Source organism: Roseburia sp. AF22-2LB (genome assembly GCF_003461125.1).
In the GTDB taxonomy this organism is placed as follows: domain Bacteria; phylum Bacillota; class Clostridia; order Lachnospirales; family Lachnospiraceae; genus Roseburia_C; species Roseburia_C amylophila.
Genome location: NZ_QTWM01000011.1, coordinates 244 through 53,627 on the forward strand (window position 1 = coordinate 244; position 53,384 = coordinate 53,627).

General features: G+C 42.2%; 53 protein-coding genes. 12 read left to right on the plus strand and 41 right to left on the minus strand.

Annotated features, from left to right (window positions below; all coding sequences use genetic code 11):
* The 4 genes from DWX96_RS12915 to DWX96_RS12930 form a co-directional block, all read right to left on the minus strand.
* On the minus strand, positions 1–494 hold a 494-nt coding region (locus DWX96_RS12915), incomplete at its 3' end, for an ABC transporter ATP-binding protein (RefSeq protein WP_242988801.1).
* Between the two features lie 77 nt (positions 495–571).
* Positions 572–1,759, minus strand: coding sequence for a hypothetical protein (locus tag DWX96_RS12920; RefSeq protein ID WP_033121506.1), 1,188 nt, complete (start codon positions 1,757–1,759; stop codon positions 572–574).
* Between the two features lie 35 nt (positions 1,760–1,794).
* Positions 1,795–2,502: a hypothetical protein gene (locus DWX96_RS12925; RefSeq protein ID WP_055228676.1), complete on the minus strand. Its 708-nt coding sequence runs from the start codon at positions 2,500–2,502 to the stop codon at positions 1,795–1,797.
* Positions 2,503–2,512: 10 nt separating this feature from the next.
* Positions 2,513–3,619, minus strand: coding sequence for a DUF6076 domain-containing protein (locus DWX96_RS12930; protein WP_118057728.1), 1,107 nt, complete (start codon positions 3,617–3,619; stop codon positions 2,513–2,515).
* 222 nt (positions 3,620–3,841) lie between these two features.
* Between DWX96_RS12930 and DWX96_RS12935 the strand changes: the two genes are divergently transcribed.
* From DWX96_RS12935 to DWX96_RS12970, 7 genes are all read left to right on the plus strand, one after another.
* The gene (locus tag DWX96_RS12935) at positions 3,842–4,462 is read left to right on the plus strand and encodes a CHC2 zinc finger domain-containing protein (protein WP_118057727.1); all 621 of its coding nucleotides are present in this window, start codon (positions 3,842–3,844) and stop codon (positions 4,460–4,462) included.
* Between the two features lies 1 nt (position 4,463).
* Positions 4,464–5,810 (plus strand): DNA primase family protein, encoded by a 1,347-nt coding sequence (locus DWX96_RS12940; protein WP_117347204.1) that lies wholly within the window; start codon positions 4,464–4,466, stop codon positions 5,808–5,810.
* Between the two features lie 400 nt (positions 5,811–6,210).
* Positions 6,211–6,426, plus strand: coding sequence for a hypothetical protein (locus DWX96_RS12950; protein WP_055228675.1), 216 nt, complete (start codon positions 6,211–6,213; stop codon positions 6,424–6,426).
* A gap of 346 nt (positions 6,427–6,772) precedes the next feature.
* Complete coding sequence (locus DWX96_RS12955) at positions 6,773–8,062, plus strand: plasmid recombination protein (protein WP_033121833.1); 1,290 nt, start codon at positions 6,773–6,775, stop codon at positions 8,060–8,062.
* An 18-nt stretch (positions 8,063–8,080) separates the two neighbouring features.
* Entirely contained in the window at positions 8,081–8,383 is a 303-nt protein-coding gene (locus tag DWX96_RS12960) for a hypothetical protein (protein ID WP_033121834.1), read from the plus strand.
* Positions 8,384–8,463: 80 nt separating this feature from the next.
* A complete protein-coding gene (locus DWX96_RS12965) occupies positions 8,464–9,852 on the plus strand; it encodes a recombinase family protein (protein ID WP_242988802.1) in 1,389 nt (462 codons plus the stop codon).
* A 38-nt stretch (positions 9,853–9,890) separates the two neighbouring features.
* Complete coding sequence (locus DWX96_RS12970) at positions 9,891–10,217, plus strand: hypothetical protein (protein WP_055303614.1); 327 nt, start codon at positions 9,891–9,893, stop codon at positions 10,215–10,217.
* A 157-nt stretch (positions 10,218–10,374) separates the two neighbouring features.
* On the opposite strand, the gene DWX96_RS12975 is transcribed toward DWX96_RS12970, so the two are convergent.
* From DWX96_RS12975 to pcrA, 4 genes are all read right to left on the minus strand, one after another.
* Positions 10,375–10,608 (minus strand): DUF6061 family protein, encoded by a 234-nt coding sequence (locus tag DWX96_RS12975; RefSeq protein ID WP_055303613.1) that lies wholly within the window; start codon positions 10,606–10,608, stop codon positions 10,375–10,377.
* A 24-nt stretch (positions 10,609–10,632) separates the two neighbouring features.
* Positions 10,633–12,327: a 23S rRNA (uracil(1939)-C(5))-methyltransferase RlmD gene (gene rlmD, locus DWX96_RS12980; RefSeq protein ID WP_118057726.1), complete on the minus strand. Its 1,695-nt coding sequence runs from the start codon at positions 12,325–12,327 to the stop codon at positions 10,633–10,635.
* A 135-nt stretch (positions 12,328–12,462) separates the two neighbouring features.
* On the minus strand, positions 12,463–12,741 hold the full coding sequence (locus DWX96_RS12985; RefSeq protein WP_022242638.1) for a hypothetical protein: 279 nt from the start codon (positions 12,739–12,741) through the stop codon (positions 12,463–12,465).
* Positions 12,742–12,868: 127 nt separating this feature from the next.
* Complete coding sequence (gene pcrA / locus DWX96_RS12990; RefSeq protein WP_118057725.1) at positions 12,869–15,097, minus strand: DNA helicase PcrA; 2,229 nt, start codon at positions 15,095–15,097, stop codon at positions 12,869–12,871.
* 269 nt (positions 15,098–15,366) lie between these two features.
* On the opposite strand from pcrA, the gene DWX96_RS12995 reads away from it, so the two are divergent.
* The gene (locus DWX96_RS12995; RefSeq protein ID WP_117699168.1) at positions 15,367–16,056 is read left to right on the plus strand and encodes a DUF1836 domain-containing protein; all 690 of its coding nucleotides are present in this window, start codon (positions 15,367–15,369) and stop codon (positions 16,054–16,056) included.
* A gap of 186 nt (positions 16,057–16,242) precedes the next feature.
* Here DWX96_RS12995 and DWX96_RS13000 read toward each other — a convergent pair whose 3' ends face one another.
* The 5 genes from DWX96_RS13000 to DWX96_RS13020 all read right to left on the minus strand — a co-directional run bounded on the left by DWX96_RS13000 (position 16,243) and on the right by DWX96_RS13020 (position 20,157).
* Entirely contained in the window at positions 16,243–16,560 is a 318-nt protein-coding gene (locus tag DWX96_RS13000) for a YerC/YecD family TrpR-related protein (protein ID WP_022243413.1), read from the minus strand.
* A gap of 154 nt (positions 16,561–16,714) precedes the next feature.
* A complete protein-coding gene (locus tag DWX96_RS13005) occupies positions 16,715–18,790 on the minus strand; it encodes a heavy metal translocating P-type ATPase (protein WP_118057724.1) in 2,076 nt (691 codons plus the stop codon).
* A gap of 97 nt (positions 18,791–18,887) precedes the next feature.
* Positions 18,888–19,190: a DUF6110 family protein gene (locus DWX96_RS13010; RefSeq protein WP_022243411.1), complete on the minus strand. Its 303-nt coding sequence runs from the start codon at positions 19,188–19,190 to the stop codon at positions 18,888–18,890.
* Between the two features lie 102 nt (positions 19,191–19,292).
* Positions 19,293–19,901, minus strand: coding sequence for an HD-GYP domain-containing protein (locus DWX96_RS13015; RefSeq protein ID WP_330416206.1), 609 nt, complete (start codon positions 19,899–19,901; stop codon positions 19,293–19,295).
* Between the two features lie 16 nt (positions 19,902–19,917).
* A complete protein-coding gene (locus DWX96_RS13020; RefSeq protein WP_117699171.1) occupies positions 19,918–20,157 on the minus strand; it encodes a hypothetical protein in 240 nt (79 codons plus the stop codon).
* A 222-nt stretch (positions 20,158–20,379) separates the two neighbouring features.
* On the opposite strand from DWX96_RS13020, the gene bsh reads away from it, so the two are divergent.
* A complete protein-coding gene (bsh, locus tag DWX96_RS13025) occupies positions 20,380–21,366 on the plus strand; it encodes a choloylglycine hydrolase (RefSeq protein WP_118057723.1) in 987 nt (328 codons plus the stop codon).
* A gap of 486 nt (positions 21,367–21,852) precedes the next feature.
* Here the strand turns inward: bsh and DWX96_RS13035 are convergent, their stop codons facing one another.
* Positions 21,853–22,584, minus strand: a complete 732-nt coding sequence (locus tag DWX96_RS13035) for a phosphatase (protein ID WP_118057721.1) — start codon at positions 22,582–22,584, stop codon at positions 21,853–21,855.
* Positions 22,585–22,714: 130 nt separating this feature from the next.
* Between DWX96_RS13035 and DWX96_RS13040 the strand changes: the two genes are divergently transcribed.
* On the plus strand, positions 22,715–23,719 hold the full coding sequence (locus tag DWX96_RS13040; RefSeq protein WP_118057720.1) for an ABC transporter substrate-binding protein: 1,005 nt from the start codon (positions 22,715–22,717) through the stop codon (positions 23,717–23,719).
* A 242-nt stretch (positions 23,720–23,961) separates the two neighbouring features.
* Here the strand turns inward: DWX96_RS13040 and DWX96_RS13045 are convergent, their stop codons facing one another.
* The 7 genes from DWX96_RS13045 to DWX96_RS13075 all read right to left on the minus strand — a co-directional run bounded on the left by DWX96_RS13045 (position 23,962) and on the right by DWX96_RS13075 (position 33,087).
* A complete protein-coding gene (locus DWX96_RS13045) occupies positions 23,962–24,429 on the minus strand; it encodes a COG2426 family protein (protein WP_022243405.1) in 468 nt (155 codons plus the stop codon).
* A gap of 20 nt (positions 24,430–24,449) precedes the next feature.
* Entirely contained in the window at positions 24,450–25,511 is a 1,062-nt protein-coding gene (hisC, locus tag DWX96_RS13050; protein WP_118057719.1) for a histidinol-phosphate transaminase, read from the minus strand.
* Between the two features lie 54 nt (positions 25,512–25,565).
* Positions 25,566–26,765, minus strand: a complete 1,200-nt coding sequence (locus DWX96_RS13055; protein ID WP_118057718.1) for a pyridoxal phosphate-dependent aminotransferase — start codon at positions 26,763–26,765, stop codon at positions 25,566–25,568.
* Between the two features lie 59 nt (positions 26,766–26,824).
* Positions 26,825–27,724 carry a DMT family transporter gene (locus DWX96_RS13060; RefSeq protein WP_022243402.1) on the minus strand — a complete coding sequence of 300 codons (900 nt, stop codon included), beginning with the start codon at positions 27,722–27,724 and terminating at the stop codon, positions 26,825–26,827.
* Positions 27,725–27,932: 208 nt separating this feature from the next.
* Positions 27,933–29,465: a UDP-glucose--hexose-1-phosphate uridylyltransferase gene (gene galT / locus DWX96_RS13065; RefSeq protein ID WP_118057717.1), complete on the minus strand. Its 1,533-nt coding sequence runs from the start codon at positions 29,463–29,465 to the stop codon at positions 27,933–27,935.
* A gap of 17 nt (positions 29,466–29,482) precedes the next feature.
* Positions 29,483–30,649, minus strand: a complete 1,167-nt coding sequence (locus DWX96_RS13070; RefSeq protein ID WP_199534364.1) for a galactokinase — start codon at positions 30,647–30,649, stop codon at positions 29,483–29,485.
* A gap of 590 nt (positions 30,650–31,239) precedes the next feature.
* Complete coding sequence (locus DWX96_RS13075) at positions 31,240–33,087, minus strand: peptidoglycan binding domain-containing protein (protein ID WP_242988803.1); 1,848 nt, start codon at positions 33,085–33,087, stop codon at positions 31,240–31,242.
* 267 nt (positions 33,088–33,354) lie between these two features.
* Between DWX96_RS13075 and DWX96_RS13080 the strand changes: the two genes are divergently transcribed.
* Entirely contained in the window at positions 33,355–34,053 is a 699-nt protein-coding gene (locus DWX96_RS13080; protein WP_118057716.1) for a phosphatase PAP2 family protein, read from the plus strand.
* Positions 34,054–34,120: 67 nt separating this feature from the next.
* Here DWX96_RS13080 and DWX96_RS13085 read toward each other — a convergent pair whose 3' ends face one another.
* Genes DWX96_RS13085 through DWX96_RS13095 form a run of 3 tightly spaced genes read right to left on the minus strand, consistent with a single transcriptional unit; the run spans position 34,121 to position 37,678 of the window.
* Positions 34,121–36,043 carry an NAD(+) synthase gene (locus DWX96_RS13085; protein ID WP_118057715.1) on the minus strand — a complete coding sequence of 641 codons (1,923 nt, stop codon included), beginning with the start codon at positions 36,041–36,043 and terminating at the stop codon, positions 34,121–34,123.
* Positions 36,040–36,909: an Hsp33 family molecular chaperone HslO gene (hslO, locus tag DWX96_RS13090; protein WP_118057714.1), complete on the minus strand. Its 870-nt coding sequence runs from the start codon at positions 36,907–36,909 to the stop codon at positions 36,040–36,042. Before hslO ends, DWX96_RS13085 begins: the two co-directional genes overlap by 4 nt.
* Before the next feature lie 19 nt (positions 36,910–36,928).
* Positions 36,929–37,678: a class I SAM-dependent DNA methyltransferase gene (locus tag DWX96_RS13095; RefSeq protein WP_117698017.1), complete on the minus strand. Its 750-nt coding sequence runs from the start codon at positions 37,676–37,678 to the stop codon at positions 36,929–36,931.
* Positions 37,679–37,813: 135 nt separating this feature from the next.
* Here DWX96_RS13095 and DWX96_RS13100 point away from each other — a divergent pair, with 135 nt between their 5' ends.
* Positions 37,814–38,857 carry a DUF6709 family protein gene (locus DWX96_RS13100; RefSeq protein ID WP_022243394.1) on the plus strand — a complete coding sequence of 348 codons (1,044 nt, stop codon included), beginning with the start codon at positions 37,814–37,816 and terminating at the stop codon, positions 38,855–38,857.
* A gap of 51 nt (positions 38,858–38,908) precedes the next feature.
* Here the strand turns inward: DWX96_RS13100 and ilvN are convergent, their stop codons facing one another.
* The 17 genes from ilvN to DWX96_RS13180 all read right to left on the minus strand — a co-directional run bounded on the left by ilvN (position 38,909) and on the right by DWX96_RS13180 (position 53,174).
* Entirely contained in the window at positions 38,909–39,406 is a 498-nt protein-coding gene (gene ilvN / locus DWX96_RS13105; RefSeq protein WP_117698016.1) for an acetolactate synthase small subunit, read from the minus strand.
* Positions 39,407–39,419: 13 nt separating this feature from the next.
* Positions 39,420–41,141 carry a biosynthetic-type acetolactate synthase large subunit gene (gene ilvB / locus DWX96_RS13110; protein ID WP_118057713.1) on the minus strand — a complete coding sequence of 574 codons (1,722 nt, stop codon included), beginning with the start codon at positions 41,139–41,141 and terminating at the stop codon, positions 39,420–39,422.
* 13 nt (positions 41,142–41,154) lie between these two features.
* Positions 41,155–42,114 carry an AEC family transporter gene (locus tag DWX96_RS13115; protein WP_118057712.1) on the minus strand — a complete coding sequence of 320 codons (960 nt, stop codon included), beginning with the start codon at positions 42,112–42,114 and terminating at the stop codon, positions 41,155–41,157.
* Between the two features lie 21 nt (positions 42,115–42,135).
* Positions 42,136–42,627: a dihydrofolate reductase gene (locus DWX96_RS13120; protein ID WP_117841761.1), complete on the minus strand. Its 492-nt coding sequence runs from the start codon at positions 42,625–42,627 to the stop codon at positions 42,136–42,138.
* Positions 42,628–42,645: 18 nt separating this feature from the next.
* Entirely contained in the window at positions 42,646–43,494 is an 849-nt protein-coding gene (gene thyA / locus DWX96_RS13125; RefSeq protein ID WP_117698015.1) for a thymidylate synthase, read from the minus strand.
* Between the two features lie 529 nt (positions 43,495–44,023).
* Entirely contained in the window at positions 44,024–45,298 is a 1,275-nt protein-coding gene (purD, locus tag DWX96_RS13130; RefSeq protein ID WP_118057711.1) for a phosphoribosylamine--glycine ligase, read from the minus strand.
* Between the two features lie 78 nt (positions 45,299–45,376).
* A complete protein-coding gene (gene purN / locus DWX96_RS13135; RefSeq protein ID WP_118057710.1) occupies positions 45,377–46,015 on the minus strand; it encodes a phosphoribosylglycinamide formyltransferase in 639 nt (212 codons plus the stop codon).
* On the minus strand, positions 46,009–47,034 hold the full coding sequence (gene purM / locus DWX96_RS13140) for a phosphoribosylformylglycinamidine cyclo-ligase (RefSeq protein WP_022243386.1): 1,026 nt from the start codon (positions 47,032–47,034) through the stop codon (positions 46,009–46,011). Before purM ends, purN begins: the two co-directional genes overlap by 7 nt.
* A gap of 266 nt (positions 47,035–47,300) precedes the next feature.
* Positions 47,301–47,786 (minus strand): NUDIX hydrolase, encoded by a 486-nt coding sequence (locus tag DWX96_RS13145; protein ID WP_118057709.1) that lies wholly within the window; start codon positions 47,784–47,786, stop codon positions 47,301–47,303.
* A 53-nt stretch (positions 47,787–47,839) separates the two neighbouring features.
* On the minus strand, positions 47,840–49,201 hold the full coding sequence (locus tag DWX96_RS13150) for an MATE family efflux transporter (protein WP_118057708.1): 1,362 nt from the start codon (positions 49,199–49,201) through the stop codon (positions 47,840–47,842).
* 26 nt (positions 49,202–49,227) lie between these two features.
* The gene (locus DWX96_RS14665; RefSeq protein WP_242988804.1) at positions 49,228–49,416 is read right to left on the minus strand and encodes a hypothetical protein; all 189 of its coding nucleotides are present in this window, start codon (positions 49,414–49,416) and stop codon (positions 49,228–49,230) included.
* The gene (locus DWX96_RS13155; protein ID WP_242988805.1) at positions 49,394–50,239 is read right to left on the minus strand and encodes a helicase-related protein; all 846 of its coding nucleotides are present in this window, start codon (positions 50,237–50,239) and stop codon (positions 49,394–49,396) included. Before DWX96_RS13155 ends, DWX96_RS14665 begins: the two co-directional genes overlap by 23 nt.
* Complete coding sequence (locus tag DWX96_RS14305; protein WP_118083010.1) at positions 50,178–50,414, minus strand: hypothetical protein; 237 nt, start codon at positions 50,412–50,414, stop codon at positions 50,178–50,180. Before DWX96_RS14305 ends, DWX96_RS13155 begins: the two co-directional genes overlap by 62 nt.
* A 64-nt stretch (positions 50,415–50,478) precedes the next feature.
* Complete coding sequence (locus DWX96_RS13165; protein WP_118057707.1) at positions 50,479–50,856, minus strand: hypothetical protein; 378 nt, start codon at positions 50,854–50,856, stop codon at positions 50,479–50,481.
* A gap of 61 nt (positions 50,857–50,917) precedes the next feature.
* A complete protein-coding gene (locus tag DWX96_RS13170; protein ID WP_118057706.1) occupies positions 50,918–51,649 on the minus strand; it encodes a hypothetical protein in 732 nt (243 codons plus the stop codon).
* A 37-nt stretch (positions 51,650–51,686) separates the two neighbouring features.
* A complete protein-coding gene (locus DWX96_RS13175) occupies positions 51,687–52,082 on the minus strand; it encodes a PDDEXK nuclease domain-containing protein (RefSeq protein ID WP_330416202.1) in 396 nt (131 codons plus the stop codon).
* 195 nt (positions 52,083–52,277) lie between these two features.
* On the minus strand, positions 52,278–53,174 hold the full coding sequence (locus DWX96_RS13180; RefSeq protein ID WP_330416201.1) for a site-specific integrase: 897 nt from the start codon (positions 53,172–53,174) through the stop codon (positions 52,278–52,280).
* Between the last annotated feature and the right edge of the window lie 210 nt (positions 53,175–53,384).

Here is a 53,384-nt window from a genome sequence, read left to right on the forward strand (position 1 = left end):
ATTTGGGGATGTAAGATCAGAGCCCTTGCTGCCGCAACACGCTGACGCTGGCCGCCGGACATCTTGGACGGAAACTTATCCAGAACATCAGTGATTTCCAGATAGTCAGCCAACTGCTTCAGCCGCTGGCTGCTTTCTGCTTCGGATACCCCATGCAAGGAAGTCGGGAGCAGGATGTTTTCCCTGCCAGTCAGGTTGTCCAGCAATTCAAAGTTCTGGAATAGATAACCAACTTTTTTGCCACGGTACTCTGCAAGAGCCTTTCCCTTGAGGGATTGCAGAGTATCGCCTTCCACCTGAATGCTTCCACCTGTGGGTTGAATCACAGTCGCAATACAATTGAGCAGTGTGGATTTACCGGAACCGCTGCTTCCCATAATGCCGAGAAACTCTCCCGGCATCACCTGGAAGGTGATCCCATTCAGTGCCTTTGTTTGACTTGGCACATTGCCATAGATTTTTGTTAAATTTTCAATATTCAAAATGGGTTTCATGTGAATACCTCCTATCATTTGTAATAAAATGATAGCATGGGAACACAGCAAATACCACTTACAGTGGTTGTAAGGATTCAAGATATAAGTGGCGGCTCAAGGGGGACGAGCATATATTTTGTAAGAGCATCAGGCGACAATGATAAAATATACCGGATCGCCTCCTTGGCAAACCAGTTCGTTTTAATTGTATCCCAATCAGCAAGTCGGATAATCTCTGCTGTGCCGTTCTCAAAATCAACTGAAATTTCGCCCCATTCGCCGTCGCAGTCTGCTTGATATTCGTAGATTGCGGCGGCGATTTTCTTTTTGCGCTTGGTTTTGGTTTTCTGTTTCAGCCGGACAGCATGGAGCGCACCTTCGGCAACCAGCAGTTCTGTCAGTTTGTCCACCGCTTTCCGGTAGGCTCGCTCTGCACCGCTGGCTGTGCTGCCCTCAAACATAATCGCCAATTCTTCAAAAGTGGGGCGGTTCTTCCATGAGCCAACTCGCCCGCAGGTCATACAGATTGCTAACCGTTTTTCGAGCAAGGTCTGTTCCCGGTAATTCAGCTTCTCAAATGCCCGCTGTACCTTTTCTGCTTGTATGCCGTTCCAGAGGATGTCGGTATAGTTCCAGCTATCGTCAAGGGCTATATCCTCGCCTGTTTCCTCGCCGTCCTCGTCCGTTATATAGAACGGCTGCTGGTTGCGGATTCCACGGACAACTTTCAGATATTCTTCCGCAAGAGCAAGGTCGCAGTTATACTTCTTGGAAAACTGGTTGACCGCATCTTTGGTGTTATGGTACAGCCACGCCATTGATCGCACCATTTTGTAATTGGTCAGAGAGGATACCGACCATTTTTCTTCGCCCATGCGGAAACGGAGCATAGAATCCCAGATGAACGGATAGATGTATGTAGCATACTCCGCACCCTTGGCAGGATCATAGTCCATCAGCTTTTGGAGCATTTGCTCCCGGCAGGAGATCTTTATATCGATAAATCGGTCTGTGTCGTACAGATTGCCGCCGTCCACACTGAGAAAGCCTTTGATGCGCTTGTTGAGCTGCGTTTCGTAGTGGTGCAGAAAGAACGAAAAATATAGCAAATTCTTTTCCCGCAAAGCAGACAGGATATATTCATTCAGACTGTCCACCGCTGGCGGTTCCGGTTCCAGTTGGAAGATGCGCTCTGCCACATAGGGGATGATGCCGTCACCGTGTGGATTAACTTGGTGCTTCGGTATGTATCCGGTCATGTTCCACGAAAAATCATTTAGCATAGCGCACCTCCCTTCTAAGTAATCAGCGGGAATAATTAACCATAATTCCAAGTTTGTCTTGCAGCATTTATATTATCCAGAAGAACAGATGCAGGATTTGCCTCGTAATAGTACGTGCTCATATCCAAAATGCCTTCTTCCATTTCACCCCACTCTGCTGTGCGAGAAACAAAGATTCTATTATATACACACCAATCGCATGTGGTGGTGAAAGCAGCAATATCTGCAAAGTCTTTTGGAAATACAATTCTTCTTCCATTTGATGTTGGCTTAAGATAGTTCTCCATTATTTCTTTGAAATTCTTCAGATCATAATCCGTAGCGTTTTCCAAAGCTTTACAGACAATCAATTCTTCGTGCGTGAATTCTGTAAGTGTTTCTAAATGGTTTGCAAGAATTAGACCATAAATAACGCAAACCTTTGGGCATTCTGCATTTACGGTTTGTTTGAACAGATTGGCTACGATAATAGCCTTTTCCGGGCTGGAGTTTACATAGTTGTAAAGCTCGTTCAATCTTCTTTCGAGATTAAAGCCAGATGCAAGACCGTTCAGTAGATGGCCGAGTTTGAAGGTATTGTATTCAGATAGAAGATCATTTCCTATTCCGCCTACAATTCCCGCAACTGGGTTTACTACGCCCAACACACCAATAGAGCCAGAACGGATTATTTTGGTCATAGGATTGTCCATAACCCGGCTAAGCGCATTCCCAATATCAGTTAAATCATATTTCTGTGCCATTACATATTCCTCATTTCGTCCGTAATTTTGCTTCTTTCTTCAAAGCAGCCTGTCCCATCTCTTTTTCGTAATCACCTTTGGCATAGGCGACATTGCCCAGCGCCCGAAGCATTTTATCCTTTGCCAGCTTTTTCATAACCTCTGCAAGATCAGCGTCCAGAGTACCACGCTTCACATAGCGGTTTATGGTGTTCAGCCGTTTCTCATAAATCTGTTTCACCGGATGATCGTCCGCAAGCTCCCGTTGTTCTCTGCCTTTCAGGTTGCCGATCTGTCGGCAAGTGCGGTGCAGCTTGTCCCCCGGTGCATAGCCGCCGCAGTATTTGGTGTGCCTTGCGTTGGTGGTGAGGAACCACTTGCCGCAGATTTTGCATTTTTTCGGGGCATGACCAACACATAAGCCCTCAAAAAGATCAGACCGGAACATCCCTACAAAGGATACATAGTGCATCCGCTTGACCAGCTTCGCAACTTTTTCGCCGGGACGGATGACCGATACATACTGAACGGAATTATTCAAAGTAGACATCCAGGCATTGCCCTCCGTGATAGAGAACTCCGGCGGAAAATAGTCGCCGAACATTTTTGCAAAACCCTCTGCGGTGCGTTCTGCTTCATTGCCGTCTGATTTTTCTGCAAAATCAAGCATGGCCGTTTGGTATTCCCCAAGGGAGTATGCCAGATGCCCGAAAACTGCGGTATAGCGTTGGAGCATCATCGCATCGGCAAAGTTCTGGATTTCTTCAAATTGCAAAGAATTGGTTGCGGCTTTTATGGCAAACTCCACATATTTCAGCGCATTGTCCACAGTAAAGACTTTTTCAATCCGTTCTCTGTGCTTTGAGATATTCATATAGGAGAACGGCGGTGTTTGACTGAGAATATCAAGCATCGTCAGAGCAGCTTCCGTTGCAATAGGACAGAGTGCAGAAGCATCCTGTCCGGCGTTTAATATTCCAAGCAGCAGATTGATTTTCTCGCATTGCTCGTTCATCTTTGCGATGGTATCCGCAGGGACATTCAGCGCATCACAGGCAAGAGCGCCGACAGGAAGTGTTTTTCCCTCATATATGACCGTATCCTGCCAAAAATCCAATGTCATCAGTTCTTGGTTCATGCTTGCCCCTCCTGTCCTGTTTTTTCATTTTCTTAATTCTATCATGCTAATGTAAAGAAATCTACATCTATCCATAAGTTGTCCTGTTTTTTGAAACGGGGTTGTCCTCCGATTAGCCTGTTTTTTGAAAAATCCGGCATAACCATAGTAGAAGGAGCCAAACCCCTGCCAATCACGGCGGGTGTTTCGTGCTTTCTAAATACTATGAACGGAGGTTTTTCTATGACAATCTATGAAATCATCAAGGCGGCAATCAGCGTAAAGCAAGCCGCAAAACACTACGGGCTGAATGTCAACCGCAATGGTATGGCTTGCTGCCCGTTCCACAACGACAGGCATCCGAGCTTGAAGCTGAACGAGGATTATTTCTTCTGCTTCGGCTGCGGAGCCAAGGGGGATGTAATCGACCTTGTGGCAAGACTGTTCGATCTGAGCAGTTATGAAGCAGCGCAAAAGCTGGCTGCGGACTTCGGGCTTGACCCGAAACCGCCCACTGCCGCAGCTATGGTCAAGCCAAAGCGTCCCTATATCCGTCAGTTCCGGGAGAATGAAATGCTGTGTTTCCGGGTGCTGACGGATTATCTGCATCTGCTGGAAGATTGGAAAATACGATACGCACCCAAGACACCGGAAGATGCTCTGGATGACCGTTTTGTGGAAGCCTGCCAGATGCACTGCTATAACGAATATATGGCAGATGTGCTGACGGTGGGTGATCTGGAAGAACGGGTGGCATTGGTGGACAAGCTGATGCAGGACGACAAAATTGCTTTTCTGCAAGAGTATACCGCACGAAAGAAAAAGGAGGTGGCGCACCGTGGCGAAGAACCGGAAAACGCCTAATATGAATTTTCCTGTCTGGTTTGACGGGCAGAACATCAACGAAGCTCTGTTTTGTGAAGAATTTCTGCATGAGCGCAGAATCATCTTCGCAAACGGAGCTTTTTTCACGCCCGATGGTCGAGTGACGGATGACCTTCCTCTGCGTGGGGAGATTTACGACAAGCTGAAATTTTGTGCCGTGAACAACATCCCACGGAAGATCACCAACATTCTGGAAGTGCTGAAACTGGAAGCGCAGGTGTCTGACTTCCCTCCGGAGCAGGATCGCATCCATGTTGCCAACGGTACGCTGCTCTTGAACGGCACTTTCACCGAAGGCAGACCGGCTATCGTGCGAAGCCGTCTGCCTGTCGGCTATAATCCCGATGCTCCTGCACCGGTAATCTGGCTGAACTTTCTGGATGGGTTGCTTTACGCCGAGGACATTCCAACTTTGCAGGAGTTTATCGGCTATTGCCTGATTCCCTCCAACAAGGGGCAGCGCATGATGGTGATTAAAGGCAACGGTGGCGAGGGTAAATCTCAAATCGGTGCGGTGCTGTCCACCATCTTCGGCACGAATATGAAAGACGGCAGCATCGGGAAGATTTCTGAAAACCGTTTTGCCCGTGCCGATCTGGAACACATCCTGCTGTGCGTGGATGATGATATGCGGATGGAAGCTCTGCGTCAGACCAACTATGTAAAATCCATCGTGACTGCACAGGGCAAAATGGACTTGGAACGCAAGGGCAAGCAGAGTTATCAGGGCTGGATGTTTGCCCGGTTGCTGGCATTCAGCAATGGTGATCTGCAAGCCCTATATGATCGCAGCGATGGTTTTTACCGCAGACAGCTTGTGCTGACCACCAAAGAAAAGCCCATGGACAGAGCCGATGATCCTGACCTTGCAGAGAAGATGAAAGCTGAAGCCGAGGGTATCTTCCTGTGGGCATTTGAAGGCTTACAGCGGCTTGTTGCCAACAACTTTAAGTTTACGGAGAGTGACCGTATCCGGAAAAACCGGGAAGCGGTCAAGCGTGACAACAACAATATCTTTGATTTCATGGAGTCGGAGGGATACATCCGATTGAAAGCGGATGCTTCCATCAGCTCTAAGGATTTCTATGAAATCTACCGGATGTGGTGTGAGGAAAACTCCCTTGCACCGCTGAAAGCCCGTAGCTTCAGCGATGCCATGATTGCCAATGCCGGGAGATTCAATCTGGAGCATTGCAACAACATCACCAACTCTGCCGGACGGCGGGTGTGGGGCTTTATGGGCGTGGAAGCTGTGGCAAGACCTCATATAAATGGATTTTACGATGTTTCGCCGTGTACGTACGTACCGGAGGACTGGCGGGATTGATTTTGCCAGTCATGCTCTGTACGTATGTACGCAGCATTTACCCCTGTTTTCTTCCGTTATAGGAAACAGCAGCTTTCAAAGCTGACCTGTTTTCGGGCATTAAAAATCAATGGTAATGGAAACAGCAAAGTTTTTGACCGCAGGACGAAACTATTTCACGAAATCGTGCTTCTCTGAACCGTGTACCCTGTTCACGGAACAATGGGTGTTTTCACTGTTCCAGACCAAACCACACAAAACGGCAAAGTGGGATATGGTCATATATGGACAGGACATCACAAGCGAAATTCTGAACGGATTTCGGAGATTGCAGATTTTTCACTGTTCGGTGCATCCACTCCACCTTGGAGCGCAGAGGTTGCACCGACACATGAACTGAATTATGGAGGATTTTATCAATATGAATATACGCAACGAAATAAAGGCACAGATCATCCGTGCCGGGATGACCATGCAGGAAGTTGTTGACCTGCTCTCGGACGAGTACGGATGGAGCGACAGCGTTTCCAACCTGTCCGCAAAATTACAGCGGGAAAGTATACGATACAAGGAAGTATTGGAGCTTGCCGCTGTGCTTGGTTACGACATCGTATGGCAGAAAAGACGGGAGAAGTGATACCCCGGCAACAGCCCTCCGCATCTCCCGTCCCCATAGGCGCACCGCAGTGCTGCCCATGGACAGGCAGTGAAAGATACGGTTTTCGCTGCCATCGTCTGCAAGAAATGTTCCGCAGAACAGCTTCATGCAGACGGGCTGACCAAGGTAAAAGGCGCAGACATTTTGCCTTGGTCAGCAGAGGTCACCGCAGTGACCGCATTCCCCCTCGGGAGAGCCCTCGGAGAGCCCACGGCACTTTGTAGCCAGCATGGATGAAAGTGTAATAGTGGGTTATTACACTTTGAAAAAGTGCCGTTCCTCAGCCCTCCGCTGTCTGCAAATCTTAAAGAAAGGACAAAAATCTATGGCAAGAAATGATGGAATTGATCGTACCTTAGCCAGAAATCAGGACTTGGAAACTCCGGATGATGTGACAAAAGTACAGGAACACAATGAGCGTGAAAAAGACCGTTATTCCAATGTGGACATCGTGCCGGAACGTACTGCGCTGAATGTTCACTTCAAGTCTCCCACTGACGATTATGTAAAAATGTTTGAGCAGATGGAGCAGGACAAGATCATCTCCACCAGAGGGCTGAAACCGGATGCCGTCAAATATGGCGAGTTGGTTTTCGATGTGAACTCCGCTTATTTCTACAACCACGGCGGCTATGAGTTTGCAAAACAGTTTTATGCCGATGCCTATAAAGCCGCCGTGGAGATCGTGGGCGGTGAGCAGTATATCCTCTCCGCTGTAATGCATGCCGACGAGCGCAACCGGGCAATGTCGGAAGCTCTGGGTGAGGATGTGTACCACTATCACCTTCATGTGGTTTATATCCCGGTGGTGGAGAAACAAATCCTGTGGTCGAAGCGATGCAAGGATGAATCCCTCCGGGGAACGGTAAAGGAAACGATCACACAGGTCAGCCGCAGTAAGAAGTGGGAATCCAAACCCGTTCTTGATGAAAACGGAAATCCTATGTTGAACGCAAAAGGGAAAAAGATTTTGAAGTCGTCCTACAGTGTGCTGCAGGATGACTTTTTCAATTTCATGCGAAACGCTGGTTATACCGATGTAGAGCGTGGAGAATGTGGCAGCACCGAAGAACATCTGACGGTGACACAGTTCAAGGTACAGGCCGAACAGCAGCGTTTGGAAGCTGTGACCGGACAGGTGGCACAGGCCGAGCAGAGCTTAGCGGATGCCAAAGCTGCCACGGAGAAGCAGAAAAAGAAACTGGAAGCTCTGAAAAAGGAAACTCAGGCTGCTAAGTCTGTTGCTATGACTGCACATGAGATTGAGTCGATGGGCAAGAAAAATCCCATTACGGGAAATGTTACCATGACGGCGGATGAGTGCCGCACGCTAAAGGATTATGCGGTCAGCAGCTTTGCGGAAAAGTCTGAGAAGCTGAAATACAAGCAGAAATTCGAGCAGGCAGATAAAAACGCAAAGATATGGAAAGACCGTTTTGAAAAACTGAACAAAGACTATGAGGAGCTGAAACAAAAAGCCCAGCCTTTCCTGGATGCGATTGAGATTGCATCTGAAAAGGTCTGGGCTTTTATCAATGCCATCCTCGCCAGGGGAAAGGAACTGTATGAACACAAACACCCTGCCCGCAATCGTGGACAGGACATGGAAATTTAAGAAAGGAACTATTTGCCTATGAAGAAAACCGTAGATGAAATTAACAAGATGATTATGGAAGATGCCCCGATGGAAGAAATCAACGATGCCATCGGCTATATTGATATTTGCTCCTGCTTCGATCCGATTTTTGAGCCGCCTATTGATTTTCTGGAAGAATGCCGCAAGCGTTGGGAAGCGGCACAGTCCTCTTTCTGCAAAACCATTGAGTGCAAGATCGGAAACACATGGTATGTGATTGAAACGGAGTGTGATGGAAATGAGCCACTTACCGACAAGGTAAAACGGCTCATTTTTTCTGACAAGGGGGTGATTTGTTAATGACTGCGACACAAAAGCATGATATAATTCCAATATGCACAACGGTACTGTCGGCTGACCAACCACCGAAGGAGGATATTATGTTGGATCAGCAGAAAATTACCATTCTCTATTGCCGTCTGAGCAACGAGGATGCCCAGGAAGGCGAGAGTAACAGTATCGCAAATCAGAGAGAGTATTTAACCCGATATGCCCGTGACCACGGGTATACAAACCTGAAAATTCTGGTGGATGACGGTTATACGGGGACGAACTTCAATCGTCCCGGTGTGCAGGAAGGCTTTGAGCTTGTCAAGCAGGGGCTTGTGGGCTGCTGGCTGGTCAAAGACCTCAGCCGCTTTGGTCGTGACTATCTGACTGTTGGACAATATACGGATATTATCTTTCCGAGTTATGATGTCCGCTTTATCGCTATAAATGATGGCGTAGACAGCAACCGGGGAGACAGCGAGGGCTTCGCCGCAATCCGTAATCTGTTCAACGAGTGGTATCCCCGTGATACCAGCAAGAAAGTCCGTGTCAGTTTGCGGCAGAGAGGAACCAGTGGGAAGCACATGGGCAACCCGCCCTACGGATACCGCTGTGACCCGGAGGACAAGGATCACTGGATTCTGGATGAAGAAGCGGCTCCGGTAGTCAAGCTCATCTTCGACCTTTGCATTGACGGCAAAGGCCCGGAGCAGATTGCAAGGATTCTGGAAGAAAAGCAGATTATGACCGCAAAGGCACTCTATGCCAAGCGAAAGAAAAAGCCGATGCCGGAAAGACCGTACCACTGGGGCAACCAGTCCATTGCAGGGATTTTGGAACGGCAGGAGTACACAGGCTGTACCTGCAACTTCAAGACTTATTCCAAGTCCTACAAGCTGAAAAAGCGGATTCCCAATGAGCCGGAGAATATGTTTTATCTGCCGGACACACAGGAAGCGATTGTATCTCAGGCACAGTTTGACAGGGTGCAGGAACTGAGGAAAAACAAACGCCGCCCCGCAAAAGCGGAACGGCAGGGATTGTTCTCCGGGCTTCTGTTTTGTGCCGATTGCGGCGGCAAGCTCCACTTTGCCACAAGCAAAAGCTTTGAGGGCAAGCAGGATCACTACGTCTGCAACAACTACAAGAGCAACCGTGGTACTTGTACTGCCCACTATATCCGGGAAGATGTGCTTCGTGAAATCGTTCTGGAACGCATCCGGGCAGTCAATGAGTATATCCGAAGCGATGTGGACGGTTTTCAGGAGGAATGGCTGCAATGCCGCAGGACTGACCAGGAGCGCAGCATCCGGGATGACAAAAAGAAGCTGGAACAGGCAAAGAAACGCCTTGCCGATCTGGATGTCATCATCGCCCGGCTGTACGAGGACTATGTTCTTGGAAATCTCAATCAGGACAGATACAGAAAGATGTCTGCGGACTATGAAGCGGAGCAGGAACGGTTAAAGCTCGAAATTGAAGTTATCTTTGCAAAATGAAATAAAAAAGAGTTTATATGAACGGAGGTGTTTTGATTATGAAGAAATACTTGAAGGAGATACTAATACTCTTAATTCAATTATTTATGTTTTATGTATTTCCATTATTTGCAGGACCAACAGACGTTATGGGAATGATAGTTTTGCTTATTTTAGCAACATTATTGCTTTCAATTCTAATTGGCAGCATTTCAAATCTGAAAGTAAAGTACTTGTATCCAATAATCATAGCAATTACATTTGTGCCATCTGTGTTTATATACTATAACGAGACAGCATTGATACATTCGCTTTGGTATTTGGCAGTATCATCCTTTGGTTTGATAATCGGCATGGTCATTCATAAATTGATTCTTAAAAAGTAGAAAGAGCAAAACTTTCAAAGGCTACCCAGTCAAAAAGATTGGATAGCCTTTATTTATGTCTTCTAAAATTAAAGTTGAATATCTGCCTTAGCCAATAACTATGGGCTTAGAGGTTTAGTGAGCCAGGCAAATCGCTCCAATCGCCGTATCCACAGATTTATACTCTGTAACAGTTTTTCAAATAGGTTTTGGAATCTCCGTTCAATATCAAATCAGCATATCCAATCGGGTCATTGTAAATCAGATAATCCAGTTCCGACCTCTGATACATATTGTCGGCAACCTCGTTCTCAACCGCAATCGTATCAATCGCAATCATACTACCATCAAAGAATTTCAGTTCCACACAAGCGGTATCCATGTTAAACTTACAAGAAATCAATCTATCCATAAGAAACCTCCATTTTACGGGATGTTATATCATCCCAAAATATTTGAATGCTTCTCGGATTGCTTTCTCTTTTTCCGGTGGACACAGAGGCTGTCTGGAATCTTCGGACTTCGGCAGATTGTAGTTCTTACCAACCTCAATCCCACATTTCCGCTTAATCTGTGAGATATACAGGTTTGATACCTTTAATCCGCTATGTTCCAGTACATAGTCCTTGATCTGCGTGTAGGTTGCCCCATCTTGAAATTCGGACATATCCATATCTTCTAAAGAGAACTCAACCCGAATCTTTTTCGAGTCGACCTCACCCTTGGAAAGCAAAACAACCGTCTCAATATTTCCGGACCATGGGAACATGTCCACGCAGCACATCCGCTCCACCTGATATCCTCTGGCAGTTAAGACCTCCAAGTCTCTTGCAAGACTGGTTGGCTTACAGGAAATATAAATCATGCGGTCTACGCCATAGCGGATAATCTTCTCCAATGCCTTTGGATGGATGCCATCGCGCGGAGGGTCCAATACGATAAAATCCGGTTTTTCGGTAATATCGTCCAATACTTTTAAGACATCGCCGGCTAAAAATTCGCAGTTTTCAAGACCATTTAATGCCGCATTTTCCTTTGCGGCTTCCACTGCCTCTTCTACTATTTCCACACCCACTACCCTTTTTGCGGCTGGTGCCAGCATCTGTGCAATGGTTCCGGTTCCGCTGTATAAATCGAATACCACCTTGTCTGCCTTCTCGGTCAGCGTATCACCGATATAGTCCCTTGCAGTCTGGTAAAGCACCTCTGCTCCAAGAGAGTTGGTCTGGAAGAAAGAAAATGGTGTGATTCTAAAACGAAGTCCTAAGAGTTCTTCGTAGAAATAATCTTTTCCATATAAAATCTCTGTTCCTTCATCCTTTACTACATCTGCTACACTGTCATTTTTCGTATGAAGAATTCCTGCAATGCTGCCGTCTAAATCAAGTTTACATAACGCGTCTTTCATTCCGGTCAGCAAATCTTTTTCTGAAGATACTGCTTCTGTCAGGCCATCCAGAATATGCTCTGCGCCTGCCGTTACAAGGTCAATCAGGATCTCTTTGGTCTTTACCGCTTTACGCACCAGTAAATGACGCAGATATCCGGTATGCCGCATCCTATGATAATAGGAAATCTTTTTTTCTGCAAAATACTGCTGCACACAGCTTAATATCTTCCGATAATCTTCATCTACAATTTTACAGTCCGTTACCGAAACAATATCATAAAAGCTGCCACGCTTATGCATGCCAAGAGCAAGGGGACCATCCTTATATTCATCCCCAAAAGTAAATTCCATCTTATTACGGAATCCGAATTCATTCGGACTTGCTTTTACGCCCTCAAAGCTGTAGGTTTCCGGGTCTACTACCGCATCCATCAGTTTCTTCACCTGCTGTCCTTTTAATACAAGCTGATCTTCATAGGATAAATTCTGATAAGTACAGCCTCCACAGATTCCAAAATGCGGGCATGGTGCTTCCGGCAGCTCATTTGGTGCTTTCTTCAAAACTTCCAGTAAGCGGCCTTCGCCTTTTCCCTTTCTTACCTTATTTACAGAAAAGGAAATCTCCTGTCCCGGTAATACGTTTTTTACGATTACCTGCTTTCCTTCTTCTACTTTTACGACTCCCTTATTCGGGAAATCCACATATGCAACAGTTCCCTGTAATACCTGACCTTTTTTCATACTTACCTCACACGAACAATTCTTTTCCAGAAACACATGTCATCCGCAGCGTTTCCAGCACACTCAGTAAAAGGGCTGCATGATATCACACAGCCCTTTACATCTTCACCTGTTAAATTATGCAAATGATAATGATTATTTCTCTTCCTCGTCATCCTCGTCAAAGAAATCATCTTCAAAATCATCATCGAAATCGTCTTCAAAATCCTCCAGATAATCTGGTGCAAAGAAACGATATAATCCATAAGCAGCTGCAGCAACTACTACAACAATGCCAATGATTGCAAAAATTAAACCAGCTTTTGATTTTTTCTTCTCTTCCATTATTTCCTCTTTCTCCTTTTTATGCAATAATTCTGTTACTTTGTTCACATTTGCGGTTAATAAATTCTTTAATTCTTCCATTTTTTCCATTTCTGACCACTCCTTTTTATGCCAACAACAGTTTTTCATTTTCCTGCCACCTAGAACTCTTTTTATTAATTCATTATAGCATATGTTTCCCCAATCTACTAGAAAAAATTACAAATTCATAAAATTTTTATAACTTTTTCAATTTGGCAAAGGATGCAAACATCTTCTTCACACCTACACCGGAAAAATCAACAGTAACCTCATAATCCCTGCCGCCGTCAATAATCTGCTTTACGACTCCGGTGCCGAATTTCATATGGGAAACGGTATCGCCCACAGCATAATCCAACGGCTTTTTCATTGTAGAATTACCAAAATTTCTTGCTTCCGGTACGCCGGTTCTGCGCAGTGCCATCGGCTTTGCCGAAAATGCATTCTTCGCCATCATACTTGGTTTCGGAATATCCGGCATTTTTTCCTTCTGGATGGTTCCCGCCAAAAGTTCCCGCGGAATCTCTTTTACGAAACGGGACACCTTATTATACTGTGTTTCTCCTCGTATCATACGCATTCTTGCGCAGGATATGGACAACCGCTCCTTGGCTCTTGTGATTCCCACATAGGCAAGACGGCGCTCTTCTTCGATTTCCGCTGTTGGATTTTCTGCACAGATTGCACCGAATCCCGGAAACAGTCCGTCTTCCATTCCTGCCAGATAAACCTGTGGAAATTCAAGACCTTTTGCACTATGTAACGTCATCAGCACGACATAGTCCTGTGTCTCATCCACACTGTCAATATCTGCAACCAGAGCAACCTCCTCTAAGAATCCGCTTAAGGTCGGCTCTTCTTCGCTTTCCTCATAAGTAACCGCTTTGGAAATCAACTCATCGATATTTTCCATTCGCTGCTGCGCTTCCTCTGTATTTTCTGCTTCCAGCTCACGGACATAACCGGTTTCTTCAATAATTTCCTGCAAAAGCTCTGATACACTGATATATGGTAACTTGCTCCGCATGCTCTGAATCAGCATTACAAACGGTCTGATTTTTGCAGATGCCCGTCCGATTGTGCCAATCTCTTCTGCCATTTTTAAGGCATTATAAAAGGTAAGACCGTTTTCATCGGCATAATCCTGCACCCTGCTTAATGTCGTTGCTCCAATTCCACGTTTTGGCACATTAATAATACGGCGTACCGCCAGATCATCCATGGCATTGTCAATGGTCTTAAGATAAGCCAGTAAATCCTTGATTTCTCTTCTGGAATAGAAGTTTACACCACCTACAATCTTATATGGTATGCTGGCTGTGATAAAACGTTCCTCAAAAAGCCGGGACTGGGCATTGGTACGGTATAACACGGCACAGTCTCCGTAATGATACAAGCCTTCCCGCACTTTGCTCCGGATATCTTTTGCTACATAATCTGCTTCATCAAATCCGGTTTCAAACTGATGAAATGCAATTTTTTCGCCTTCCTCATTCTCAGTCCAGAGACGTTTTGCCTTTCGTCCCACATTATTTGCAATGACCCCATTGGCTGCATTTAAAATATTCTGGGTGGAACGGTAATTCTGCTCCAGCTTGATGGTGACTGCATTTGGAAATTCTTTTTCAAAATTCAATATATTATAAATGTTTGCTCCACGGAATTTGTAAATGGACTGGTCATCATCACCTACCACGCAGAGATTCTTATATTTGCCTGCCAGCAGTTTAATCAGCTGAAACTGTGCCGTATTGGTATCCTGATACTCGTCCACCATAATATAACGGAACCTCTCCTGATAATAATCCAGCACTTCCATATCCGACTGGAAAAGCTCTACGGTCTTTACAATCAAATCATCAAAATCCAGTGCATTATTTTTCCGTAACACCTGCTGATATTCCCGGTAAACGGCTGCTTCCTTCATTTTCCGGAAATCTCCCTGCGCCCGTAGGGCATATGCTTCCGGACTGATCAGCTCGTCCTTTGCAGAAGAAATGGCCGCAAGCAAACTTTTTTCCTTATACATCTTCGTATCAATTTCCAGACGCTTGCAGATATCCTTCATAATGGTCTTCTGGTCTTCTGTATCATATATGGTAAAGTTGGTTCCAAATCCGATATGGTCAATAAAACGGCGCAGAATTCTCACACAAGTAGAATGAAAGGTAGATACCCAGATATTTTCCGAGCCATAGCCCACCATGTCATCAATACGCTCCCGCATTTCGCCTGCAGCCTTATTGGTAAATGTAATCGCAAGGATATGATAGGGATTGACTCCCAGTTCCTCTATCAGATATACCGCCCGGTGGGTCAGCACACGGGTCTTTCCGCTGCCTGCGCCCGCCAGCAGCAACACAGGTCCTTCTGTTGTAAATACACCTTTTTTCTGTTCTTCATTTAATGAATCGTATATACTCATAATGCTCCTTTACTCTCCTCAATACCACTCCGCTCAGTATACCATACTTCCTTAATGGATGGGAACATATTTTCTGTATTTCTTTTCAGATTTCTTTTTGTACTGTCCGTCGAACGCATTCATGCGTTCTTTTCCCTTATGTTTATTCTATTGTAGTTGCATCACGCAATGTCATTTACACATCACAGCGTCATTGTATATGCTTTCTGTCTTTTTTCTTCTTGTTATCTAGTTTTCAATACTATATAATAGGTATGAGGTGAATTCAAATGACAATTGATGCAAAAGATTTATTAAACAGTATTTTATCCAGTCTGTCGCGGATTGACTATATCCGTCCGGAAAGTATTCCAAATATTGACCTTTACATGGATCAGATTACAACCTTCATGGATACCCAGCTTGCAGCTTCCAAGCGTCATCCCGATGACAAGATTCTGACCAAAACCATGATTAACAATTATGCGAAAAACAATCTGCTTCCACCGCCGGTCAAGAAGAAATACAGCAAAGAACATATTCTGATGCTGATTTTCATTTATTATTTCAAAAGCATATTAAGTATCAATGATATCGAAAGTATCTTAAATCCTCTGGCAAAACGTTTCTTCAATGCAGAAGGAGAATTCAATCTGACAACTGTCTATGAAGAGGTGTTCAGTCTGGAACGGGATGAAGTAAAAAATCTGATGAAAGATATTACCAAGAAATTTAACACCAGTTCTACCACCTTTGCAGATGCGCCGGAAGAAGACCAGAATTTTCTTCATACTTTTTCCTTTATCTGTATGTTAAGTTTTGATGTATTTGTAAAGCGTATGTTGATTGAAAAGCTGATTGACGAGACGAAAGAAATGGAAAAAGAAGCCGAAGATGAGCAGCGTGCTGCAGAAAAGAAAGCTTCCGAAGAGAAAAAAGCTTCTGAGAAAAAGACTTCCGGGAAAAAGTCGAACGAATAAAAAGCCATATGCCTGGAAAAAAGAATGTGCCTTGGCACATCCTCGCAGAGCGTTTTTTACTTTACAGAAAAGCAATTTCCTGTAAATCGAAAAAGCACCAGTTTTCGAACCGGTGCTTTTCTTTATCATTTACACGATTTTGCGTAAAAATTATATATCGCTTTAATTTTACCTCTGCTCTTCGTTTTAATTTTCCTCTTTTTTTTCTTCTACCGGCTTCACATTCGTTCTGGCAAATACCATATCATATCCATCGCATCCATAATTCAGGGAACGGTTCACACGACTGATGGTCGCTGTTGATGCGCCAGTTTTCTCTGCAATATCAAGATAAGTTCTCTGCTCACGCAGCATCTTTGCCACTTCATATCTCTGTGAGAATGCCAGTAATTCATTTACCGTACAGACATCTTCAAAGAATTTATAACATTCCTCTTTATTTTCAAGGCTTAAGATTGCATCAAACAAATGATCCACTGCTTCCGTTCTTACATTCTTACTCATTCTGCCTCTCCTTTTCGTATTATACTTATTTCAATACAAAAATGTTAGCATATTAAAGTGTGAAAGTAAACCGTTTTTCGAAAAATTTTCTTTTCAATTTTCTTTTCAAAATTTTTCTTTTCCTGAACCGTAAGATTTCTGTTTCTGGAAATTTTTAATCCAGAAGATTCTGCATACTCTTTAAGGTAATTACCAAGGTAGATGTATTATGAAGTAATGCAGATACGGTTGGCTGCAGGACTCCTGCCACGCCAAGCACAATCAGTCCTGTATTGAATCCAACAATTGTCCGGTAATTCTTATGAATCCGTTTCATCAATGCATTACTCAGCACCTTTAAGGTTACTATCTCATAAAGATTATCTGCACCGATAGTTACATCTGCAATTTCTCTTGCAATCTCTGCTCCATCACTGATGGCTATTCCAATATCTGCCGCAGATAATGCCGGTGAATCGTTGATACCATCTCCAATCATAATGACCTTGTGTCCTTCTGCTTTGGCTTTCTCTACAAAACTTGCCTTATCTTCCGGAAGTACCTCGGAGTAATACTCGTCTACGCCCACTCTTGCTGCAATGGCGGATGCTGTACGTTCACTATCCCCTGTCATCATAACAACTTTCTTAATTCCGGCTGTCTTTAAGGAATTTACAACGGCTGCTGCTTCATCACGAAGCGGATCTTCAATACAGATAACGGCTGCAAGGCGGTTCTCAATTGCCATATAAAGGTGTGAATATTCTGATGGAAGGCTGTTAAACTGTTCTTCATAGCCTTCCGGAACCACACATTTTTCATCTTCAAATACAAAGTGATAGCTTCCGATTACCACACTCTTTCCTTCTATAGTGGAAGAAATTCCGTGGGCTACAATATATTCCACCTTAGAATGTAGTTCTTCATGCACAAGATTCTTTTCCTGGGCTGCATCTACAACTGCTTTTGCCATAGAATGAGGGAAATGTTCCTCTAAGCAGGCAGCAATACGTAAAAGTTCTTCCGTGGGCTTATCCGTAAAAGAAACCACATCCACTACGGTAGGCTGTGCTTTGGTCAGAGTACCTGTTTTGTCAAAGACGATGGTATCTGCTTCTGCCATTGCCTCTAAGAATTTGCCACCTTTTACGGTAATATTGTGCACACTTGCTTCACGGATTGCAGACAATACAGATACCGGCATTGCAAGTTTTAATGCACAGGAAAAGTCCACCATAAGAACTGCTAATGCTTTTGTGGTATTTCTGGTAAAGAGCCAGGTAATGCCTGTTCCTAGTAATGTATACGGAACCAGGCGGTCTGCCAGATGCTCGGCTTTACTTTCCAGGGAAGATTTTAACTTCTCTGACTCTTCAATCATCGTGACAATTTTTTCAAATTTGCTGGAGCCATTTACTTCTTTGACACGAATGGTCAGTTCTCCTTCTTCCAATACGGTTCCGGCATAGACATAACCTTCTACACTCTTATGCACCGGAAGGGATTCGCCGGTTAAGGATGCCTGATTTACCATCGCATCCCCTTCCGTTACCACGCCATCAAACGGAATGACATTTCCCATATGAATACAGACTTCATCGCCTTCTTTAATCTCAGATGCCGATACCAGTATTTCCTGTCCATCCTGACACAGCCATACTTTACTGACATTTAAGGACATACTTCTTGCCAGATCATCGACGGATTTCTTGTGTGTCCACTCCTCTAAGATTTCTCCAATGCCCAGTAAGAACATAATGGAACCTGCTGTATTGATGTCATTGCGAAGCAGAGAGACTCCAATAGCTGTTCCATCCAGCACCGGAACCTCTATCCTGCCCTTCGCCAATGCAGACACTCCAGCCCACAAATATTTCACGGAACGGACCATGGTAATTCCTGCGCGGATTGGATATGGCAGGAACATCTTACTGCCCATACGGAGTACCACTTTATTTACCAGCTTATCCCAGTAAGTCCGGTTCAGCTCCCTGCCGGAATTCTGTAAAAAAGTCTCTGGCACATCCACTTTCTGATAAGAGAAATGACGCAGTGTCTCTATCATCTCCTCACGATTTCCCACATAACAGACTACTGCATCCTGTAAACGTTCATTTACTTTCACTGAAGTGACACATTTGCAGTTACTCAGGTAATATTCCATCATATCTGCCTGGCGGAAACTCATCCCGCCCTGAATGATATGAATACGAAGTCTTCCTTTTATCTCATGTTTTATAACAAATCTCATATTACATACTTCCTTAGATAAAGAATCACCTACAGCATATTCTGAAGGTGATTCTCATAGTTTACGTGAACAGCGAGCAAAATCGCATGCCCAATGTTTATTCTGCTACAGTTTCTTCTGTTGCATCTTCTACAGATTCATCTGTATATTCTGCTGCTTTAGCAGCTCTGTCTTCATTAATCTGCTGTGCCTCTGCATAAATATCCTCTGCATTTTCCTGGATATTAGAAGCAGTCTTCATGACACATTCCTTTGCACGTAATGCTGCTGCTGTACAGTTTGTGTAGACTTTCTTTGCATCCTTGCTACCTAATATTTTAATTCCGGCTGTTCCAAACAATACACCGGCAGCAAAGATTCCGGTCTTCTTCCAGTTAAATTTTTTTACAAAATCAAACATATGTATTCCTCCTATTTCTGTTTGTTTTTTAGCTTACCTCCATTAAAACCCATTGTCCATACTCTTTTTCCGTTATTGAGAATTCTTATCAATAACAGAATCTTATCTTGAAATTTTGATTACGGAAATAATTTCTTCCCAGTGGTCTAAGACATACTGTCCGATAATCGGGTCATACATCTTGTCAAGATTATTTTTGATTTCCTGATAACAGTAGTCAAAATCATGTGCTTTGCGATAACTCCGGTTTGAAGTCATGGCATCAATGGAATCGCAGATTGCAATGATTCTTGCTCCCACCGGGATTTCTTCTCCTTTGAGTCCAAGCGGATAGCCCTTTCCATCGAATCGTTCATGATGGCAGAGCACGATATATTGCAGTTCTTTTAAATGTCTTGATTTACTCAAAATCTCAGCTCCAATAGAGGGATGTTTCTTCATTGCCTCCCATTCCTCATCATCAAGCTTTCCTTCTTTATTTAAAACAGCATCCGGAACACCGATTTTTCCAATATCATGGAGATGTGCCGCAATATGGATTTGCTGTATATTCTCCGTTTTTAAGCCAATTAACTGGCATACTTTCATTGCCATATCACTGACACGCTGGGAATGCCCCGCCGTATAAGGGTCCTTGGCATCCAGTGCACAGGTAATGCATTCCATAATTTCATGATAATCTATCTCGCCGCAATATTCACAAGTTTTCAAATAATCCCTTCACTTTCTATCCTTCAATGACAAATTTTGCAAATGATAATTCTGCTCCTTTGCCGATTCTGCTGCAGATATTTACCACTCTGGTCATAACTCCTGCAAACTGGTTATCTTTGGTTACAATTTTAAGAAGCTGTGTCTCTGCCTCATATTCTGCTTCCTCTACATCTTCTAATTCTAATGTTTCACGAAGAATTTCTTTTACCTGATCCTCTGTTACTTTTTTAGACATCCGATAATATCTTCCCATAATGTGCTTCCTTTCTTAGTTGTTACTACTTTATGTTAGTTCTTTCTAATCCAGTTGTATTATAACACCTGCTATTGAAAATAGAACCTTTCGTATTGATATTTTTTCTCATTATTTCTTAATTTGATTTACCCCTGTATCCACGTTATAATAGTCCTATTACATAAATCTGATTTTTCAGCAGAATACTAATACAAAAGAAAGATAAAAGGAGGCTATTTTATGTGCACCGCAGCTACTTATCAAACAAAGAACTTCTACATGGGCAGAACCCTTGATTATGAATTTTCTTATGGTGATGAAGTCACCATCACCCCTCGCAACTATCCGTTTCATTTCCGTCATGCCGGGACTTTAAGCTCCCACTATGCCATGATTGGCATGGCTCATGTAGCACCGGACAATGGTGTTGACTATCCTCTTTATTATGATGCCTGCAATGAAAAAGGTGTCTGCATGGCAGGGCTTAACTTTGTGGGAAATGCCGCTTATGCTGATATTATTGATACAAAGGAAAATGTTGCACAATTTGAATTTATTCCATGGATTCTAAGCCAGTGTGCTTCTGTTTCAGAAGCCAGAGAAAAATTAGTGCAGATGAATCTCGTTGGAACTGTTTTTGCCAGCCATTTTCCGGCAGCACAGCTCCACTGGATGATTGCCGACAAAAGTGAAAACATCGTTGTGGAATCCATGGCAGACGGGCTTCATATCTATGACAATCCTGCCGGTGTGCTGACCAACAATCCACCTTTTCCAATGCAGATGTTTGCTTTAAATAATTATGCGGCTCTCTCATCCAGGCAGCCGGAAAATCATTTTTCCGACAAACTCAACTTACAGGCTTACAGCCGCGGTATGGGGGCTTTGGGTCTGCCGGGCGATTTATCTTCCCAGTCCCGTTTTATCCGGGTTGCTTTCACCAGACTGCATTCCATTTCCGGCAGTTCAGAAATCGAAAGTGTCAGCCAGTTCTTTCATATCTTAGGTTCCGTCGACCAGCAGCGGGGCTGCTGTGAAGTTGCTGATGGGAAATATGAAATTACAATCTACACCTCCTGCTGCAATGCGGATAAGGGAATTTATTACTATACGACCTATGATAATCATTCAATTAACGGAATCGATATGCATCATGAGAACCTGGACAGTGCAGAGTTGATCCGGTTTGCGGTTCTTGATGCGGGTGGGATTCACTGGCAGAATTAGGGGATTGCGATGTGGAGATAACATTTAGAATCAAAGAATTTTGCAGCAGTCAAAGCACATCTGATTTTCTTTTATGTGAAATGTCAACCATTCTTAGGGGTCTGTTTTTCTTGATGATAAACTGTCTTTTCGGTTGCTTTGACAGAATATTGGTACTGTCCGTCGAGGACAGATGCCACCTAATGTCTGCAAGGGGCACTGGAAATTTCGATATACTTTTCATTTCATCTGGCAACCGGCACAAATTCACATCCATGTTCAATTGTGCCTCGACTGCTGCAAAATTTTTTAATAAATTTTTCTCCCACATTGCAATCCCCTAATGGATGGCATATAAAAGGAGCAGACCCGCATCAAAAGTCTGCTCCCTTTACGTCCAAAGTATTTTGTGTGTATTGTAATGTTCCTTACAAGAGTTAGTTTATACTAACTCTTGTTTTCTGTCAATACCGCTGTTGATATTCTTTTCTCACCTGTGATAACTCCTTATAGATGTTCCGGTGATTTAAAATAATTCAAAAAACTCTTCGCCAGTTCCACATTGGTATTGACCACCAGTTCTTCCGGAAAATCTACCATCTGAATAACTTCCAATGGATATTGATGATTCCCAACTGCAGTATCCACATGTGCATCGGAATCCATGATAACCGGGACTTTATATTCCTTGCAAAGTTCTAACATTTTGCAGCTGTTTTCCTTCGTATTCTGCCGGAAGCCACCCGGTGTCAGGGAGCCATTGTTGACCTCTAACAATACATGATGTTCCTTTGCACCTTCCACCAATGCACGATAATCCACCGGATAATAAGAATCATCCGGATGTCCGATAATGTTTACATAGGGATTTTTCATCACATTCAGATAAGTTTTCGTATTTTCTTCTATGGTTCCCGGATGAAAACACGGACCATGCATACTTGCAACGCACAAATCCATCTGCCTTAAGGTACGCTCCGGCAGATCCACATGCCCTTCCATATCCATGATATTAAGTTCTGCGCCAAACAGCGTATACATTTCTCCATGCTTTCTTTCCAGCACGCGAAGATTATTAAAATATAACTCGCTGCAGGTTCCCGGCATTTTCGGAGCATGCTCTGTAATACCAAAGAGACGGATTTCTTTCTGCTCTGCCGCCTTTATCATTGCTTCAATAGTACTGTAAGCATGTCCGCTTGCAATTGTATGAGTATGAAGGTCTACGTAGTCGTTCATGTTCTGTTCTCCTTTTATATCTCTTGTCTTAATACTGTTTTCTAAATTTCAGACAATCCTATCCTATCCATCATAGCACATTTTCATCTGTCTTTCATACTATAATACAAATGTCTTTTAAGGATGCTCTATGAAACGATTTTATAAAAAAGGTATTTCTCTTTTCTTAATTCTTCTTATGTCCTTCCCGCTTTGTGCCTGCAAATCAGATGATTCTAAAGCATTAACAACCGTAAAATTAAATGAAGTGGCACATTCCATCTTTTACGCACCGATGTATGTGGCCATCGAAAAAGGCTACTTTGAAGATGAGGGAATCGAGCTCTCATTGACCACCGGCTTTGGAGCGGATAAAACCATGGCTGCCGTTGTTTCCGGGGATGCAGATGTAGGGTTCATGGGAACGGAGGCCAGCATTTATGCCTACACGGAAGGTGCAAAAGACCATGTCATCAATTTTGCACAGCTTACCCAGCGTGCCGGTAACTTTGTGGTTGCAAGGAAAAACACCGATTCCTTTTCCTATGAAGATATGATTGGGAAAGATGTGCTGGGCGGAAGAGCCGGTGGCACACCGGAAATGGTATATGAATATGTACTCCGGGAAAATGGTGTTTCTCCTTCCGAAGTCAAAATCGACCAGAGTATTGACTTTGGTTCTACCGCAGCGGCTTTTTCCGGCGGGCAGGGGGATTATACCATTGAATTTGAACCATCCGCTACTGCTTTGGAGCAGTCCGGTGACGGCTATGTGGTAGCGTCCATTGGCGTGGATTCCGGTTATCTTCCATATACTGCTTTTTGTGCCAAAGAAAGCTATCTTAAGGAAAATGCCGACCTTATCCAGCATTTCACCAATGCTTTACAGAAAGGCATGGATTATGTAGCAGGTCACAGTCCGGAAGAAATCGCAACTGTCATTGCACCACAGTTTAGTGAAACAGATCTTAAAACCCTTACACTTATTGTAAGCCGCTACTACGACCAGGAAACCTGGAACACAGATTTAATACTCCGGGAAGAAGGCTATGACTTAATGCTTACTATTTTAGAAGAGTCCGGTGTTCTCTCCGGTGCCGCTCCTTATGAAGATCTTGTAAATACAGATTTTGCCGAAAAAGCATCCACACCGTAGTTCAAAGTGTAAGAAATTAAATCATTATTAAACAAAGAATGTGCCTTGGCACATTCTCGCGCCTGCGGCGGTCGCTTGCGACATCTACCTTATACGCCGCAGTGCGCATCCTCGCGGAGCGTTTTTAACTTTACAGGAAAGCATTTTCCTGTAAAGTTAAAAAGCACAGAATATATAGTAAATAACATTACTATACACGCTGTGCTTTTATCACTTAGATATCCTTTTTACATTCCACTCTGTTAGCGAATCATAGAAAATGCACCAACACTGATTAACATCATAATTACACCAGCCAGCAATACGCCAAGCATCACTGCAATAACAGATGATTTAAAATCCATATCTAAGATGCTGGCTGCCAGAGTTCCTGTCCAGGCTCCGGTTCCCGGCACCGGGATTCCAACAAAGAGCAGTAATGCCAGGAATAATCCTCTTCCTGCCTTTGCCTGCAGCTTCTTACCACCCTTTTCACCTTTTTCCAGACACCAGCCGAAGAATTTTCCAATAACAGGCTTATCTGCACCCCAAATCAGTACTTTTCTTGCAAAAAAATAAATAAATGGTACCGGCAGCATATTTCCAATGATGGAAATAATATAAGATGGTATCAATGGAAGTCCAAAGCCCTGTGAAAATGGAATCGCTCCTCTCAGTTCAACCAGTGGTACCATGGAAACAAAAAATACAATCAGATAATGTAATAACATAATACTCCTTTCCTAACGAATTATGACTGTTTATAGTTTTTCAAAAACGTAATCAGCGTATCCATTTCTTCATCTGTACCAATGGTAATACGCAGATAATTTGCAATCCGCTCCGGTTTGGAGAAATGACGGACATAAATGTCTTTCTTCTTCAAATCTTCAAACAGCCTCTCCATGGAAATCTTATCGTGGGTTACAAAGAGGAAGTTGCTCTTTGAATCATCCATCCGGTATCCCAGTGCCCGAAGTTCTTCCTTGGTACGCTCTCTCGTTGCAATAATCTTCTGTGTTGTCTCTTTAAAATAAGCTTCATCCAAAATAGCAGCCGTTCCCATTTCAATCGTAAGGGAATTTAAGGTGTAAGAATTAAATGAATATTTAACATCGTTCAAATATTTGATTAATTCAGGCTGTGCCATCGCATATCCAATCCGCATGCCTGCCATGGAACGGGATTTACTAAAGGTCTGGACTACCAGCACATTGTCATATTTATCAATAAGCGGCAATGCAGATGTTCCACCAAAATCAATATATGCTTCATCCACAATAACAATGACATCCGGATTCTGTGCAATGATGCGTTCCACATCTTCTAACGGAAGCAGTTTTCCTGTCGGTGCGTTTGGATTTGGAAATACAATTCCTCCGTTTTCCCCAGCATAATCCTCCGGGCGAATCGTAAAATCCCTATCCAGTGGAATCTGCTTATATGGAATACGGAATTCCTCTGCCCAGACATCATAGAAAGAATAAGTAATATCCGGAAACAGAATCGGACGATTAGAATTAAAAAATGTCATAAAGCACATGGCAAGTACATCATCTGAGCCAACGCCCACAAATACCTGATTGGAATTTAAACCATATCGTTCTGCAATGGCGTCCGTCAGTTTCTCAATCTTTGGATCCGGATAAAGACGCAGCCGGTCGGTATCAAAAGAGGTTAAAACATCCTTTACTCCCGGTGCCGGTGGATACGGGTTCTCATTGGTATTCAGTTTTATCATTTTCTCTTTCTTCGGCTGTTCTCCCGGAACATACGGGATAACTTTGCGTATATTATTTTCCCATGCTTTCATGTCTTACTCCTTCTATCTGCTGCTTGATTTTTCATTCTTTCGTTTTCCGATTTTTTATTCTGCTGCCTTCAGTCCATACTCTGCTGCCAGCTTTGCAAATGCCTGCATGGAATTTACTACTGTCTCATAAGAAGTGCAATATGCAAGGCGTACATAACCGCCATAGCCGAAGGCACTTCCTTTTACCAGAATCAAATGGTATTTCTTGGCAGCTTCTACAAATTCTTCTTCCTTTGCAACCGGAGATTTCAGCCACAGATAAAATGCTCCCTGTGGTTTGATGCAGGTGAATCCAAGCTTCGTCAGTCCTTCATATAAAGCAATACGGTTGCGGTCATAAAATTCAAGATTGGTCTTTTCCTTTAAGCACTCTGCCACTGCTTTCTGAATGAGGGATGGTGCATTTACAAAGCCAAGAGTACGGTTTGATACGGTAATTCCCTCGATTAATTCTGCGGAATCTGCCGCTTCATCCGGCACTGCCACATAACCGATCCGCTCGCCCGGAAGTGATAAAGATTTACTGAAGGAATATCCTACCAGCGTATCTTTATAATATTTCGTCAGGAAATTCTCCTGTACGCCGTCGTAAACCAGTTCACGGTATGGTTCATCGGAAATAAGATAAATATCGGTTCCAAATTCCTCTTCCTTCGCAGTTAAAATTCTGGCAATCTCTGTTAAGGTTGCATCTGAATATACCACTCCGGTCGGATTGTTCGGATTGTTGATGATAACCGCTCTTGTATCTTTTGTAATTTTTCGTTCAAAGTCTGCTAAATCCGGCATAAAATCTGCTTCATCTGGCATGACTTCCACAATCTTTGCATCGAAGTTTGCGGCATAGCTTTTATATTCACCAAAATACGGAGCAAATACCATAACTTCATTGCCCGGATCTAAAATCGTCTTAAAAATAATATTCAGACCGCCTGCTGCACCAACTGTCATAATCAGGTTCTTCCCATGGAAATTGGTTCCGAAGCGTTCATTTAAGTTCTCTGCAATTGCCTCTCTTACTTCCTCATAGCCTGCATTTGCCATATATCCATGCACCACAAGCGGGTCTTCTTTATCCAAAATATCATAAATTGCTGTCTTAATTTTTTCCGGTGCCGGTGTAGCCGGATTGCCAAGGCTGAAATCATACACATTTTCTGCCCCATATCTGGCAGCCATTTCTTTTCCTTCCATAAACATGGCACGAATTGCAGAGCTTCCTGCCATTGCCTGTTTTATCTTTTTTGACAACATATCTTATGCCTTCTTTCTCTTTCTATTCTGTTACAGTATAGCTGAGACTATCCGTAAAATCAATCTGTTTTCTTGTTTCCGATGGGAATCTGCGTGATAATAATTGCCACAAACATCAATACGCAGCCTAAAATTTCTTTTGGTGATAATACCTGTCCCAAGATCACCCAGCCAGCCAGTGCGGAAATCACGGATTCCAGGCTCATAATAAGGGATGCGATAACCGGGTTGATGCCTTTCTGTCCTACAATCTGCAAGGTGTAGCCAACGCCGCAGGAAAGAAGTCCCGCATACAACAAAGGCAGCCATGCCGCCTGAATATTGGAAATGTCCGGTGTCTCTGTAAACAGCATTCCTACTGCTGAAAGTACTCCGCATACAAAAAACTGTATACAGGACATTTTTACGCCGTCTACCTTCGGTGAAAAATAATCAACCACCAGTATATGAAAGGAAAATGCCAGTGCACATAAAAGAAGCATGATGTCTGCCCGCTCAATGGTAAAACTGCCGTCCTTCATACAAAGCAGATACATTCCCACAACTGCCAGTGCTACACAAAACCACAGCTTGATTCCCGGACGCTTTCCAATAAAGATGCCGATAACCGGAATCATCACAATATACAACGCCGTAAAAAAGCCAGATTTACCAACGCTTGCTTCCATAATACCAAACTGCTGCAGATTGGATGCAATGCAAAGAATTACACCACAGGCAATTCCGCCTGCCCACAAAGTCTTTTTATCCTCTTTTTCCTGATTTTCTGCTCCTGTCTCTTTCTTTTTCTTTAAAACCAGAATAACCGGGATTAGCACCAGTCCCCCCAGAACGCATCGGATTGCGTTAAAGGTAAAGGGACCAATATATTCCATGCCCACGCTCTGGGCTACAAAAGCAACGCCCCAGATGGTTGCGGTCAATAATAATATCAAAGAACTCTTTATCTGCTGTTTCATAAAATCTCCATTCTGTCCTTATCCTTTTGCATAATTTATCATATTGCTCTTATATTAATGCATTTCTTTCCTTCTTGCAAGAGTCATAACATACAACAAAGAGCATCAAAGGCGGTGCTTTTCATCCTTCCCATTGGATGACACCTTGTGCCAATGATGCTCTTTTCTTATGTCAACCAGAATCCCACTCCCGGATAAACATCTTTTTCTATTTATTTACCGTGTCAATAAAGCGTAAAAATGCTTCTCTTCCTTCTTCGGTGCATTTGTATACACCGGCATCCAGAAGAACTTCACGGAATACCAGTCCGATTTCCTTTCGGATAATCCCGTCGATATTTTCTTCCGTAATGCTCTCATATTTCGGCAAAAATTCCTCTACCCAGTCTGCATGCTTACTTAAAATTTCATTGCTCCGTAAATCAGCCCTGGAAAGAATTGCCGTCTTAAGCTGTGCCATCTCGTCCTTCAGACGTGCCGGCAGCACTGCCAGACCCATTACCTCGATTAAGCCGATATTTTCCTTCTTAATATGATGAAGCTTCGCATGCGGATGATATACGCCCAGCGGATGCTCCTTTGTTGTAATATTATTACGAAGCACTAAATCCAGTTCGTAATTATTGCCTCGTTTTCTTGCAATTGGCGTAATGGTATTATGTGGCTCCCCGTCTGTTTCTGCAAAAATAAATGCTGCCTCATCCGTATAGCCACGCCAGGTCAGAAGTATTTTATCTGCCAGCTCAATCAGCCGTTCTGTATCCGGTGCGGACAGGCGGATAACTGACATCGGCCATTTTACAATTCCGGCTTTCACATCTTCAAAGCCCGCAAAGGTAATCTCTTTTTCCAGCGGTGCCTTTGCCATGGCAAATTCATAATGTCCACCCTGAAAATGATCATGGCTTAAAATCGAACCTCCTACAATCGGCAGGTCTGCATTGGAGCCAACGAAATAATGCGGAAACTGTTTTACAAAATCCAGCAGTTTTCCAAAGGTTGCCTTCTCGATTTTCATCGGTGTATGCTTTCCATTAAACACGATGCAGTGCTCATTATAGTACACATAAGGAGAATACTGTAAGAACCAGTCACTATGATTGATGGTTACCGGAATAATACGGTGATTCTGTCTTGCCGGATGGTTGACTCTTCCTGCATAACCTTCATTTTCCTTACACAAAAGGCATTTCGGATAGCCGCTCTGTTTTGCCAGCTTTGCAGCTGCAATGGCTTTCGGGTCCTTTTCCGGCTTGGATAAGTTAATTGTAATATCCAGTTCACCAAACTCCGTCTCTGCGGTCCATTTCATATCACGTCTGATACGGTATCTGCGGATATAATTGCTGTCCTGGCTGAGAGTATAATAATAATCTGTTGCCGCCTTTGCATCCTTCTCATAAAGGCTCTGAAATTTATGAATTACTTCACCTGGTCTTGGCATCAGTATTCCCATGATTTTCGTATCAAATAAATCTCGGTATACTACACTGTTTTCCTTTAAAATGCCTTTTTCATAAGCATAATCCAGCAGACGGTTTAATAATTCTTCCAGACTCTCTTCTGCTTCTTCTCTGCTCATCGGTGTCCGTGACTGATAAGCTGTCACAGCGTCCTCATCTAATTCTTCTAATTCAAACAATTCCAGCAGGCGGTTGATGGTAAATCTTTCATCTTCCTCCGGAACCAGTCCGGTTACCATGCCATATTCTGTTAATTTTAAGATATCTTCACAAATCATGACTTACCTCCTGTTTCTTATGCCAGTCTGGATGGACCGTCTCCAATTTCTACTACATAGAAATCTGCGCTGTATCCAATTTTCTTTTCATATGCACTGCCTACTGCTTCAATAAAATGCTCTACCGCTTCATCCTTTACAATACTGACGGTGCATCCGCCAAAGCCTGCGCCTGTCATACGGGATCCAATGACTCCATCCACCTTCCAGGCTTCTTCTACTAAGGTATCCAGTTCAATTCCGGTTACTTCATAATCATCCCTTAAGGATACATGGGATGCATTCATCAGCTTTCCAAAGGTTTCCACATCATTTTCTTTCAAGGCTTCCACCGCTTTTAAGGTTCTCTGGTTCTCATATACCGCATGCTTTGCCCGACGCATACGGACCTCACTTCCGATGGCTCCCTTATATTCTTCAAACTGTTCCTCGGACAATTCACCAAGACTCTTGATGTCCACCACCTTCTGTAATTCTGCCAGTGCTTCCTCACACTCTGCACGACGTTCATTATATTTCGAATCACCCAGACCACGCTTCTTATTGCTGCAGGAAATTACAATTTTAGCATCTTTTAAACGAACCGGCGCATATTCATATTTTAAAGTAGCCGTGTCTAAGAAAATCGCATGCTCTGCTTTTCCCATGGCAATGGCAAACTGATCCATGATGCCACAGTTCACTCCATTGAATTTATTCTCTGAAAACTGTCCGATTAAAGCCAGATCCTGATTCGTTACACCAAATCCGAATAAGTCCTTTAAGATATATCCGGTCAGCACCTCAACAGATGCAGAAGAAGAAAGTCCGGAACCATTCGGGATATTTCCAAATAATAACAAATCCAGTCCGGTATCTACCTGCATGCCCTTTTCTCCAAATGCCCAGATGACACCCTTCGGATAATTTGTCCAGTCTGCTTCTTTCTCCGGCTTCAAGCCTTCAATGGAAGATTCCAGCACACCAAGCTGTTCAAAATTCATGGAATAAAATCTCAGTTTCTTATCGGCACGTTTTCTTGCCACGCCATAAGTTCCAATGGTCAGTGCACATGGAAATACATGACCTCCGTTGTAATCCGTATGCTCTCCAATCAGATTCACACGTCCCGGTGCAAAATACACACGGATGTCTCCTTCATCCCCAAATAATTCCTTAAACCTTGTCAAAACCTGCTCCTTCATCAATACATTCTCCTTTCGATTTATTTTCATCCGTTCCTGTTATCCGGCACATTTTCACAGGATATTATTCATCTGTCTTTGTGCTCGTCAGCAACATAATTTATATTTTTTACTTCTTGATAAGATTATACTATATGCCCTGTTTCTTTGCAATATTGCCGTTCTAGTCTGCAACATCTCAATTGCTATTTGGCAACATTTTTCCATATGCAAGATAAGGATTTATAAATAACTGTGAAAATATAAAAACACCAGTCTCTGCCTGAATGAATAAGATACGAGAGAGAGCTGTAAGGGACATTAGAAATTCGATAAAAGCGTATCTGCTTCTGGCAACCGGCGCAAATTCACATCCATGTTCATCTGCGCCTCGCCGGTACATCCCTGTACCGGCGTTGCCTGTTTCCGAACGAATTTCATAAGTCCCTAACAGCCCTCCCTCATGTATCTGCAATCATCCAGGCAGAGGCTGGTGTTATTTCTATTACATTTCTATTTTCAATTTTATTTCCGACGTCCCATGTAGGCATACATCTTATCGGAAGCAAATCACAGGAGCAGGAGCGATATTCTCTTTCCCTGCTTTTATTTTACAAGGCTGCTTCAGCGGCTGCCAGCTTGTCCAGTGCACTCTGTGGTACCTTCGCTTTTGCGCCCTCGCTTAAGGCATTATAGGCATTTCTTGCATTGGCTACTGCTGCTGCATCTGTGGCAGTTATCGTATCTGGCAATGCCATGATTGTATTCGTTACATTCTGTGCATCGATACTTTCCTGATTCTGCAATTCCTGCAGGGCCTGTTCATACTGCAACTGTGACAGAGCTGACTCGGCTGCTGTCAGCACATTCAGATTCTTTACATATGCTTTGGCGCTGTCAGATAAAGCATCATACTGGGAACGGACAGACGCAATGGTTCCTGCGGAGTCCAGGGTTACTGTTCCAATGGAGGTGATTGCCTCATCTACTGCAGATGCTGCATCCATATCCTTGCCCTTCTGGCTCTCGGTTCCCGGCAGTTCATAAACAAGCACCGGATAACCAGCTTCTATATTTTCATAAATTGTTTTTGCTGCACTGTATGGAAGATTGATACATCCATGTGAACCGCTTCTTTTATAAATTGTTCCACCAAAAGTACTTCTCCAGCTGGCATCATGCATTCCAACACCACCGTTAAACGGCATCCAGAAAGATACCGGAGACTCATAATCTTCGCCGCGAAGCACCGCATCCTTTGCCTTATAAGTAACACCAAAAGAGCCGGACGGCGTTCCATGATTCTTTGCAAGGTTACCGGAGACAAAATCAGATTCTACCACCAGTGATCCGTTCTTATAGAAAAACAAATGCTGTGCGGTCAGATTGATTTCCACATATGTATTACCATAGTCATTCTCACCATGGCTGTTAGCCGTCTGGGAATAAACCGGCTCTCTTGTTACATCCTTACCGACTTTCAAATCCTCCAGTATCATTTCCTTTTCAGCTGCATTATCTACCCACCATCCGTAATTTCCACCATAAATTGTCACTGTCTGTCCATAAGAGGTATCCAGTGTCCGGTTTCCATAGGCGGTATTATAATTTTTTGCCATAGCTTTTACATAAGCGCTCAATGCCTCATCATCTACAGACACATTGAAATCATCATCCACAGAAAGCCAGGTACTGATGGTTTCTCCATCCAAAACCACATCATCCCTGCCTTCTGCCTGATAGGTAATCTTCATCTGGGTATATTTATTCAAGGTATCCAAGGCATCCTGAAATACATCATCCTCTTCTTTCACCTTAGGGTCTTCATAACAGCCTTCCCCGGAAAGGTCAAATTCCGGCTGCATTTTATCCAAGGCTTCTTTGATTTTCTCCGTAAATGCATCCTTATCGATTTTTGTTCCATATACCTCCGGCTGCACTTCATAGCCATCCTTTGTATAATCCTTAATCTGTGCATTTTCGGAATCCGTCCATTTGCTTTCATCCATACAGGACAAATTATCCAGAACATCCTTCAATTTTTCTTCATCAAAAGTTATCATGGTTTCCACTTCGTATTTCCGTGGAGAAATAAGATAGTACGGCCATGCAAATCCATTCTGCTTCTTTAAAAGCTCTTTTACCTGCTTATCAAATACCGGCTCCATGTCAATGTCTGTTCCATTGATGCTCTCTGTCTTATCCTCACGCTCCACCAGCTTCATCTCATACCTGGATGCCTGCTTCGTAATCTTCTTTTCCACACCACTGGTTGAGGAAGCGGATACCCCCACATTATTTATCGTGGTACGAAATGCAAAATGGCTCTGAAAAAACAGTGCCAGTACCAGATAAATCACAACTAATATTCCTACAGGAATTCCGATTACACAAAGGAGTTTTTTTCTGCTCATTTTTTCCTTCGCAGTTTCCTGCTGTTTCTCGTCATTCTTCTTCATATCCCTTAACCTTTCTATTTTGCTAGTTTCCATTATAGTTGACCGTTTTTCTTTGTCAATGAAATCCCGCATTTGTAATATTTATTTAAAAAATGAAATACATTTTCTTGTATTCTTGCACAATGAAAATGTTCCTTTTCCATTAAAATCTTAAGAATTCCATAAAAATTATTAAATTCAATTTTATAGCATTGTTTTTTAAAAAATGCTGTGCTAGAATTCCAAAATAGAAGTAGTATTCTTACATTAAAGAAGGGGAATCCGATATTGAAAAAAGATAACTTTAAGCAAAATCTCAAAGCATTTTTTCAAAAATATAAGCACGCATGGGTTCTGCTGTATGTATTCATATATTTTCCATGGTTTGCCTATCTGGAAAAACATGTGACTTCAAATTTCAACGTAATACATACTGCACTGGATGATAAAATCCCATTTATAGAATTTTTCATCGTACCATATATGTTATGGTTTGGATATGTCGCATATGCGGTTCTTTACTTTTTCTTCAAAAATAAAGAAGATTATTACCGGCTCTGTACATTCCTGTTTGTGGGAATGACTGTATTTCTGGTAGTATCCAGCCTCTATCCAAACGGACATTATCTCCGCCCGCATTCCTTTGAGCATGACAATGTCTTCACCCATATGGTAGCCTGGCTTTATGCAACCGATACACCGACAAACCTGTTTCCAAGTATTCATGTTTATAATTCGCTCGGTGTTCACATTGCAATCTGTAGCAGTAAAGAATTTAAGAACCGTCCGAAGTTAAAGCTGGCTTCTTTCATTCTTATGGTCAGCATTATTCTTGCAACCATGTTCTTAAAACAGCATTCTGTATTTGATGTGGTTACTGCATTTGTAATGGCTGCTGTCATGTACTCTTTCGTCTACGGCAGGAACTTTGCTTTCGGCCGCAGCAAGGCAAAAGAATCTTTTGAAAAACAGCTTAAGCACATATAGTTTTTATAAAAGAACTGCCGCTCCGTTTTGAGCAGCAGTTCTTTTCTCGTAGTTCATTTTTCACATTTTATTCCAGATGTTCGATTTCATCCATCCAGATACGTGCCGATGCATCACTTGGCATTCGTAAATCACCTCTTGGTGATACTGCTACCGTACCGACCTTTGGTCCATCCGGCAGACAGGAACGTTTAAACTGCTGTGAGAAGAAACGGCGGTAGAAGGTCTTTAACCATTTCAAAATCACCGCATTGTCGTACTGCCCCGCAAATGCCACCTGTGCCAGACGATATATTTTTGCCGGAGCAAAGCCAAATCGCATCACATAATATAAATAGAAATCATGCAGTTCATACGGTCCTACAATATCCTCTGTCTTCTGGGCGATTTTTCCATTTTCCGGCGGAAGCAGTTCAGGGCTGACCGGTGTATCTAAGACATCATAAAGTACAGTTGAAAGTTCCTTATTTCCACAGGTGTCTGCATAGTAGTGTACCAGATGGCGCACCAGCGTCTTCGGTACGGATGCATTCACTCCATACATGGACATATGGTCACCGTTATAGGTAGCCCAGCCCAATGCCAGCTCTGACATATCTCCGGTTCCGATTACCATACCATTATTCTTATTGGCAATGTCCATCAGAATCTGGGTACGTTCCCTTGCCTGTCCATTTTCATAAGTGACATCATGTACGCTTTCATCCTGACCAATATCCCGGAAATGAATGCGTACTGCTTCTTTGATATCTACTTCTATCAGCTTTGCGCCAAGACAGCGAATGAGACTTAATGCATTCTCATAGGTACGGTCTGTGGTTCCAAAGCCCGGCATGGTAACTGCATATATCTGCTCTCTCGGAAGCTTCAGCCGGTCAAATGCCTGCACCGTAACCAGAAGTGCCAGTGTGGAATCCAGTCCACCGGAAATGCCTACCACTGTGCATTTACATCCGGTATGCTCTAACCGTTTCTTAAGTCCCATGGACTGAATAGCTAAAATCTCTTCACAACGTTTATCACGCTTGTCCTTATTGCCCGGAACGAATGGCGCCGGATCCACGAAACGGCTCAGCGTTGTATCTGATTTATCAATAAAGAAAGAAAATCTAAGATAATCCTTGCCTCTGCTGCCTGCTGCAAAAGTGCTCATTCTCCGTCTTTCGGATACCAGACGTTCCATATCAATTTCAGAATATACCGTCTCATTGGTAAAACGTTCGGATTCTGCTAAAACCGCTCCGTTTTCTGCAATGATATTATGCCCGGAATATACTACATCCTGTGTGGATTCTCCATCTCCGGCACTGACATAGACATAACCACAGAGCAGGCGGGCAGACTGTCCTGCAACAAGCTCTCTCCGGTAAATATCCTTTCCGGTTGTCTCATCACTGGCTGAAAGATTTACGATTAAAGTTGCTCCTGCCAGAGTATGGGAAATACTCGGCGGGTTCGGTGTCCAGACATCCTCGCAGATTTCCACACCGATTACCAGCTCCGGCAATACATCATCACACTGGAACAAAATGTGGCTTCCCATCGGTACATGATAAGCCGGTGCAATATCTACACCCTCTGCTTCTTCTTTTCCCGGAGTAAAATATCTTGCTTCATAGAATTCATTGTAATTTGGAATATGGGTCTTTGGCACGATGCCGATAATCTCGCCTTTGTTTAAAGCTGCTGCCACATTATAAAGCTTGCCTTCATGCATCAGGGGCAGACCAACAAATACAACGGCATCCAAAGCACCGAGTTCCTTTGCCAGCCATACCAGCCGCTCCCTTGCGCTTCTTAATAAAGTCTCCTGTAAAAATAAATCGCCACAGGTATATCCGGTAATGCAAAGCTCCGGGCACACAATGACTTTGGCTCCGTTTGCTGCTGCTTCCATTACTGCCGCTTTTATTCGAATGGTATTTTCTACCGGATCTGCGACTACTACTTTTGGTGTTACTGCTGCTACTTTGATAAATCCATCTCTCATTTTCTTATCTCCCTTAAATCATCCGGACTGAATACATAATTCTCATTACAGAAATGACATTTTACTTCAATCGGTTCTTCATCCTTGATTAAATCATCCAAATCTTTCTTGCTTAAGCTTGCCAGTGCTTTTGCCACACGCTCTTTGGAACAGTCACAATGGAAGGTAACCGGCATCGTATCATTGATTTCAAGCTTCATCTCTCCTAAGATTTCCTCTAAAATCATTTCCGGTGTCATGCCCTTTTCCAACATTTCTGTTACGGATGCTATCTGTGCGATTTTCTGCTCTAAGGCATCAATGACTGCATCCTCTGTAAACGGCATCAGCTGAATGATAAACCCGCCTGCCTGACGCACTGTATTGTCCTTATTCATGAGAACTCCTAAACCCACGGAAGATGGTACCTGCTCGGATACTGCAAAATAATAGGTTAAATCCTCTGCGATTTCACCGGTCTGAAGCTCGGTCTGTCCCACATACGGATCTTTTAATCCCATGTCTTTTATGACACTTAAAACACCATTTCCAATGGCTCCGCCTACATTTAATTTACCGGCTGCATTGGGTGGCAATATCACGTCTGCCACGCCCGGATAGCCTTTTACACCCCCGTTAGCATTGGCAGTTACCGTAAGGCCATGCATCGGACCATCGCCCTGAATCTGCAGGGTCAGAAGGTCTTTTTCTCCCTTCATCATGCTGCCCATCATTGCTGCTGCGCTCATGGCACGTCCTAATGCTGCTGTTACAATCGGGCTGCTGTTATGACGGGCTCTTGCTTCCTCCGTCATCTCTTTTGATGTAATCGCAAATGCACGAATCTGTCCATCTGCAGCTGTTGCTCTCACCATATAATCTGACATTTCTTCTTCCTCTTTCTTCTTATTTTCCCTGTTCTCTTGCGATGATATAAATCCGTTCACTGCAGGCTGTCGGTTCTTTTCCCGTCTCTACATCAAAGACACCTTCCCATTTCATACCGGCTTCTTCGATTAATTTTCGTACGGTTTCTATCTCATACGCCCGCTGAAAATGTGTTTCTTCATATCTCCGGAACAAATCATCCTCTTCTTTGATAAAAAGTGTTAAATCATACTGATTGACCTGTTCCTCCGGGTCATAATAATTTTCCCAGATAAAGCTGCTGTCCTCTCTGGTCTCGCAGAAGCTGTTGTCTCCTAAGAGTTCCTCATATTTATATCTGGTATTCATATCGAAAATAAAGATTCCGCCCGGGTCGAGATAATTATTGACCAGGGAAAATACCTGTCTCAAATCTTCTTCTGACATGATATAATTCATGGAATCGCAGACACTTACTACTGCCCGGATGGTTCCATACAATTCAAACTCCCGCATATCCTGAAGAAGATACAGTATCTCTGTATTTTCCATGGTATATTCTCTGGCTACCGAGAGCATTTCCTCGGAATTGTCCACCCCAATCATATCATAACCTTCTGCCGCTAAAAGTCTCGTCATCCTTCCGGTTCCACAGCCAAGTTCCAAAAGCAGGCCATCGTTTATCCCCTCTGCTTTTAATATGTCCACCAGATATTTTTTCCATGCTTCGTAAGGGACATTGTCCATAAATGTATCATAAACTGTTGCAAATTCTGTATATGCTTCCACACAACCACTCTTTCTGTCCTATTCTTCTGTAATACTAACAATTTTCCCTGATAAAAGCAAGTAGTCGCGCCCTAAGGCTTGATTATTTTTCCCTAAAACTTTATACTTAAAATCATAACACTACTGGGAGGAATTATGACAAACCAATTAGACCACTATATATCCAACCACATCAAAAGTCTTTACCGGCATAAGCTTTTTTCGCCAATTCTATATATGATACTGTTGATTGTTCTTTGGATTATCTTTCCCATCGGCACCATCTTAAGTCCGAAAGTTATCAACGAAAAAACTTCTCTTGATAAATTATATAAAGAGAATGACCGGTATGTCAGTATTACGCTGACGGATTTAAAATTTACCGGATACACACAGGAAGTCTTAGGGCAGACCCATGGATATTACTACTATACGATTCAGGATGGGTGCTGTAATATCGTACTGCTCTCTCCGAAGACCAGCGAAGAGGGACTTCCGAATATTAACAAAGTAACCGTCCATGCCAAAATCCAGACCGCAACCAAATCCTACCATACCCTGCTTTCTAAAATTGCAGCAGATTTGAACTGGACAGACAGCGGTATTTACGGAGAAAGCTCCTCCTATTATATCAGTGAGCCCGGTTTCCGTTACGGCTTCAGTATCTTTCTGATCCTGCTTTTTGCATGCAGTGGACTTTATGCCATTTTCAGTATCATATGTTATTTTGTATACATTCATTTTCCATGGCTGTCACCGCCCTGCCAGCAGCTTGCCCGGTTCGGTTCTCCGAAGACTCTTCTTATGCAGGCAGAAGAGGAACTGGCGACACTGCCACAGCTGGCTACGGAAGATATGTTTATTACCGAGCATTTCTTTATTGAAATCTCTACGGATGGAATTGCCTTTGTTCCGATTCAGGAAATCATCTGGCTTTATAAACATTCCACCCTGCACAAGTTCTTCTGGTACCATTTCAGTATCTCCTATACGCTGTGTATCTCTGCGAAAAAGCACTTATACATCCAGTGTCCGAAGAACTTAAAATCCGATATCGACGGTATCATCGACTACTTAGCAGAAGCAAATCATGATATTCTTGTAGGCTTCAACGAAAAGAACCGCCTGAAGGTACAGGAAATTCAGGGAACACCATTGCAGTTTGAGAAGTTTATTGCACTGTTGAAAAAAAGATTATAAAAAATATGGGAATTCCGCATTACGGACTTCCCATATTCCCGGTATTTAATATTACCGGCAGGATGTGCTGATTGATTCAATGGCTACTGCCCCGCCACGCACTACTTCGATGGTCCTGAAGCGGCGTTTTAAAAGAGCTATCAGTTCATTGTTGCGGCGTTCTGTCAGCTTGCACTCTAACAATACGCTGTCTTCCCCAATATCTGCCACATCTACTTTAAAGGTTGTTGCAATCTGAAATACCTCCGCTTTATCTTCCACGCTGCAATGCAGCACTTTTGCAAAAAGAATCTCTTTCATATGGATTGGTACATTGGTTAAATCAATTACCTTAATGACCTCTACCATACTGTTTAACTGCTTCTTAATCTGTTCAAATGTAATATCATCACTGGTTACACAGATTGTCATACGGGACACACTCTCATCTTCCGTGGTTCCTACGGTAAGACTCTGGAGGTTATAGGATTTGCCGGAAAAAAGTCCGGAAACCTTCGCCAGTACACCAACCTGGTTTTCTACATATAATGCAATCCATCTGTTTTTCATACCAACGTTCCTCCTATTTCAAAATCATCTGGCTCATTGCAGTTCCACTCTTAACCATCGGAAGTACAATGTCCTCTGTTGCAATCATAAATTCTATTACGGTAGAAGTCTTTTTATTCTTCTTTGCCTCTTCGAAGGCTGCATTCATTTCTTCGGTGTTCGTTACACGAATACCCTTTGTGCCATAGCTTTCTGCCCATTTCACAAAATCCGGTTCATATACCGGGCAGTCTTTTCCCGGTCCCTTACAGTTGCTTGGACATTCCTTATGCTGACGCAGGCAGGTTGCAGAATAACGTTTTCCGTAGAAAAGCTGCTGCTGCTGGCGAACCATGCCAAGATAAAAATTATTTAAAATGCAGACAATTACCGGTGCATCCTGGCATACTGCAGTTGCCATTTCCTGCATATTCATCTGGAATCCACCATCTCCGGTGATACAGATAACCTCTTTTTCCGGACAGCCGATTTTTGCTCCGACTGCTGCCGGGAATCCAAAGCCCATTGTTCCAAGGCCCCCTGATGTAATAAAGGTTCCGCCACGTTCCATCTCAAGATACTGGGTTGCCCACATCTGATGCTGCCCAACATCTGTTGCAATAATGGCTCCTTTGAAATGCTCATTGATTCCTTCCATAATCATCTGTGGGGAAAGTCCCTTATCTCTTCGCATTTCCAGAGGATTTTCTTTGTTCCATTCCTCAATGCGGGCTATCCAGGCTGTTGTTTTCTTCGGTTCTGCCCACTCTGATAATTTTTCCAGTGCGGTTCTTGCATCTGCTACTACCGGTACATCCACCACAACGTTTCTGGAAATGGATGCTGTATCCACATCCACATGAACAATTTTTGCCTTTGGTGCAAACTCATTCAAATCGCCGGTAATGCGGTCATTGAATCTTGTTCCGATGGAGAATAATACATCACACTCAGAAACTGCCATATTAGCTGCATATCTTCCATGCATACCGCAGTTTCCCATATAATAAGGATTGGATGTGCCAATGGCTCCTTTTCCCATAATGGTGGTAACAACCGGCACCTGCATTTTAGTAACAAATTCATCAAAAATATCATTGGCACGGGCAATGTTGATTCCGCCTCCGGCAAGAATCAATGGTTTCTTGGCACTCTTTAAAAGCTTATATGCCTTTTTCAACTGTCCAATATGTACGCCTTCATTTGGCTTGTAACCACGAATCTGCACACTCTTTGGATAATCGGATGGTCCACTCTCTAACTGGATATCCTTTGGGATATCCACAAGAACCGGTCCCGGTTTTCCGGTGGTTGCAATGTGAAATGCCATGCGGATTATTTTTCCCAAATCTTTTCTGTCCCGAACGGTTACGCCGTATTTTGTTATGGAACGGGTCATTCCTACAATATCAACCTCCTGAAAGGCATCATTTCCAATCAACGGAAGTGGCACCTGACCGGTAATGCAGACAAGCGGAATGCTGTCAAAATGCGCATCTGCGAGTCCTGTAATAATATTGGTGGCACCCGGTCCGCTGGTTACCAGGCATACGCCTGGCTTTCCGGTAGCTCTCGCATATCCTTCTGCCTCATGAATCAGTCCCTGCTCATGTCTGGGAAGCACCAGGTGAATATCATCCTGTTTATATAATTCATCAAAAAGGTCGGTGACCATTCCGCCCGGATAGCCAAATATGGTATCCACGCCTTCTTCCATCATCGCCTTTACAAATAATTTTCTTCCTGTAATATCCATCTAACGTCCTCCTCTATATCAATCCCATGGTCTTAAGGATAAAAATCCAGCCAGTTAAGGTAAATGCTCCCAAAAGCGTTGTTGTCACAATAATACTTGCTGTCAGCACACCATCATTTTTCATGTTCTTTGCCATAATATAGCAGCTTGGTGTAGTTGGTGATGCAAGCATAATCAGAATTGCAATCATCTTTTCTCCGGTAAATCCCAAGGCTGCTGCCACCGGAAGTAATAAAAGCGGCTGTATCACAAGCTTGATTGCAGATGCTGCAAGGGTCGGTCTGATTTTTGCCAGGGCTTTTCTTCCCTCAAAGCCTGCACCCAGTGCAATCAACGCCAGTGGTGTTGCCATCTTTGCCACATTCTCAATGGTCTTATCTACCATGGTAGGAAAATCAAGGGACAATAATGCTGCCACCATACCAAAGGCAATTCCAAGGATAATCGGATTCTTTAATATGTTAAGAAATGCTTTCTTGATTCTGCCACCATGTACTGCCTCTTCTCCTTCTCCATCTTCATTGGCTTCAAAGGTCAGTACAATAACAGAAAAGATATTATAAAGCGGCACTGCCCCGATAATCATCAATGGTCCCATGGCAGAACTGCCATAAATATTTTCAATAAAGGCAAGTCCCATGACTGCGGCACTGCTCCGGAAGGAGCTTTGCACAAATGCACCACGGATGGTTTTATCCTTTACAAAGAGCTTTGTGGCTCCCCAGATTACCCAGAAACAGGCGGTACTTGCCAGTGCACAGAAAAGCACATATTTCAAATCAAAGATTTCCCGGATATTTACCGTAGAAATATCCCGAAATAACATAAATGGCAAGGTCACCTTAAAATTAAACTTATTCGCCACCGTTACAAAATTATCATTAAGCATACCAATCTGCTTTAAGATATAACCGATTACCATCACAAGAAAGATTGGCATGGTGGTATTTAAACTGAAAATAAGATTATTCATTTCTTACACGTTTCTTTCTGCTTATCTTATTCTTTCATATTTTAAGAAGTAATACTCCAGATCAAAATAGGTCTGTTCATCACTGTCTTCTGTAATCTGCCATTCTTCCTTTTCATCCAGATTCGGGAAATAGGCATCTGCATCATATGCGTAGTCAATCTTCGTAATATGTGCTACATCGCACTCATCCAAAAGCTGACGGTAAATGCTTTCACCGCCAATAACATAGACATCCTCACTGTTATACTGCTCTAACTCTTTATGCAGTTCGTCTAAATCATGCACCACAATGGCATCCTTCACTTTATAATTCTTATCACTGGTCAGTACAATATTGACACGGTTCTTAAGAGGCTGTCCATTTGGAAAGCTTTCCAAGGTCTTACGTCCCATGACTACCACTTTCCCGGTTGTGGTCTGACGGAAAAATTTCATATCATCCGGAATGCTTACCAGTAATTTATTCTTATAGCCAATTGCCCAATTAGCATCTACTGCTGCGATTAAATTCATCTCTTTCACCTGCTCCTTTTATATTGCGATTGGAATATCCTGAATCTGTGGTCCTGTCACATAATTATCAAGACGTACATCATTTCTGGTAAATTCATAGAAATCCTTTACATCCGGATTCAGCCAGAATGTCGGTGCGTCATACGTCGGTCTTTGAATCAGTTCCTTTATAATAGGAATATGCCGGTCATAAATATGTGCATCTGCAATCACATGCACTAACTCTCCCACACGCATATCGCACACCTGTGCCAGCATATGCATCAGTACTGCATACTGGCAGACATTCCAGTTATTGGCAGCTAAGATATCCTGGGAACGCTGATTTAAAATTGCATTCAAAGTCAGCTTATCGTCCCCCTTCTTCTGGGTTACATTAAAGGTCATGCTGTATGCGCATGGATAAAGATGCATCTCACTTAAATCCTGATGTACATATATGTTGGTCATGATTCTTCTGCTGAAAGGATTGTTCTTAAGGTCATAAATCACACGGTCTACCTGATCAAACATTCCTTCCTTATATTTATGCTTTACTCCCATCTGGTAGCCATATGCTTTTCCAATGGAGCCTGTCTCATCTGCCCATTCATCCCAGACATGGCTGTGTAAGTCATTGACATTATTGGACTTCAACTGCCAGATCCATAACATCTCATCGGTACAGCTCTTGATTGCTGTCTTTCGTAATGTAATTGCCGGAAATTCTTTGGATAAATCATACCTGTTTACCACACCAAATTTCTTAATTGTATAAGCACTGGTTCCATCCTCCCAATGTGGGCGGACCTTTTCTCCTTCTGTACTTACCCCGTTGTCCAATATATCCTGACACATATCGATAAAAATTTTATCTGCCAGACTCATGCTGCGGCACCTCCTGCGCTAGTTTTTTCACTGTTTAGAGTATATTCTAAATTAATATTGTATCGGATAATCCCACCAAGCGCAAGAGTAGAAAATTTAACATTACAAATTTATGATTGCAGCTTGTGCATTTTCTTTTTTACCTGCAAGTTGTCTTATCAATTTTTATTATTTTATACATTATGTAATCTTAAAATCTTTCTTTTAAGGTTTATGTTAATTTATTTTCTGATTTTATTATTTTTTAGAAGAAGGGAATGTGCCGGACTGGGGGATGGGCGGAAGAATTGGTCTATCCCAATATGAACCGGTCTGTTCTAATATGAATTGAATTATCGTAGTATGATTGGTTTTTATTTTATCAAAATTTATTATGTCTTGTTTTAATTTCAAGAATTCGTCATTGATTCTCGTCTCTTTATTGCATTGCATTTTTAAGCATAGAAAAAGTACCCGTAAATTTTTCTGTTTTTTACGGATACTTTTCTTATCTTTCTATTTTGTCGGTTTGTTAAATAATTCTTTAACTTTATGCTTCATCTATGGCTTTTCCAATGTCATGGCGCATATACTTGTTATCGAAGTCTACCCACTCCGTTGCCTTATAAGCATTGGCTCTTGCTTCTTTTAAGGTAGCTCCCTTGGCTGTGATGCCAAGTACACGGCCTCCGTTGGTTACAATTTTTCCTTCCTCATTTAACTTGGTTCCAGCATGGAAACAGTAGTAACCTTCTTTGCCATCAAAGTTCTCAAGGCCTTTGATTTCAAATCCTTTTTCATATGCCACCGGATATCCGTCAGATGCAAGAACAACGCATACAGCTGCATTATCTTCAAACTGTAAATCAATGGTATCTAATTTACCGTCTACGCAGGCTTCCATTACATCAATGATGTCATTTTTCATTCTCGGAAGAACTACCTGAGCCTCCGGGTCACCAAAACGGGCATTGTACTCTAATACCTTTGGTCCATCCTCTGTCAGCATCAGACCGAAGAAAATAACACCTACAAATGGTCTTCCTTCTGCTGCCATGGCATCTACGGTTGCCTGATAGATATATTTCTTACAGAAATCATCTACTTCTTTGGTATAGAAAGGACTTGGAGAGAAGTTACCCATTCCACCGGTATTTAAGCCCTGGTCTCCATCTTTGGCACGTTTGTGGTCCTGTGCGGAAGACATAATCTTAATGGTCTTGCCATCTACGAAAGAAAGCACGGATACTTCACGGCCTGTCATGAACTCTTCTACTACCATATGGTTGCCGGCAGAACCAAATTTCTTATCTTCCATGATTTCTTTTACTCCGGCTTTCGCTTCCTCTAAGGTGTTACAAATCAGAACACCTTTACCAAGTGCCAGTCCGTCTGCCTTTAATACGATTGGCATTTTTACAGTTTCCAGATACTCCAATGCCTTTTTCGGGTCATCAAAGGTCTCATATCCTGCGGTCGGAATGTTATATTTCTTCATCAAATCTTTGGAAAATGCTTTGGATCCCTCTAAGATTGCAGCATTCTTTCTCGGTCCGAATACTTTTAATCCTTCTGCTTCAAATACATCTACAATTCCACCAACCAATGGATCATCCATTCCTACGATGGTAAAATCAATCTCTTTTTCCTTTGCAAAAGCTACCAGCTTGTCAAATTCCATGGCTCCAATGTTCACACATTCTGCCAGCTGTCCGATTCCGGCATTGCCCGGTGCACAGTAAATCTTATCTACACGGCTGCTCTTTGCTACGCTTGTCACAATTGCATGTTCTCTTCCGCCGCTTCCAACTACTAATACTTTCATGCTGCTCCTCCTAATCCGGTTATTTTTCTTCTATTTTTCATTCATTTCTATTTAATCTTTATTTATTTTCACTCAATTCTAATGGTCTGCTTTTGGAAGAATCTTCACTTTCCCGTCTTCGACTTTTACTCTTCCATTGGCAATTAAATCAATTGCCTGTGGCATAATTTTCCACTCTGCCTGTTCCATCACACGACGCTGCAGAATCTCCGGTGTATCATCCTCTTCTACTGCAACTGCTTTCTGTAAAATGATTGGGCCAGTATCTGTTCCTTCATCCACAAAATGCACCGTAGCTCCTGTTACCTTCACTCCACGGGAAAGTGCTCCTTCGTGGACTTTTAATCCATAGAAGCCTGTTCCACAGAAAGATGGAATCAGAGATGGATGAATATTGATTATCCGGTTGCGGTACTGTGCAATCATTTCCGGTGGAATTACCACCAAAAATCCTGCCAGCACCACCAAATCTACTTTATATTCATTCAATTTTTCTAAGAAATCAGCATTGAATGCCGCCCGGTTCTCATAGGATTTCGGAGAAATGCAAAGTGCCTTGATATTATGTTTTCTTGCACGCTCTAAGGCATAGGCATTCGGATTATTACTGATTACCACTTCTATCTTTGCATTGGTAATGGTTCCATTATCCATGGCATCGATAATTGCCTGAAGATTGGTTCCACCACCGGATACTAATACTGCAACTTTTAGCATAATGTAACACCCTTTTCTCCGTTTTCAATCTTACCAACAACATATGGCTTGTCTCCGGCAGATTTGATTGCTTCCATGGTTTTATCTACATCTTCCGGTGCAACTGCAAGTACCATACCAAGTCCCATGTTGTAGGTATTGTACATCATTTTCTCTTCTACATTTCCTTCTTTCGCCATCAGGGTAAAGATTGGCGGAATCGGATAGCTGTTCTTTTCAATCACTGCATGTTTTCCTTCCGGAAGCATACGTGGAACATTTTCATAGAAACCACCGCCTGTGATATGGCTGCAGGCTTTTACACGGATGCCGGCATCTTTGATGGCACGCAGTGCTTTTACATAAATTCTGGTTGGTGCAAGTAATGCTTCTCCCAAAGTAGTTCCCAGTTCTTCATGGTATGTATCAAGGGTTTCTTTATCCATAGTAAAGATTTTACGAACCAGTGAAAATCCATTGGAATGTACTCCGGTTGATGCCATACCAATCAGCACATCACCGTCTGCCAGGGTCTCGCCGGTAATCATATCTTTCTTATCACATACACCTACTGCAAATCCAGCCAGGTCATATTCATCCTCTGCCATCAGACCCGGATGCTCTGCAGTCTCTCCACCAATTAATGCTGCATCAGACTGAAGACATCCTTCTGCTACACCTTTTACGATGGCTGCAATTTTCTCCGGATAATTCTTACCACATGCAATATAATCTAAGAAGAATAATGGTTCTCCACCTGCACAGGCAATATCATTTACACACATTGCTACTGCATCAATACCGATGGTATCATGCTTGTCCATAATCATGGCGAGCTTTACTTTCGTGCCACAGCCATCTGTTCCGGATAACAGTACCGGTTCTTCCATTTCTTTAATCTTCTCTAATGAAAATGCTCCGGAAAATCCGCCCAGTCCTCCAAGAACCTCTGGACGCATGGTCTTCTTTACATGCTCCTTCATCAGTTCTACGGACTTATATCCTGCCTCAATATCCACGCCTGCGTTTTTGTAATCCATTGTTCTTCCTCCTGAAATTATTCTTTATCCTGCTCTTTATTTTTTCAGTGCAAGTATGGAAATGCTTCGCATTTCCATACTACGGGCTTTCGCCCTATCAGACCTTTTAATCAGCCCAACGGACTGCTTATAAGTTCTGGCACTGCTCAATGCTACTTACATTATAACGTCATTTGCTTATAAAGACCAATTATATATAGTAATACCACTAATTAGTTTTTCTAATTAATGGTATCTGGTTGCTTATTCCTACTTATAATTTACTTTTATTTCAATCGGGTTGTCCCATCTAATATGGCATAGGTCAAAGTATCTCCCTGATAGGATAATTTCAACGAAAAGAAACTCTCCCTCTCTTCTAACAGCCGGAAAAATATCTTATCCCCCTCCCAGATTGGCAGGTCATATACTTCTTCCTTTGGCACCCATTCCAGTGTTCCTTCGTTGCACTCGGTCATCGTACCGTGGAATTCATCTGCCGTATAAAGAAACATATATTCTGTCGGCCACGCATCGGAATCAAAAGTGACCACGCCCCGCAGCCGATAAGAATCCAAGGTAAGCCCGGTTTCTTCTTTCACTTCCCGAAGCAGGCATTCTTCCGGAGATTCTCCGGCTTCAAAATGTCCGCCGACGCCAACCCATTTATCTTTATTTACATCATGGCTTTTCTTCACCCGGTGCATCATCAGGTAGCAATTTTCCTTTTCTATATAGCAAAGCGTTGTATTTTCCGAACGTCTTTCTTCCATTTTTCTTTCTCTCTTCCGCTTTCTTTTTTACTTTCTTCCATGACTCTATGGTTCTATGCCGCTATCCGAAGCTTCCGGAAGCATACTTTGAAATAAATAATCTCGGCAATTGCTGTAATCGACCAGGAAAATGCATACAAAAGATATAAGGATGCAATGGTTCCAAAATATGCAAAAATCGTATATACCCAGATTACACGGAATACGCAGGAGCCCATGATAACAATAATGGTCGGCACAATGCTCTTTCCAATTCCGCGGGATGCCGCAATAGTGCAGTCCATAAATGCGGAAAGTGCATAGGAAAATCCCATAATCTTAATCCGCTCCATTCCGGCTTCAATTACCTCCGGTTTGCTGGCAAAAAGAGACAGGAACTGTCTTCCGAAAACCACCAGCAGCCCACCAAAAATTACGCCTGCCAGAAACGAATACAATAAACTGATGCGGTAACTTTTTATCATGCGTTCCCTGTTTCCTGCCCCCATATTCTGTCCCATGAAACTGGCGCATGCCGTATAAAATGCTGTCATAATATTAAAAATCAGCGTATCTGCATTGATTGCCGCTGAATTGCCGGACACCATAACCGCATCAAAGGAGTTGACTCCGGTCTGCACAAAAAGATTTGCAATTGCAAAGATTGCATTCTGCATTCCGCCCGGAACGCCAAGCATCAGCACACTTTTCGCCGCTTCCTTGTGAAAACGCAGTCTGGAAAAATAGAGCCTGCAGCTATCCTTTCTCCGGCACAGATGAGAAACCACCAAAATAGCTGACACATACTGAGCAATAACGCTGGCAATTGCCACTCCGCCTGCTGCCATATTACACTGAATAACAAAGAAAAGATTTAATAACACATTTAACACACCGGCAATACTCAGATAAATAAGTGGAAGCTTCGTCTCGCCGGATGCACTTAAAACACCATTTCCAAAATTGTAAATTGCAAGTGCCGGAAGCCCCAGTGCATAAATCCGAAAATATAGTACTGCGCCATCCATAAACTCTGATTTTGTATGTAAAATGTTTAAAAATGGCTCCGCAAATATATTACATATCAGGCACAGTATAAGTCCTGCCACCAGACAAATCAATGCCGCCGTGTGCACGGTTTCTTCCGTTCCCTTCGCATCGCCTACGCCCAGTTTATGCGCTACCCTTACATTAACACCGCCACCCATTCCAATCAGGAAGCCGGTAAATAAGGACACCAACAGCGTGGTCGAGCCAACCGACCCCAGGGGGATATATCCTGCATATTTTCCTACAATTGCTACATCACTTAAATTAAATAATACTTCCAATATCTGAGAACACATCAACGGTATGCTAAAGAGGAAGATGTTCTTCCATAAAGAGCCGGATGTCATCCCGATATTTTTTCTTTTGCTTTTTACGTTACTGCTCATAATTGTGTTTCACTTTATTTCTTTTGCTATTCCTTTCCTACCATATATCTTCTCTGATAATAATCCATTGTACGATAATCTATTACATCACGCATTTGTTCTTCTAATACCGGATTTTTAATCACCGCTTCCATTTCTTTCTTTAACGCCAGGTCTCCATTTTCCTGCTTAACAAAAAATCCCTTTCCAGACTCACATAAGAAATGAACTGGCATCTGCTGAATTTTTTTTCAAATGTTCCTTATCTGAAATTGTACAATATTCTTCATAAGATATATTTGCTTCCAAATCTTTCCAGTTAGTTCCTGTTGAAAAAAATTCTTTCCAGCTACACAACAAATTATCTGCTGTAACCTTTGCTCTTACTTTTCCATAGTTATAAAATGCCATTAAAACCGGCATTTTATATACCTTTGTCATGTTTGTATTTTCCAATAAATGAATAAATTCTTTTCCTATTCCATTGTAAAAGTTCTTTTCTGCATCCGTCAATTCATGCAATTCTTCCAGATATTCCAAATATCTTTTAAAAGGATTATCTTTTGAATGTCTAAGTGCCATCTCATAAATGTCTGAATCCATATATGTAAACAAGTCCAATCTGGATGGTCGTCTTCCCAATAAATCTTTCACCCGAAAATATTCATTCCGAATCAGCTCTTTTACCTTCAGAGATTTCTTATCCATTTTATGGAATAAATCTATCAGTTTCATATCAAAATCAACCAGACAATCATCCGGAAAAGCTGTTCTATCTACTGGATTATAAATATGTTTTTCGGAATAATTTCTTCCTGTCAGGAGAAATCTTGTTTTTCCTGCTTTTTCATAATTTCCTATAAAGTCAAGAACGTTCAGGAATTCTTTTCCCCTGCTTTTTCGAAGACCTCTTCCTAACTGCTGTAGAAATACAATCGGTGATTCTGTTGGTCTTAAGAACATAACCATATCTACCGAAGTGATATCAACACCTTCATTAAACATATCTACCGAAAAAATTACACAAATAGTCCTCAATTCCAAACATAAGATACGCATAAATGTTTCCTCTATACTTGCTTGGAATTTCAAGTTGTTTATCAATTATGTCTTCAACTGTCTTGAAGCCATTTTGACGGAGATATTCCAATGTCGTTTTACACACTTTTAATGTCCCTATGCTTTGTTTTTTTACCTCCGAAGGAACTTTATATACTATACGTTTTTCTGACATAATCTGTTCTCCTCACACATCTTCGTTTATGTCTTACACATCCGTTCACAACTATTTTCATACTTCATGCCAATATCTCATCCAGCAAAGTTCTATATTTTTCATTCAAAGATGCTGTCATTAAATTATACCATACTTCTCTTGTGTATCTTCCGTTTTCTATACACCACATCTTATAATGAAGTTCGTTACTCTTAGTATGTAAATCGACAGGTACATCTGGTTCACATTCTGAATATTTCTTTATATATTCCGACATTTCATATTGATTTTTTGTACAGTCAATATGTGTAAAACAATCATCCTCTGGATAATACATACCGTGTAAAAAAGTAGTTATACAATACTTTCCCTTTGACGCTGTATCTCTGTATGGAAGTGTCTCCAATTCAATATGCCAAAAGTCCTTTTTACTGTTATTATCGACTTTCTTCTTTACCACTAATAAAAGTTTATCTGCTGTGTTTTCATCTATATGAATTGTTATAGTTTTCGGATTTTTTTTAAATAGAATCTTTAAAATGGAACTGTGGTCCCCTATACTTTTCAAAATTCAAAGTTGAATATGATATTGCCTGATTTATGGGCAAAGCCAATCGTTCATCTAGCCTTAATAAAATATTCCCATCTTTTACCTGCTCAGTGATTATTCTTGCAAACGCTGGCATTGTATCCCCAAACCGCATTGTATTTGTATTGGTTAATATACTGTACAGATAGGCTTTCCCTTCAAACACAAAATAATCTCGCTTAAATTCACCCCCATCAACCACCGTCAAATCATACTGGTTTGTTTTTTGGACCAAAACTTGCCCTTCAACAAGATTCTTTATATCTATTCTCTTCTCACGGAATGTGTCTAAAATGTACCCCGTCAAAACAAAAGCATATAATTCACTTAAATCATTTACGGCTTCATTTTCTTCTCCTTTTGCTACTGGTATTATGAATGTATAAGCATAATAATGTATCCAATTATTAATGTCATTATCCAGCATGTATTGAAGCATATCGACTGTGCTAATCCCTGATTCATTAAATTTATCAATAACTATACCTATTAAATTTTCTAAATACTTAGGAATCTCAAATTTTACAATGCGAGAAATTGCCATATAATGTAAATAATTCATCCGTATTGAAAAAATAAGAGATTCAATTCTTTTATATTCAGCAGTTTCTGTAATATCTAATAAAAATTCATCTATTGTCTGATGATTGAACAATCTCTCCAATCACATCACACTCCTATTTCTCACATTTTCAAAACTCTCAATCCTGTTGAGAGTTTTTCACCTCTTCCTCTGCAATATCATATAACTCAGCTAGTTTTCTCTGCAGAATACTCTTATCAATCAACTTAGTTTTATATTCAGCAATCATTGTCTGCGATAAACTTCTACTCAAAGAATATTCAACGACATCCGTATCAGCATTTTTACAAAGAATCATTCCTACACTCGGATTTTCATGAGGCTTCTTAATATCTCTATCCAATGCCTCTAAATAAAAATCCATTTTTCCCATATATTCAGGTTTGAAATCATCAATTTTTAGATCGATTGCAACTAAACACTGTAACTCTCTGTGATAAAGCTTTTTTGCTTCCGTTATAAGCTTATCCTCATCCTTGCAAATGCTTGTAAAATCAACATTTGAGCTTTTCATATCCTTAGTTACTCTTAGACGTTTTGTGAGCATTTATACGTCTAAAAGATGTCTTTTCATTTAAAATACGTCTTTTTAATTTATAGCATGTGCTTCATTTATCAGCACATTAAACACAAAATATTTTAACACCTTTTGTTCAGTATGAATAGGTATATTTTCTGCCTTCCAAAGATCCATTCACCGGACTCTTTTCTAAAAAATATCCATATTTTTTGATAATTTCTCAATTACTGATTTGGTAACATCAGGATTAGCTTCCGCATAGATATTCATAGTTGTCGATACATCCGCATGTATCATTACCTCTTGAATTACTTTGATGTTGATTTCATTCTCGCAAAATCTTGATGCAAATGTGTGTCTGAAAATATGACAAGAGAATCTTGGAATCATAATGGGTTCTCTCTTCTCTTTTTTAGCAGCCACCTCTTCCTCAGAATTATGTGTATCCACAATTCTTTTGATTGCCCGGTTAACTGCTGCTGGATTATGTGGCATTCCAAATCGGTTTGTAAATACAAAATTAGTCATACCATCTACATTCTCTGTGCAAAAGTCTTCCTGCTTCTGCCTGTCATATTCTTCCTGAAGCACATCATATACCTGTTGCATCATTGGTATTCTACGATTTCCTGCTTCTGTTTTTGGCAACGAAACTCTGAACTCACATTTGTATGAATCATCCGCTCTCTGATAATAAGTTAAGCTGTGATTAATATCTATGATACGATTCTCCAAATCAATATCATCCCAGCGTATTCCTATTGCCTCTCCTATTCTGCATCCGGTTCCAAGTAAAAACACAAAGAACGGATACCAATGATAGAAGAACGGATTCTTTGCAATATATTCCATGAACTTTCTCTGCTGATCCACAGTCAATGCTCTACGACTCTTTTTTGAGCCTCCATTACGTTTTTTCACTTCACAGTATGCACCATCTACTGGATTCTTCCTTATTATATCGTCACGCACCGCAAGCTGAAATGTTGGTCTTAATACTGTATTAATTGTCTCTAGCGTATTAATCTGTAAGCCTTGATTATTAATCAGGTCTGTATAAAAGAATAATACATCTGAATACTTCACATCTTTGACCTTTTTCTTGCCGAATGTATCACGAATAAAGCGATTCCATGTATATAAGTAATTACTGTAAGTCGTGCTACGCAATTCTGTTTTAGTTGATATGTACCTATCAAACAGAAAATTCACATCCGCCTTTCCTGCAACATAGACATCGAGTCCTGTACCGACCCCTAAAAGTTAGACCAAAAAATCTAACGATTGGAGGTCGGT

What these genes read in the sequence shown, in the direction of transcription:
- hisC (WP_118057719.1), bottom strand. Translation starts at nt 25,511, where the DNA reads ATGAAAGCATGGGAAAATAATATACGCAAAGTTATCCCGTATGTTCCG.
- DWX96_RS13145 (WP_118057709.1), bottom strand. Translation starts at nt 47,786, where the DNA reads ATGGAAGAAAGACGTTCGGAAAATACAACGCTTTGCTATATAGAAAAG.
- ilvB (WP_118057713.1), bottom strand. Translation starts at nt 41,141, where the DNA reads ATGGATATTACAGGAAGAAAATTATTTGTAAAGGCGATGATGGAAGAA.
- DWX96_RS12995 (WP_117699168.1), top strand. Translation starts at nt 15,367, where the DNA reads ATGACAATTGATGCAAAAGATTTATTAAACAGTATTTTATCCAGTCTG.
- DWX96_RS13075 (WP_242988803.1), bottom strand. Translation starts at nt 33,087, where the DNA reads ATGAAGAAGAATGACGAGAAACAGCAGGAAACTGCGAAGGAAAAAATG.
- DWX96_RS14665 (WP_242988804.1), bottom strand. Translation starts at nt 49,416, where the DNA reads ATGCCAGTTCATTTCTTATGTGAGTCTGGAAAGGGATTTTTTGTTAAG.
- DWX96_RS13155 (WP_242988805.1), bottom strand. Translation starts at nt 50,239, where the DNA reads ATGCGTATCTTATGTTTGGAATTGAGGACTATTTGTGTAATTTTTTCG.
- purN (WP_118057710.1), bottom strand. Translation starts at nt 46,015, where the DNA reads ATGCTAAAAGTTGCAGTATTAGTATCCGGTGGTGGAACCAATCTTCAG.
- DWX96_RS12955 (WP_033121833.1), top strand. Translation starts at nt 6,773, where the DNA reads ATGGCAAGAAATGATGGAATTGATCGTACCTTAGCCAGAAATCAGGAC.
- DWX96_RS13150 (WP_118057708.1), bottom strand. Translation starts at nt 49,201, where the DNA reads ATGAGCAGTAACGTAAAAAGCAAAAGAAAAAATATCGGGATGACATCC.
- DWX96_RS13085 (WP_118057715.1), bottom strand. Translation starts at nt 36,043, where the DNA reads ATGAGAGATGGATTTATCAAAGTAGCAGCAGTAACACCAAAAGTAGTA.
- DWX96_RS13175 (WP_330416202.1), bottom strand. Translation starts at nt 52,082, where the DNA reads ATGAAAAGCTCAAATGTTGATTTTACAAGCATTTGCAAGGATGAGGAT.
- thyA (WP_117698015.1), bottom strand. Translation starts at nt 43,494, where the DNA reads ATGAGTCTGGCAGATAAAATTTTTATCGATATGTGTCAGGATATATTG.
- DWX96_RS13005 (WP_118057724.1), bottom strand. Translation starts at nt 18,790, where the DNA reads ATGAGATTTGTTATAAAACATGAGATAAAAGGAAGACTTCGTATTCAT.
- DWX96_RS12950 (WP_055228675.1), top strand. Translation starts at nt 6,211, where the DNA reads ATGAATATACGCAACGAAATAAAGGCACAGATCATCCGTGCCGGGATG.
- bsh (WP_118057723.1), top strand. Translation starts at nt 20,380, where the DNA reads ATGTGCACCGCAGCTACTTATCAAACAAAGAACTTCTACATGGGCAGA.
- purD (WP_118057711.1), bottom strand. Translation starts at nt 45,298, where the DNA reads ATGAAAGTATTAGTAGTTGGAAGCGGCGGAAGAGAACATGCAATTGTG.
- DWX96_RS13000 (WP_022243413.1), bottom strand. Translation starts at nt 16,560, where the DNA reads ATGAGTAAGAATGTAAGAACGGAAGCAGTGGATCATTTGTTTGATGCA.
- hslO (WP_118057714.1), bottom strand. Translation starts at nt 36,909, where the DNA reads ATGTCAGATTATATGGTGAGAGCAACAGCTGCAGATGGACAGATTCGT.
- DWX96_RS13055 (WP_118057718.1), bottom strand. Translation starts at nt 26,765, where the DNA reads ATGTTGTCAAAAAAGATAAAACAGGCAATGGCAGGAAGCTCTGCAATT.
- DWX96_RS13115 (WP_118057712.1), bottom strand. Translation starts at nt 42,114, where the DNA reads ATGAATAATCTTATTTTCAGTTTAAATACCACCATGCCAATCTTTCTT.
- DWX96_RS13010 (WP_022243411.1), bottom strand. Translation starts at nt 19,190, where the DNA reads ATGTTTGATTTTGTAAAAAAATTTAACTGGAAGAAGACCGGAATCTTT.
- DWX96_RS12920 (WP_033121506.1), bottom strand. Translation starts at nt 1,759, where the DNA reads ATGCTAAATGATTTTTCGTGGAACATGACCGGATACATACCGAAGCAC.
- DWX96_RS14305 (WP_118083010.1), bottom strand. Translation starts at nt 50,414, where the DNA reads ATGTCAGAAAAACGTATAGTATATAAAGTTCCTTCGGAGGTAAAAAAA.
- rlmD (WP_118057726.1), bottom strand. Translation starts at nt 12,327, where the DNA reads ATGAAAAAAGGTCAGGTATTACAGGGAACTGTTGCATATGTGGATTTC.
- DWX96_RS12975 (WP_055303613.1), bottom strand. Translation starts at nt 10,608, where the DNA reads ATGGATAGATTGATTTCTTGTAAGTTTAACATGGATACCGCTTGTGTG.
- DWX96_RS12960 (WP_033121834.1), top strand. Translation starts at nt 8,081, where the DNA reads ATGAAGAAAACCGTAGATGAAATTAACAAGATGATTATGGAAGATGCC.
- DWX96_RS13045 (WP_022243405.1), bottom strand. Translation starts at nt 24,429, where the DNA reads ATGTTATTACATTATCTGATTGTATTTTTTGTTTCCATGGTACCACTG.
- DWX96_RS13060 (WP_022243402.1), bottom strand. Translation starts at nt 27,724, where the DNA reads ATGAAACAGCAGATAAAGAGTTCTTTGATATTATTATTGACCGCAACC.
- DWX96_RS12930 (WP_118057728.1), bottom strand. Translation starts at nt 3,619, where the DNA reads ATGAACCAAGAACTGATGACATTGGATTTTTGGCAGGATACGGTCATA.
- DWX96_RS12935 (WP_118057727.1), top strand. Translation starts at nt 3,842, where the DNA reads ATGACAATCTATGAAATCATCAAGGCGGCAATCAGCGTAAAGCAAGCC.
- DWX96_RS12940 (WP_117347204.1), top strand. Translation starts at nt 4,464, where the DNA reads ATGAATTTTCCTGTCTGGTTTGACGGGCAGAACATCAACGAAGCTCTG.
- DWX96_RS13020 (WP_117699171.1), bottom strand. Translation starts at nt 20,157, where the DNA reads ATGGGAAGATATTATCGGATGTCTAAAAAAGTAACAGAGGATCAGGTA.
- DWX96_RS13035 (WP_118057721.1), bottom strand. Translation starts at nt 22,584, where the DNA reads ATGAACGACTACGTAGACCTTCATACTCATACAATTGCAAGCGGACAT.
- galT (WP_118057717.1), bottom strand. Translation starts at nt 29,465, where the DNA reads ATGATTTGTGAAGATATCTTAAAATTAACAGAATATGGCATGGTAACC.
- DWX96_RS12970 (WP_055303614.1), top strand. Translation starts at nt 9,891, where the DNA reads ATGAAGAAATACTTGAAGGAGATACTAATACTCTTAATTCAATTATTT.
- DWX96_RS12925 (WP_055228676.1), bottom strand. Translation starts at nt 2,502, where the DNA reads ATGGCACAGAAATATGATTTAACTGATATTGGGAATGCGCTTAGCCGG.
- DWX96_RS12965 (WP_242988802.1), top strand. Translation starts at nt 8,464, where the DNA reads ATGTTGGATCAGCAGAAAATTACCATTCTCTATTGCCGTCTGAGCAAC.
- ilvN (WP_117698016.1), bottom strand. Translation starts at nt 39,406, where the DNA reads ATGAAAAACAGATGGATTGCATTATATGTAGAAAACCAGGTTGGTGTA.
- pcrA (WP_118057725.1), bottom strand. Translation starts at nt 15,097, where the DNA reads ATGAGTATATACGATTCATTAAATGAAGAACAGAAAAAAGGTGTATTT.
- DWX96_RS13040 (WP_118057720.1), top strand. Translation starts at nt 22,715, where the DNA reads ATGAAACGATTTTATAAAAAAGGTATTTCTCTTTTCTTAATTCTTCTT.
- DWX96_RS13100 (WP_022243394.1), top strand. Translation starts at nt 37,814, where the DNA reads ATGACAAACCAATTAGACCACTATATATCCAACCACATCAAAAGTCTT.
- DWX96_RS13120 (WP_117841761.1), bottom strand. Translation starts at nt 42,627, where the DNA reads ATGAATTTAATCGCAGCAGTAGATGCTAATTGGGCAATTGGCTATAAG.
- DWX96_RS13070 (WP_199534364.1), bottom strand. Translation starts at nt 30,649, where the DNA reads ATGAAGGAGCAGGTTTTGACAAGGTTTAAGGAATTATTTGGGGATGAA.
- DWX96_RS12985 (WP_022242638.1), bottom strand. Translation starts at nt 12,741, where the DNA reads ATGGAAAAAATGGAAGAATTAAAGAATTTATTAACCGCAAATGTGAAC.
- purM (WP_022243386.1), bottom strand. Translation starts at nt 47,034, where the DNA reads ATGGATTACAAAAACGCAGGCGTGGATATTGAGGCAGGATATAAGTCC.